At 73.1% G+C, this 56,921-nt stretch carries 54 protein-coding genes and 1 riboswitch (2 of these 55 running past the window's edge); of the genes, 35 read left to right on the forward strand and 19 right to left on the reverse strand.

Annotation, left to right across the window (positions count from 1 at the left end):
• Window positions 1–551, forward strand: partial view of a DUF2804 domain-containing protein gene (locus LBW97_RS19355; protein ID WP_224501003.1) — the 3' portion only. The gene continues 436 nt to the left of window position 1, outside the view; the window shows 551 of its 987 coding nt (coding positions 437–987); its start codon lies off the left edge, out of view; it ends in the stop codon at window positions 549–551.
• 42 nt (window positions 552–593) lie between these two features.
• Entirely contained in the window at window positions 594–1,013 is a 420-nt protein-coding gene (locus LBW97_RS19360; protein WP_224501004.1) for a hypothetical protein, read from the forward strand.
• Between the two features lie 60 nt (window positions 1,014–1,073).
• Here the strand turns inward: LBW97_RS19360 and LBW97_RS19365 are convergent, their stop codons facing one another.
• Window positions 1,074–2,279: an acyl-CoA desaturase gene (locus tag LBW97_RS19365; RefSeq protein ID WP_224501005.1), complete on the reverse strand. Its 1,206-nt coding sequence runs from the start codon at window positions 2,277–2,279 to the stop codon at window positions 1,074–1,076.
• A gap of 25 nt (window positions 2,280–2,304) precedes the next feature.
• Window positions 2,305–3,417: a ferredoxin reductase gene (locus LBW97_RS19370; RefSeq protein ID WP_224501006.1), complete on the reverse strand. Its 1,113-nt coding sequence runs from the start codon at window positions 3,415–3,417 to the stop codon at window positions 2,305–2,307.
• A 95-nt stretch (window positions 3,418–3,512) separates the two neighbouring features.
• Here LBW97_RS19370 and LBW97_RS19375 point away from each other — a divergent pair, with 95 nt between their 5' ends.
• Window positions 3,513–4,718, forward strand: a complete 1,206-nt coding sequence (locus LBW97_RS19375) for a CdaR family transcriptional regulator (protein WP_224501007.1) — start codon at window positions 3,513–3,515, stop codon at window positions 4,716–4,718.
• Window positions 4,719–4,749: 31 nt separating this feature from the next.
• On the forward strand, window positions 4,750–5,637 hold the full coding sequence (locus LBW97_RS19380; protein ID WP_224501008.1) for a hypothetical protein: 888 nt from the start codon (window positions 4,750–4,752) through the stop codon (window positions 5,635–5,637).
• 4 nt (window positions 5,638–5,641) lie between these two features.
• Here the strand turns inward: LBW97_RS19380 and LBW97_RS19385 are convergent, their stop codons facing one another.
• From LBW97_RS19385 to thiM, 7 genes are all read right to left on the reverse strand, one after another.
• Entirely contained in the window at window positions 5,642–6,247 is a 606-nt protein-coding gene (locus LBW97_RS19385; protein ID WP_224501009.1) for a bifunctional 2-polyprenyl-6-hydroxyphenol methylase/3-demethylubiquinol 3-O-methyltransferase UbiG, read from the reverse strand.
• Window positions 6,244–7,821, reverse strand: a complete 1,578-nt coding sequence (locus tag LBW97_RS19390; protein WP_224501010.1) for an FAD-binding oxidoreductase — start codon at window positions 7,819–7,821, stop codon at window positions 6,244–6,246. The genes LBW97_RS19385 and LBW97_RS19390 overlap by 4 nt, the downstream gene beginning before the upstream one ends.
• Window positions 7,818–9,170: a DNA polymerase IV gene (locus LBW97_RS19395; protein ID WP_224501011.1), complete on the reverse strand. Its 1,353-nt coding sequence runs from the start codon at window positions 9,168–9,170 to the stop codon at window positions 7,818–7,820. Before LBW97_RS19395 ends, LBW97_RS19390 begins: the two co-directional genes overlap by 4 nt.
• Window positions 9,167–9,886 carry a TenA family protein gene (locus tag LBW97_RS19400; protein WP_224501012.1) on the reverse strand — a complete coding sequence of 240 codons (720 nt, stop codon included), beginning with the start codon at window positions 9,884–9,886 and terminating at the stop codon, window positions 9,167–9,169. Before LBW97_RS19400 ends, LBW97_RS19395 begins: the two co-directional genes overlap by 4 nt.
• Entirely contained in the window at window positions 9,883–10,695 is an 813-nt protein-coding gene (gene thiD, locus LBW97_RS19405; protein WP_224501013.1) for a bifunctional hydroxymethylpyrimidine kinase/phosphomethylpyrimidine kinase, read from the reverse strand. Before thiD ends, LBW97_RS19400 begins: the two co-directional genes overlap by 4 nt.
• Entirely contained in the window at window positions 10,692–11,363 is a 672-nt protein-coding gene (thiE, locus tag LBW97_RS19410; RefSeq protein ID WP_224501014.1) for a thiamine phosphate synthase, read from the reverse strand. The genes thiD and thiE overlap by 4 nt, the downstream gene beginning before the upstream one ends.
• Entirely contained in the window at window positions 11,360–12,157 is a 798-nt protein-coding gene (gene thiM, locus LBW97_RS19415; protein ID WP_224501015.1) for a hydroxyethylthiazole kinase, read from the reverse strand. The genes thiE and thiM overlap by 4 nt, the downstream gene beginning before the upstream one ends.
• Window positions 12,150–12,245, reverse strand: a riboswitch (TPP riboswitch). It overlaps the preceding gene by 8 nt.
• Before the next feature lie 66 nt (window positions 12,246–12,311).
• On the opposite strand from thiM, the gene LBW97_RS19420 reads away from it, so the two are divergent.
• The 4 genes from LBW97_RS19420 to LBW97_RS19435 all read left to right on the forward strand — a co-directional run bounded on the left by LBW97_RS19420 (window position 12,312) and on the right by LBW97_RS19435 (window position 15,756).
• Window positions 12,312–12,803, forward strand: coding sequence for a hypothetical protein (locus tag LBW97_RS19420; protein WP_224501016.1), 492 nt, complete (start codon window positions 12,312–12,314; stop codon window positions 12,801–12,803).
• A 229-nt stretch (window positions 12,804–13,032) separates the two neighbouring features.
• Window positions 13,033–13,569, forward strand: coding sequence for a DinB family protein (locus tag LBW97_RS19425; RefSeq protein WP_224501017.1), 537 nt, complete (start codon window positions 13,033–13,035; stop codon window positions 13,567–13,569).
• A 94-nt stretch (window positions 13,570–13,663) separates the two neighbouring features.
• Window positions 13,664–14,218, forward strand: a complete 555-nt coding sequence (locus tag LBW97_RS19430) for a hypothetical protein (RefSeq protein WP_224501018.1) — start codon at window positions 13,664–13,666, stop codon at window positions 14,216–14,218.
• A complete protein-coding gene (locus LBW97_RS19435) occupies window positions 14,215–15,756 on the forward strand; it encodes a flotillin family protein (protein WP_224501019.1) in 1,542 nt (513 codons plus the stop codon). Before LBW97_RS19430 ends, LBW97_RS19435 begins: the two co-directional genes overlap by 4 nt.
• 25 nt (window positions 15,757–15,781) lie before the next feature.
• On the opposite strand, the gene glpK is transcribed toward LBW97_RS19435, so the two are convergent.
• A complete protein-coding gene (gene glpK / locus LBW97_RS19440) occupies window positions 15,782–17,302 on the reverse strand; it encodes a glycerol kinase GlpK (protein WP_224501020.1) in 1,521 nt (506 codons plus the stop codon).
• A 38-nt stretch (window positions 17,303–17,340) separates the two neighbouring features.
• Window positions 17,341–18,081, reverse strand: a complete 741-nt coding sequence (locus LBW97_RS19445; protein WP_224501021.1) for an MIP/aquaporin family protein — start codon at window positions 18,079–18,081, stop codon at window positions 17,341–17,343.
• A gap of 205 nt (window positions 18,082–18,286) precedes the next feature.
• Between LBW97_RS19445 and LBW97_RS19450 the strand changes: the two genes are divergently transcribed.
• The gene (locus LBW97_RS19450; RefSeq protein WP_224501022.1) at window positions 18,287–20,017 is read left to right on the forward strand and encodes a glycerol-3-phosphate dehydrogenase/oxidase; all 1,731 of its coding nucleotides are present in this window, start codon (window positions 18,287–18,289) and stop codon (window positions 20,015–20,017) included.
• A 30-nt stretch (window positions 20,018–20,047) separates the two neighbouring features.
• Here LBW97_RS19450 and LBW97_RS19455 read toward each other — a convergent pair whose 3' ends face one another.
• Entirely contained in the window at window positions 20,048–21,631 is a 1,584-nt protein-coding gene (locus LBW97_RS19455) for a helicase (RefSeq protein WP_224501023.1), read from the reverse strand.
• A 25-nt stretch (window positions 21,632–21,656) separates the two neighbouring features.
• On the opposite strand from LBW97_RS19455, the gene LBW97_RS20545 reads away from it, so the two are divergent.
• Genes LBW97_RS20545 through LBW97_RS19470 form a run of 3 tightly spaced genes read left to right on the forward strand, consistent with a single transcriptional unit; the run spans window position 21,657 to window position 23,075 of the window.
• Window positions 21,657–21,854, forward strand: a complete 198-nt coding sequence (locus tag LBW97_RS20545; protein ID WP_224501024.1) for a hypothetical protein — start codon at window positions 21,657–21,659, stop codon at window positions 21,852–21,854.
• 37 nt (window positions 21,855–21,891) lie between these two features.
• Window positions 21,892–22,743 (forward strand): alpha/beta fold hydrolase, encoded by an 852-nt coding sequence (locus LBW97_RS19465; protein WP_224501025.1) that lies wholly within the window; start codon window positions 21,892–21,894, stop codon window positions 22,741–22,743.
• The gene (locus LBW97_RS19470) at window positions 22,740–23,075 is read left to right on the forward strand and encodes a YnfA family protein (RefSeq protein WP_224501026.1); all 336 of its coding nucleotides are present in this window, start codon (window positions 22,740–22,742) and stop codon (window positions 23,073–23,075) included. Before LBW97_RS19465 ends, LBW97_RS19470 begins: the two co-directional genes overlap by 4 nt.
• 16 nt (window positions 23,076–23,091) lie before the next feature.
• On the opposite strand, the gene LBW97_RS19475 is transcribed toward LBW97_RS19470, so the two are convergent.
• Window positions 23,092–24,369 (reverse strand): HNH endonuclease signature motif containing protein, encoded by a 1,278-nt coding sequence (locus tag LBW97_RS19475; protein WP_224501027.1) that lies wholly within the window; start codon window positions 24,367–24,369, stop codon window positions 23,092–23,094.
• Window positions 24,370–24,483: 114 nt separating this feature from the next.
• On the opposite strand from LBW97_RS19475, the gene LBW97_RS19480 reads away from it, so the two are divergent.
• Both LBW97_RS19480 and LBW97_RS19485 read left to right on the forward strand, forming a co-directional pair.
• Window positions 24,484–25,335 (forward strand): helix-turn-helix domain-containing protein, encoded by an 852-nt coding sequence (locus LBW97_RS19480; protein WP_224501028.1) that lies wholly within the window; start codon window positions 24,484–24,486, stop codon window positions 25,333–25,335.
• Window positions 25,332–25,739, forward strand: a complete 408-nt coding sequence (locus tag LBW97_RS19485) for a VOC family protein (RefSeq protein WP_224501029.1) — start codon at window positions 25,332–25,334, stop codon at window positions 25,737–25,739. The genes LBW97_RS19480 and LBW97_RS19485 overlap by 4 nt, the downstream gene beginning before the upstream one ends.
• A gap of 6 nt (window positions 25,740–25,745) precedes the next feature.
• Here the strand turns inward: LBW97_RS19485 and LBW97_RS19490 are convergent, their stop codons facing one another.
• Complete coding sequence (locus LBW97_RS19490) at window positions 25,746–29,030, reverse strand: DEAD/DEAH box helicase (protein ID WP_224501030.1); 3,285 nt, start codon at window positions 29,028–29,030, stop codon at window positions 25,746–25,748.
• A gap of 107 nt (window positions 29,031–29,137) precedes the next feature.
• On the opposite strand from LBW97_RS19490, the gene pgm reads away from it, so the two are divergent.
• Window positions 29,138–30,772: a phosphoglucomutase (alpha-D-glucose-1,6-bisphosphate-dependent) gene (gene pgm / locus LBW97_RS19495; protein ID WP_224501031.1), complete on the forward strand. Its 1,635-nt coding sequence runs from the start codon at window positions 29,138–29,140 to the stop codon at window positions 30,770–30,772.
• Window positions 30,773–30,841: 69 nt separating this feature from the next.
• The gene (locus tag LBW97_RS19500) at window positions 30,842–31,513 is read left to right on the forward strand and encodes a hypothetical protein (RefSeq protein WP_224501032.1); all 672 of its coding nucleotides are present in this window, start codon (window positions 30,842–30,844) and stop codon (window positions 31,511–31,513) included.
• 10 nt (window positions 31,514–31,523) lie between these two features.
• Here the strand turns inward: LBW97_RS19500 and LBW97_RS19505 are convergent, their stop codons facing one another.
• On the reverse strand, window positions 31,524–32,426 hold the full coding sequence (locus LBW97_RS19505; RefSeq protein ID WP_224501033.1) for a sensor domain-containing diguanylate cyclase: 903 nt from the start codon (window positions 32,424–32,426) through the stop codon (window positions 31,524–31,526).
• Between the two features lie 149 nt (window positions 32,427–32,575).
• On the opposite strand from LBW97_RS19505, the gene LBW97_RS19510 reads away from it, so the two are divergent.
• The 3 genes from LBW97_RS19510 (at window position 32,576) to LBW97_RS19520 (ending at window position 34,848) form a co-directional block, all read left to right on the forward strand.
• Window positions 32,576–33,514, forward strand: coding sequence for a hydroxymethylglutaryl-CoA lyase (locus LBW97_RS19510; protein ID WP_224501034.1), 939 nt, complete (start codon window positions 32,576–32,578; stop codon window positions 33,512–33,514).
• Window positions 33,511–34,017 (forward strand): flavin reductase family protein, encoded by a 507-nt coding sequence (locus tag LBW97_RS19515; RefSeq protein WP_224501035.1) that lies wholly within the window; start codon window positions 33,511–33,513, stop codon window positions 34,015–34,017. The genes LBW97_RS19510 and LBW97_RS19515 overlap by 4 nt, the downstream gene beginning before the upstream one ends.
• A gap of 81 nt (window positions 34,018–34,098) precedes the next feature.
• Window positions 34,099–34,848, forward strand: a complete 750-nt coding sequence (locus tag LBW97_RS19520; RefSeq protein ID WP_224501062.1) for a hypothetical protein — start codon at window positions 34,099–34,101, stop codon at window positions 34,846–34,848.
• Window positions 34,849–34,861: 13 nt separating this feature from the next.
• Here LBW97_RS19520 and LBW97_RS19525 read toward each other — a convergent pair whose 3' ends face one another.
• Genes LBW97_RS19525 through LBW97_RS19535 form a run of 3 tightly spaced genes read right to left on the reverse strand, consistent with a single transcriptional unit; the run spans window position 34,862 to window position 36,696 of the window.
• Entirely contained in the window at window positions 34,862–35,302 is a 441-nt protein-coding gene (locus tag LBW97_RS19525; RefSeq protein WP_224501036.1) for a hypothetical protein, read from the reverse strand.
• Window positions 35,295–35,660, reverse strand: a complete 366-nt coding sequence (locus LBW97_RS19530; RefSeq protein ID WP_224501037.1) for a hypothetical protein — start codon at window positions 35,658–35,660, stop codon at window positions 35,295–35,297. The genes LBW97_RS19525 and LBW97_RS19530 overlap by 8 nt, the downstream gene beginning before the upstream one ends.
• Before the next feature lie 43 nt (window positions 35,661–35,703).
• On the reverse strand, window positions 35,704–36,696 hold the full coding sequence (locus LBW97_RS19535; RefSeq protein WP_224501038.1) for an aldo/keto reductase: 993 nt from the start codon (window positions 36,694–36,696) through the stop codon (window positions 35,704–35,706).
• A 134-nt stretch (window positions 36,697–36,830) separates the two neighbouring features.
• Between LBW97_RS19535 and LBW97_RS19540 the strand changes: the two genes are divergently transcribed.
• From LBW97_RS19540 to ngg, 7 genes are all read left to right on the forward strand, one after another.
• Complete coding sequence (locus LBW97_RS19540; RefSeq protein WP_224501039.1) at window positions 36,831–37,850, forward strand: siderophore ABC transporter substrate-binding protein; 1,020 nt, start codon at window positions 36,831–36,833, stop codon at window positions 37,848–37,850.
• 38 nt (window positions 37,851–37,888) lie between these two features.
• Window positions 37,889–38,911 (forward strand): ABC transporter permease, encoded by a 1,023-nt coding sequence (locus tag LBW97_RS19545; RefSeq protein ID WP_224501040.1) that lies wholly within the window; start codon window positions 37,889–37,891, stop codon window positions 38,909–38,911.
• Complete coding sequence (locus LBW97_RS19550; RefSeq protein ID WP_224501041.1) at window positions 38,901–39,923, forward strand: iron chelate uptake ABC transporter family permease subunit; 1,023 nt, start codon at window positions 38,901–38,903, stop codon at window positions 39,921–39,923. Before LBW97_RS19545 ends, LBW97_RS19550 begins: the two co-directional genes overlap by 11 nt.
• A complete protein-coding gene (locus LBW97_RS19555; RefSeq protein WP_224501042.1) occupies window positions 39,920–40,678 on the forward strand; it encodes an ABC transporter ATP-binding protein in 759 nt (252 codons plus the stop codon). Before LBW97_RS19550 ends, LBW97_RS19555 begins: the two co-directional genes overlap by 4 nt.
• Window positions 40,679–40,772: 94 nt before the next feature.
• Window positions 40,773–42,242, forward strand: a complete 1,470-nt coding sequence (locus tag LBW97_RS19560; RefSeq protein ID WP_224501043.1) for a S8 family serine peptidase — start codon at window positions 40,773–40,775, stop codon at window positions 42,240–42,242.
• An 89-nt stretch (window positions 42,243–42,331) separates the two neighbouring features.
• On the forward strand, window positions 42,332–44,116 hold the full coding sequence (locus LBW97_RS19565) for an N-acetylglutaminylglutamine amidotransferase (protein WP_224501044.1): 1,785 nt from the start codon (window positions 42,332–42,334) through the stop codon (window positions 44,114–44,116).
• Between the two features lie 10 nt (window positions 44,117–44,126).
• The gene (gene ngg, locus LBW97_RS19570) at window positions 44,127–45,884 is read left to right on the forward strand and encodes an N-acetylglutaminylglutamine synthetase (protein ID WP_224501045.1); all 1,758 of its coding nucleotides are present in this window, start codon (window positions 44,127–44,129) and stop codon (window positions 45,882–45,884) included.
• A gap of 301 nt (window positions 45,885–46,185) precedes the next feature.
• Here ngg and LBW97_RS19575 read toward each other — a convergent pair whose 3' ends face one another.
• Window positions 46,186–47,283: a CaiB/BaiF CoA-transferase family protein gene (locus LBW97_RS19575; RefSeq protein ID WP_224501046.1), complete on the reverse strand. Its 1,098-nt coding sequence runs from the start codon at window positions 47,281–47,283 to the stop codon at window positions 46,186–46,188.
• Window positions 47,284–47,370: 87 nt separating this feature from the next.
• Between LBW97_RS19575 and crcB the strand changes: the two genes are divergently transcribed.
• The 9 genes from crcB to LBW97_RS19620 all read left to right on the forward strand — a co-directional run.
• Window positions 47,371–47,748: a fluoride efflux transporter CrcB gene (crcB, locus tag LBW97_RS19580; protein ID WP_224501047.1), complete on the forward strand. Its 378-nt coding sequence runs from the start codon at window positions 47,371–47,373 to the stop codon at window positions 47,746–47,748.
• Window positions 47,745–48,101 (forward strand): CrcB family protein, encoded by a 357-nt coding sequence (locus tag LBW97_RS19585; protein ID WP_224501048.1) that lies wholly within the window; start codon window positions 47,745–47,747, stop codon window positions 48,099–48,101. The genes crcB and LBW97_RS19585 overlap by 4 nt, the downstream gene beginning before the upstream one ends.
• 109 nt (window positions 48,102–48,210) lie before the next feature.
• Window positions 48,211–48,609 (forward strand): MCP four helix bundle domain-containing protein, encoded by a 399-nt coding sequence (locus LBW97_RS19590; RefSeq protein WP_224501049.1) that lies wholly within the window; start codon window positions 48,211–48,213, stop codon window positions 48,607–48,609.
• Window positions 48,610–48,626: 17 nt separating this feature from the next.
• On the forward strand, window positions 48,627–49,808 hold the full coding sequence (locus LBW97_RS19595) for a methyl-accepting chemotaxis protein (RefSeq protein WP_224501050.1): 1,182 nt from the start codon (window positions 48,627–48,629) through the stop codon (window positions 49,806–49,808).
• Between the two features lie 105 nt (window positions 49,809–49,913).
• Complete coding sequence (locus LBW97_RS19600; protein ID WP_224501051.1) at window positions 49,914–51,329, forward strand: trehalose-6-phosphate synthase; 1,416 nt, start codon at window positions 49,914–49,916, stop codon at window positions 51,327–51,329.
• A complete protein-coding gene (gene otsB, locus LBW97_RS19605; protein WP_224501052.1) occupies window positions 51,326–52,081 on the forward strand; it encodes a trehalose-phosphatase in 756 nt (251 codons plus the stop codon). Before LBW97_RS19600 ends, otsB begins: the two co-directional genes overlap by 4 nt.
• Window positions 52,082–52,390: 309 nt before the next feature.
• Window positions 52,391–53,998, forward strand: a complete 1,608-nt coding sequence (locus LBW97_RS19610; protein ID WP_224501053.1) for a methyl-accepting chemotaxis protein — start codon at window positions 52,391–52,393, stop codon at window positions 53,996–53,998.
• Between the two features lie 225 nt (window positions 53,999–54,223).
• Window positions 54,224–55,831 carry a methyl-accepting chemotaxis protein gene (locus tag LBW97_RS19615; protein WP_224501054.1) on the forward strand — a complete coding sequence of 536 codons (1,608 nt, stop codon included), beginning with the start codon at window positions 54,224–54,226 and terminating at the stop codon, window positions 55,829–55,831.
• 197 nt (window positions 55,832–56,028) lie between these two features.
• Window positions 56,029–56,921, forward strand: the 5' portion of a protein-coding gene (locus LBW97_RS19620) for a methyl-accepting chemotaxis protein (RefSeq protein WP_308010515.1). Its footprint extends 847 nt past the window's final position; 893 of the gene's 1,740 nt are visible here — the first part of the coding sequence; it begins with the start codon at window positions 56,029–56,031; its stop codon lies beyond the right edge, outside the window.

Below are 56,921 nucleotides of genomic sequence, written 5' to 3' on the forward strand. Positions count from 1 at the left end.
GTCAGGAGTCCCTGGGCGTGGTCGTGCCGTGGAGCGATCGGCTCTTCCAGTACACCGTCAAGGACCTCGCCCGGCCGGTGGAGGGCGTGCTCGCCCTCGACGGCGACGAGGTGCGGCTGGAGCCGACGACGTCGTTCGCGGTCCTGGACCACGGCCGTGGCCGGTGGCCGTACTCGATGACCTGGAACTGGGCGGCCGGCAGCGGCGCGGGCGGCCGGGGCATCCAGCTGGGCGGGAAGTGGACCGAGGGCACCGGGATGACGGAGAACGCGGTGCTGGTCGACGGCCGCATGCACAAGATCGGCGAGGAGCTGCGCTGGGAGTACGACCGCGGCGACTGGCTGCGGCCCTGGCGGATCTCCGGTGCGACAGCTGAGGTGACCTTCGTGCCCTTCCACGAGCGGGTCGCCCGGACGAGCCTCGGCGTCGTCGCCTCGGAGACCCACCAGTGCTTCGGGGAGTTCAGCGGCTGGGCCACCACCGACGACGGCGATCGGGTGGACCTGGCCGGGCTGGTGGGCTGGGCGGAGGAGGCCCGCAACCGCTGGTGAGGGGCGGCCGGACTGTCGTACCCCGGTGCGACGGTTGCCGGCATGAAGCTGCTGACGGCGACGCAGGAACGACAGGGCGAGCAGGAGGGTGACTTCTGCTACGCCATCGAGGGAGAACTGGTCCTGCTGGGCTTCGTCTGCGCGACCGACGAGGACGATCCGGACGGCGGCTGCGGCTGCGGTCGGGCCTTCACCGGGATGAGCTCCATGCGGGCCACCACGACTGCCCTCGTCCGCGACCTGGACGTCTCCCTGGACGACGTGCGGTTGGCCGTCACGGACTACTACGTCTCGGCGGGCATGGGGCCCGACGTGATCGGCGGTGCGGAGTTCGAGGACGTGGTGTCGGCAACCCTGGAGGACCTGGCGCAGATCACCCACGTGCCGGTGGGCGCCGTCGTCGGCCGGCGGCTGGACAACCTGACCTGGCGGTCGGAACCCAGCGAGGTGGTCGAGCAGTGAACGCGAGAGGCCCAGAACCAGGACGGTTCTGGGCCTCTCGCGTTCAGCGGTCGCGGGGAATCAGGCGGCGGCGGCCGACTGTCGCATCAGCTGGCGACGGACCTGCTTGCCACCGAAGGTCATCTTGGCCAGCTTCACGAGCTGCGCCGGGGCGTTTTTCGGCGTCGTCTCGGCCAGCCAGCCGTTCGGCAGCGAGAGCCGGATGACCTTGTGCCACGCGCTCCCGACCTGCTTGTACAGCGGGGCGGAGTGGTAGGTCAGGTTGTAGCGGTCGAAGATGTCCTTCACCCGCGGGGCGATCTCGGCGTAGCGGTTGCTCGGCAGGTCGGGGAACAGGTGGTGCTCCACCTGGTGCGACAGGTTGCCGGTCATGATGTGCATGGCCTTGCTGCCGGAGATGTTGGCCGAGCCGAGCATCTGGCGCACGTACCACTCGCCGCGGGTCTCGCCGTCGATCGAGGTCTTCTCGAAGGTCTCGACGCCCTCGGGGAAGTGCCCGCACATGATCACCGAGTGCGACCACAGGTTACGCACCACGTTGGCGGTGAAGTTGGCGACCAGCGTCGGCACGAACGAGGGGCCCGACAGCACCGGGTGGGCGATGTAGTCCTTGGCCGCCTGGTTGCGGATCTTCTTCAGCACGTTCTTGGCATCGGCCCGGAACTTCGGGTTGCTGCGGCGCTTCTTGGTGGCCAGGTTCTTGCCCAGCTCCAGGTCGTAGGCGGCGATGCCGTACTCGAAGAAGCAGGCGTTGATGAAGTTCCAGAGCGGCTGCGCGAGGTACATCGGCATCCACTTCTGGTCCTCGTCGACGCGCATGATGCCGTAGCCGAGGTCGTTGTCCTTGCCGATCACGTTCGTGTACGTGTGGTGCAGCTCGTTGTGCGAGTGCTTCCACTGCTCGGACGGGCTGGCCATGTCCCACTCCCACGTCGTGGAGTGGATCTTCGGGTCGCGCATCCAGTCCCACTGGCCGTGCAGGATGTTGTGCCCGATCTCCATGTTCTCGAGGATCTTGGCGACCGAGAGACCCACGGTGCCAACGACGAAGGCCGGCGGGAAGATCGAGCCCAGCAGGACGGCGCGGCTGCCCAGCTCGAGCTTGCGCTGCACGTCGATGACCTTGCGGATGTACTTCGCGTCGTCCTCGCCGAGGCTGTCGCGGATCTCCTGGCGGATGGTGTCGAGCTCCTTGCCGATGAGCTCGATGTCCTCGGCGGAGAGGTGGGCGATCGGGTTCTCGGGCTTCTTCTGGATGACGGTCACGGTGCGACTCCTCGGGCTCGGACGGTCAGTGGTCGATGGAGCAGGCGCCGGCGGGCGCGCTGATGCAGGTCTGGACGAGGACGCCGTCGCCGACGTCGTCCGCGGAGGTGATCTCGCCGTTGCGGAGGTCGCGCACGGCGCCCTCGCGCAGGGGCAGGACGCAGCCGTAGCAGATGCCCATGCGGCAACCGCTCGGCATGAGGACGCCCGCCTCTTCCGCGGCGTCGAGGATCGGGGTGGTGCCCTCGACCTCGACGGTCGTGCCGTTCTTCTCGAATGTCACGGTCCCGCCCTCACCGGCACCGGCGAGGACGCGGGGACGGAAGCGCTCGGTGTAGAGCCGGTCGGCGACGCCGGCGGACTCCCAGTGCTCCTCGAGCGCCTCGAGCATGCCGATCGGGCCGCAGGCCCAGGTGGCGCGCTCGTGGAAGTCGGGGACCAGCTCGGCGATCGAGCGGGCGTCGAGCATCCCGGCGGTGTCGGTGTGCTGCTCGATCAGGTGGATGCCGCCCTCGGCGGCCATCTGCCGCAGCTCCTCACCGAAGACGACGTCGTCGGCGGTCGGCGCGGAGTGCACGAGCACGGTGTCTGTGAGCTGGTGCGCGTGGTTGCGCAGGATGCCCATGACGGGGGTAATACCCGAACCCGCGGTCACGAACAGCGACTTGGCGGGTGCCTCCTCGGGGAGCGTGAACTCCCCGGTGGCCTGGTCCAGCTGGATGATCGTGCCGGGCTGCACCCGGTGCACCAGGTGGTTGCTGACCTTGCCGTCGGGGATCGCCTTCACGGTGATGGTGAAGCAGCCGTCGGCGCGGTCGAGCACCGAGGTGATCGAGTAGGCGCGCCACTGGCGGACGCCGTCGATGTCGATGCCGATGCGGACGTACTGGCCGGGACGGTGCGGCAGCCAGTCGCGGCCGGGCCGGATCATGATCGAGGCGGCGTCCCGGGTCTCCTTCTGCACTGCCTCGATCCGGCCGCGCAGGGCGGCTCCGGAACGGAGCGGGTCGAACAGGTCGAGGTAGTCGACCGGCAGCAGGGGGGTGGTGACCAGCTCGGCGAGCTTCAGCACGCGGTCGCGCAGCGCGGTCCGCGCCGGTGTGCGTGCCGCACCTGGGCGCGGAGTCGTCGCTGTCATGCATATAGCTTTCCCAGTCTCGCGACCAAATACCTGTGCCCTTGACGTGAATCGAGGGGTAGGTTCTGTTCTCTGCGAACAAAAGGCGGACAGCGATGCGGGCACACGAGTTTCCCGAGGCGGTGGCCGAGGCCATGCGCGGAGAGCTGCCGGGCGTCGCCGAGCGGGCCGTCGACGCGATCATCGTCGCGGTCCCCGGCTACGCCGACGCGTTCCAGGGGCCGATGGGTCGCAAGATCTCCAACGCCGTCGAGCTGACGCTGCGCGGTTTCCTGCAGCTCGCCGCCGCCGGAGGGACCGCCGACGCCGGCACCCCGGGCGGCCCGGTCGTCGAGGCGGCGTACGCCCTGGGCCGTGGGGAGGCGCGCAGCGGGCGCTCGATGGACGCGCTGCTGGCCGCCTACCGGGTGGGTGCCCGCGTCGCCTGGCGCGACATGAGCGCCACCGCCGTCGCGGCGGGGCTCGGCCCGGAGTCCACGGCCCGGTTCGCCGAGCTGGTCTTCGCCTACATCGACCGGCTCTCCGCGGCGAGCGTGGCCGGGCATGCCGACGAGCTGGCCTCCAGCGGCCGGGCGCGGGAACGGATGCTCGAGCGGCTGGCGCACGGGCTCCTGGTGGGCAGCCCGCAGACCGAGCTCGTCGAGGCCGCCCAGCGCGCCGAGTGGACGCCGCCGCGCACGCTCACCGTCGTCGTCCTCCCCGCGGCCCGGACGCAGGGCGCGCTGGTCTCGCTGGACCCGCGCACGCTGCGGTCCACCGAGGAGCTGTCCGACGTCGAGGGCGCCGACGAGCTGACCGTCCTGCTGGTGCCCGACGCCGACGGCCCCGCCCGGCCGGCGCTGCTGCGCTCCCTGGAGGGACGGGAGGCCGCGGTGGGTCCGGCCCGGCCCTGGTCGGAGGTGCACACCTCCTACGCGCGGGTGCTGCGGGCGCTGCGGCTGGGGATGACGCCCGGGGAGCGGGCGCCGCTGGACACCGACTGCTGCCTGGCCGAGCTGGTGGTGCGGGCCGACGCCGACGCGCTGGCCGACCTGCGCGCCCGTGTGCTGGCGCCGCTGGGCGAGCTGGCCGACACCGCGCGGGAGAAGCTCACCGAGACGCTGCGGTCGTGGTTGCTGCACCACGGCCGGCGCGACCAGGTCGCCGCCGACCTCTTCGTCCACCCGCAGACGGTGCGGTACCGCATGACCCAGCTGCGGGAGCTGTACGGGGAGCGGCTGGAGGATCCGGCCGCCGTCCTGGAGCTGACCATCGCGCTGGGAGTGCCCGACCGGACGCCGGCGGCACCGGAGGGGGAGTGACCGGACCAGCCGGCTGCGTCAGGGTGGCGGCATGACCGTCGATCTCGCTGCCGCCGTCGACTTCTTGGCCGGCTCCGCGCGCGTGCTGGACCGCCGTCGCGCCGACCTGCTCTTCGGCACGGGAGGGACGGCGCCGGTGCTGGCGGCGCTCGACGGCTACCGGAACCCCGACGGCGGCTACGGCTGGGGGCTGGAGCCCGATCTGCGCTCGGTCACCAGCCAGCCCGCGGGCGCGCTGCACGCGCTCGAGACGCTCGTCGACACCGGCGCGGACGGGGCGGAGCGGGCGCTGGAGATCTGCGACTGGCTGACGACGGCGACGCTGCCCGACGGCGGCCTGCCGTTCGCGCTCCCGGTGCCCGATCCCGCTGCCTGCGCGCCGTTCTGGGCGTCGGCGGACCCCTCGCGGTCGTCCCTGCAGATCACCGCGGTGGTGGCGGCGACGGCGTACCGGGTGGCCGCCTCCGTGCCCGCCGTCGCCGGCCATCCGTGGCTGGCCACCGCGACCGGCTCCTGCCTGGCCGCGGTGGAGCGGATCCACGCGGGCACGCACGCGATGGAGCTGGCGTTCGCCGTGCAGTTCCTCGACGCGGCGGCGGCCGTGCGGCCGGAAGCGGCGACGGCGATGGACCGGCTGCGGGAGCTCGTTCCGGGCGACGGGCTGCTGCACGTGGCAGGCGGTGCGCCCGAGGAGTTCATGCGCCCGCTGGACTTCGCGCCGCACCCCGGCGGCCCGGCCCGGACGCTGTTCGCGCCGGCGGTCGTCGAGGCGGAGCTCGACCGGCTGGCCGCCGGGCAGCAGGACGACGGCGGCTGGACCGTCGATTTCGTCAGTTACTCGGCGGCGGCCACCCTGGAGTGGCGGGGGCGTCGCACCGTCGAGGCGCTTCTCCTGCTCCGCGCGAACGGCCGGCTCTGACGCCTCAGGCGGGCCGCAGGACCGCGACCAGGAACTCCGACTCCGGGGTGAACGGCCGCACGTCCCAGGCCGACAGCAGCAGCTCCTCGGCCCAGCCGGTCGCCTGGGCGTCGGCGAGGAACTCGTCGAACTCGTAGCCCCGCCCGGCACCGAAGCCGATGACCGCGCGCCCGTCGGCGACCAGGTGGACCCGCAGCCGGCTCAGCACCTCGCGGCGGGTCGAGGGCGCCAGGAACGTCATCACATTGCCAGCGCAGACCAGCGCCGCGAAGGGCTCCTCGACGCCCCGGGCGGGCAGGTCGAGCTCGGCGAGGTCGGAGACCAGGTACCGGGGCCCGGGGTTCTCCTCGTCGGCGGCGGCGATCAGCACCGGGTCGAGGTCCACCCCGACGACGTCGTGCCCCGCGCGGGCGAGATGGCCGGCGATGCGGCCCTGCCCGCAGCCCGCGTCGAGCACCCGCGTTCCCCGCGGCAGCATCGCGTCGAGCAGCCGCGCCTCGCCGACGAGGTCCATCCCCTGCGCCGCCAGGTCGTGCCAGCGCCGCACGTAGGCCGCGGAGTGGTCCGGGTTCTCCTCGGTGAGGCGCGCCCAGGCGCTCGACTCGGTCACGGCTCCACGATGGCACGGCCGGGGAACTCGTCCAGCAGCACGCCCGGATTGAGGATCCCGGCCGGGTCGAGGGCGGCCTTCGTGGCCTGCAGCGCCAGGGCGAACGGGTCCGGGCGCTGCCGGTCGTAGCCGGGCCGGTGATCGCGGCCGACGGCGTGGTGGTGGGTGATCGTGGCGCCGAGGCGGCCCAGCACCTCCGACGCCGCCGTCTTCACCTCGTCCCACATCGCCACCTCCGAGCCGGGACGGCCGGCGGCGATCACGGTGAAGTACGGCGCCGCGCCGTCGGGGTAGACGTGCGTGAACCGGCAGTTGACCAGTCCCTCGGCGCCGGTCACCTCGCGCACCGCGGCGCCGACCTCGGTCCGCACGGTGTCGTAGAGCTCCTCCACCCGGTCCCAGGTGCAGGCGGTCTCGAAGGTCTCCACGATCGCGCTCATCCGGGCCATGCCGTCCCGGACGTAGGGCATCCGCAGGAAGGTGTTCCGCCAGGCATCGGCCGCCGAGTCCCTGCCGCCCCCGCCGGCCACCGCGCCCCCGTGCGCGCGGGCCAGGTCGGTCAGTTCGGCCAGCCGGCCCTCGACCGGCACGGACGCCGACTCCGCGCCGAGCACCAGCACCGGCTCGCCGCCGGATGCGCCGGACAGGGCTGCCTCGCCCGGGTCCAGCAGCCGGCAGTTGGCCGGGTACAAGGAGGCCTGGGCGATCGTCCGCACCGCGGCCATGGCCGCCGTCATGTCCGGGAAGGTCACCGACGCCGAGGCCTTGAACCGCGGCCGGTCCTGCAGCCGCATCCAGGCCTCGGTGATCACGCCGAGCGTTCCCTCCGAGCCGAGGAAGAGCCGGTCCGGCGAGGGCCCAGCACCCGAGCCCGGCAGCCGCCACGACTCGCTCACGCCGACCGGGGTGACGACGCGCAACGACTCCACCAGGTCGTCGATGTGGGTGTGCAGCGTCGCGTAGTGGCCGCCCGCGCGGGTGGCCAACCAGCCGCCGAGGGTGGAGAACTCGAAGCTCTGCGGGAAGTGCCGCAGCGTCAGGCCGTGCGGGCGCAGCTGCTCCTCGAGCACCGGTCCCAGCGCGCCGCCCTGGATCCGGGCCGCCCGGCTGGTGCGGTCCACCTCCAGCACGCGGTCGAGCCCGGTCAGGTCCAGCGAGAGCCACGGCCGGTCCCCGCGGTACTCCACTCCGCCGACGACGGAACTGCCGCCACCGAAGGGCACGACGACGACGCCGGCGCCGCCCGCCCAGTCGAGCAGGTCGACGACGTCGTCCTCGCTGCGCGGGTGCGCGACGGCGTCCGGCGCGCCCCGGAGGTCGCCGTCGAGCGCGCGCACCACGTCCCGGTAGGCCTTGCCGAACGCGTGCTCGGCGCGGACCGCGGGCTCGGCGCTGACGGGCAGGGACGGCGGCAGGGGAAACCGGGACGGCGGCAGCGTCAGGTCGGCGACGTCGAGCACCGGGCGCGGCCGGTCCGGGAGCTCGGGGATCAGCCCGGCGAGGGCGACGCACTCGTCGTCGGGAAGGGCCCGGTCGGTCGTGCCCCAGCCCCACCAGGAGCGGATCGCGGTCATTCGGAGGTCCTCCACTCGGGCGGGTCCGCGGGCTGCAGCGCGGGGTCGTCGGCGGACAGTGTGCGCACCGGCCCCGGCGTCGTCCGCGGGCCCTCGAACCGGACCGTCACCCGCCCCAGGCCGCGGCCCCACACCCAACCGGATCCCAGCTCGTCGTGGCGCACGTCCTGCCCGGGCCACCAGCGCTTCTCCACCGGCAGCTCCGGCACCTCCGCCGGGACCTCGGGCTCGGTCTCCGCCGCCGCCTCCGCCTCTCCCCCGTCGTCGAGCAGGCCCTCGGCGAAGAGGTCGCCCTGGGCGTAGACCGACAGCCCGGAGACGCCGACGCCGAGCAGCCGCAGCCCGCCCGCGGTGCCGGCCTCGATGAGCAGCCGGCGCGCGGTGGTGGCGATGAGCCGGGCGTCGTCGGTCGGCTGGGGGAGCGTCTGCGAGCGGGTGAGGGTCGTGAAGTCGTAGCGGCGCACCTTGAGCGTCACCGTCCGGCCGGAGATCGCGCCCTTGCGCAGCCGCTCCCCCACCCGGGTGGCCATGGAGTCGATCTCCCGGCCCAGGACGGCGACGTCGGTCAGGTCCCGCTCGAAGGTCTCCTCGTGCGACACCGACTTCACGCCGCGGTCGGACACGACGGCGCGGTCGTCGTCGGCCCGGGCCAGCGCGTACAGCCCGGCGCCGTGCGCCTTGCCGACCAGCGCCACCAGGTCGGTCAGCGAGCGGACGGCCAGGTCCCCGACGGTCTTCACCCCCACCTGGTGCAGCCGCTCGGCGGTGGCCGGGCCGACGCCGCCGAGCCGGGTGACCGGGAGCGGATGCAGCACCTCCAGCTCTCGCCCGGGTGCGACGACGACCAGCCCGTCGGGCTTCTGCAGGTCGGAGCCGATCTTGGCCATGAGCTTGGAGGTGCCGATGCCGATGGAGCCGGTCACTCCCCCGGTGGCCGCGGCGATGCGGGCCTTGAGCTCGTTCCCCAGCGCGGTGACGCCGTCCACGGACAGGTCGAGGCCGTCCGCGGCGGCCAGGTCGACGTAGGCCTCGTCGATGGACACCGGCTCGACCAGCGGCGAGACCTCCCGCAGCAGGCTCATGACGACGTCGGAGGTGCGCCGGTAGGCGGCGAAGCGGCCGCCCAGGAACGCCGTCCCCGAGGGGCACCGCCGGCGGGCCTCCGCGGTCGACATGGCCGAGCGGGCGCCGTAGGCGCGCGCCTCGTAGGACGCGGTGGCGACGACGCCGCGCCCGCCGACCCCGCCGACGACGACCGGCCGCCCGCGCAGCGACGGCTTGTCCCGCTGCTCGACCGCGGCGAAGAAGGCGTCGAGGTCGAGGTGCATGATGCTCGCCTCTCGCCTCACGCCCCCATTGTCGACGGAGCGGCGGTCCGCGCGGTGAGGGGCGGCCAGTGCTCCCGGTTCCAGGCCGCCTGCCAGAACGCGTGTTCGTAGCGCACGGCGGTGGCGAACGCCGCCTGCATGGCCGGCTCGTCCTGCGGGGAGGCCGTCGCCGCGGCGTCGGTGAGGGCCCGGGCCTGCCGGGTCGCCTCCTGGAAACCGCCGTCGGCGTAGGCGTCCACCCAGCGGCGGTAGGGGTGTCCCGGGGCGGTGGCGGCCTGCCGGGCCAGCCGGCCGCCCACGTCGGCGTACACCCAGAAGCAGGGCAGCACCGCCGCTGCCCCGACCGCGTAGGGCGCGGTGGCCGCCGTCGCCACCAGGTAGGAGACGTAGCCCAGGCAGGTGGGCGACGGCGTCGTCGTGCCGAGCACCCCGGAGAGCGGCACCGCGCCGAGCAGCTCCTCGCCGAGCAGGTCGGCGTGCAACTGCGCCTCGACGACGCCGCAGCCGACTGCGGAGGTCGCCCAGAAGCTCGCGCTCGCGGTGTCCGGGGCGCGGGCGGCGAGCAGGGAGAGGGCCCGCGCGTAACCGGCCAGGTAGAGCGCGTCCTGCTCGAGGTAGTGCCGGAACATCGCCGGGTCCAGCGTGCCGGCCCCCAGGCCGGTGAGGAACGGCAGCTCGTCGATCGCAGCGCGGGCGTCCGCGGTCGCCGTCCAGGCGCGCTCGCCGAACGACGTCATGCCGGCCAGATCCCGGCGAAGTGGTGGACCGGGCCGTGCCCCGAGCCGACCGCGAGCCCCTCGCCGGCGACCAGGGCGTGCTGCAGGTAGTCACGTGCTCCGTCCACGAGGGGCAGCCAGTCGTCGGCTCCGTGGTGGGCGGCCAGCGCCGCGACGGCCGAGGACAGGGTGCAGCCGGTGCCGTGCGTGGCGCTGGTGCTCACCCGCGGCCGCCGGGTGGTGCGGACGCCGTGGCGGTCGGCGAGGACGTCGACGCTCTCCGCGCCGTCGAGGTGACCGCCCTTGAGCAGCACGGCGCCGCAGCCGAGCTCGAGCAGCGCCAGCGCGTGCTCGACCAGTCCGTCCTCGTCGGTGGCGGGCGCGCGGTCGAGCAGCGCGGCGGCCTCCGGGACGTTGGGGGTGATCAGGTCGGTCACCGGGGCGAGGACGCTGCGGACGGCGTCGACGGCGTCGGCGTCGATGAGCCGGTCGCCGCTGGTCGCCACCATCACGGGGTCGCAGACCACCGGGCCGGGGCGGCGCTCGACCAGCACCTCGGTCACCGCGTGCACCACCTCGGCGGAGCCGAGCATGCCCAGCTTCGTCGCGTGGACCTCCACGTCGTCGAGCAGGGTGCGCAGCTGGTGGGCCACGAACTCCGCGGGCACCGGGTGCACGCCGGTGACCCCGCGGGTGTTCTGGGCGGTGAGCGCGGTGAGCACCGCCGTGCCGTATGCGCCCAGTGCGCTGAAGGTCTTGAGATCGGCCTGGATCCCGGCGCCACCGCTCGGGTCGCTGCCGGCGACGGCGAGCGCGACCGCGGCGCTCACGAGCGCACCGCCGTCCGGCCACGGGCGATCTCCGCGCGCAGTTCCCGGGCTGCTGCCGCCGGGTCGGGCGCCGTGCACAGGGCCGAGACGACGCAGACGCCGTCGACGCCGGTGGCGGCCGCCGCCGCGGCGCGGTCCGGCCCGATCCCGCCGATCGCCACCGCGCGAAGTTCCGCGGCGCGCGCGGTCGTGGCGAGCTCCCGCACGCCGTCGAGCCCCAGCTCCGGGGCGGCATCGGGCTTGGTCGGGGTCCCCCACAGGGGACTGAGGCCCACCAGGTCGACGGTTCCGGCGGGCAGCGCGAGGACCGCTGCCAGGTCCGCCGCGGAGGAGACGCTGATCCCCAGGAGCCGGTCCGGCCCCAGCAGGGCGCGGGCGGCGGCAGCGGGCAGGTCGTCCTGGCCCACGTGCAGCCCGTCGGCGTCGGCCCGGAGCGCCACCTCGGCGTCGTCGTTCACGATCAGGCGGACGGAGTCGTGCCCGTCCAGCGCCGCCCGCACCGACCTGGTCAGCTCCAGCAGCTCGGCCGGCGAGGCCGTCTTGTCGCGCACCTGCACCGCGGTGACCCCACCGGCGACGGCTGCCCGCACGACGTCGGCCACGGGACGCGGCCGGCACAGGACGGTGTCGGTGACCAGGTACAGGGTGGGGTCGAGGGCCGGCCTCACGCCTGGGTCCGGAGGTCGGCGGCCGCCAGGGCGTCCCCGTCCACCGAGGCCAGCGCGTCGATCCAGTGGACGACGAAGGTCCCCGGGCCGGCGGCGGTGGCGGCGGCGCGCTCGGCGGCGACGGCGACGTGTGCGTGCGCCGCCACGGTTCCGAGCAGCGCGTCCTCCGTGGTCGCGACGTAGGCGGCGACCAGTGCGCCCAGAGCGCAGCCGGCGCCGGTGGTGCGGGTGAGGAGCTCGGAACCGCCGCCGACGCGCACGGTCCGCCTGCCGTCGGTGACCAGGTCGACCGGGCCGCTGACGGCCACCACGCCGCCGGTGCGGGCGGTGAGCGCGGCAGCCGCCTTTCCGGCGTCGTCCACCCCCGCGGTGCTGTCCACGCCGCGGCCACCCGCCCCCGCACCGGCCAGGGCCATGACCTCCGAGGCGTTGCCGCGGACGACGGTGGGGCGCAGGTCGGCGAGCTCGCCGGCCAGCTCTGTGCGGTAGGCCAGGCCGCCGACGGCGACCGGATCCAGCACCCACGGTGTGCCGGCGGCGCCGGCCGACCGGGCGGCCAGGAGCATCGCCTCCGCCGTCCGGGCGGAGACGGTGCCCACGTTGATCAGCACCGCCGAGGCGACGGCGGCGAAGTCGCCGGCCTCCTGCGGTGCGTCGACCATCGCGGGGGCCGCGCCGGCGGCCAGCAGCGTGTTCGCGGTGACCGTCTGGACGACGGTGTTGGTGAGGCAGTGCACCAGAGGTGCGGAGGCGCGCAGGCCCGACAGGGCGGCGCGCAGATCGTCGGCATCCACGCCGTGACATCCCTTCGCCAGTACGAACTGGAGCAGGTTCGACGGGTGTGTTCTCAGTCCCCGGGCGGGGACACCCCGTGCCACTTACGCCCGCGAACCTACCGGGGACGGGCGGGCTGTTCTACTCGTGGCTCCCGACCTCGGAGGAGGCCCAGTGCTGCGTCAGCGCCTGCCCGTTCGCATTCCGGTCCCCGGACGGGACGTGCCGGACGCCGCCGCCGAGCTGACCGCCGCGGTCGAGCGGATGCGCCGGCCCCGGCCCGTGCGGGGGGACCTGCGGGTGCGGGTCCGGCCCGGGGGCGAGGTGCGCGTGCGGCAGGTGTCCGGAGAGCACGTCTACCACCCGCACGTGGACGGTCGCCTGGAGCAGGAGGACGACGGTCAGGTGTGGCTGGTCGGCCGGGCGGTGGAGCACGCGGGAGAGGTGTTCGTGGTGGCCTTCTGGGGTTTCCTCGCGCTGTGCATGGCCCTGATGACGGCCGTGACGGTGGTGGACGGCGAAGCTCTGGGAGCGATCGTCTGCGCGGCGGGAGCGGTGGCCTTCGGCGTGCTGACGTGGCTCTTCCAGCGGGGCCGGCGCAGTTTTCCGGACGACGTCGAGGAGCTGATGCGGGTTCTGGCGGCCGCGTCGGCCGGATCCCGCTAGGTCTGGGAGAACGGCGCCGACGTCCTGCACGTCGCCGTCCAGGGCTTCGGTCTCCTGGTGACCCTGACGGTGTTCGGGATCGGGCTGGCCGAGGGAGTGGTCCGGCCGGCGCTCGGCTGCAGCTCGCCCGACGCGGCTTCCGCGCCGACGTCGACCAGCTGCTGGGGGCCCTCGACCGGGCGCTCGGACGACAGCCCTGAACGCCGGTCCGCCGCGCTAGGTTGCGGCGATGACCAGCACTGACGACCAGGGACGCGCCGAGCCGCCCGTGGCCGCGGGGGAGGTCGAGACGCTCCTGGGCTTCCTCGACTACCAGCGGGCCACGCTCGAGTGGAAGACGCGTGGCCTGGACGCCGACGGCTTCCGCGCCACCGTCGGCGCGTCGACCATGACCCTGGGCGGCCTGCTCAAGCATCTGGCGCTGGTGGAGGAGTCCTGGTTCTCCCGGCGGCTGCACGGCCACGCCTTCCACCCGCGGTGGGACGTCGACTGGGACGCCGACCCCGACTGGGAGTGGAACTCCGCGACGGCGGACTCCCCGGAGCAGCTACGGGCGCTCTGGGAGGAGGCCGTCGCCTGCTCGCGCGAACTGGTCGCCGAGGCGCTGGCCGACGGCGGCCTGGACCGCCTGGCCGCCGTCGGGTGGCCCGACGGCACGACGATGAGCCTGCGCTGGATCGTCGTCCATCTGATCGAGGAGTACGCCCGGCACAACGGCCACGCCGACCTGATCCGCGAGGTGGTCGACGGCGAGGTCGGCGAGTAGCTCGGCCGGCGTTCACCCGACTGTGGATTTCCTTGCCGCCGTCGTGCCGGAACTGTGAAGCTGCAGGTCGACCGCCGACGGGAGGACGCACGGAGTGGCAACGGTCTTCCTCGTCATCGGGGCCCTCGGCCTCGTCGTCCTCGTGCTCTCGCTGTTCGTCGGCGAGTTCGACCTCGGCCTCGGTGAGGCCGACGGGCCGTTCTCGGTTCCCGCAATCGCTGCGCTGCTCGGCGGTGTCGGTTTCGGTGGTGCGGCGGCGCTGAGCGTCCTCCCCGACGGGCTGCCGGACGCCGGAGCCGCAGTGCTGGCGGTCGTGGCGGGCCTGGTCGTCGCGATCCCCCTGGCGTGGGGTGCCGTCCGGCTCTCGCGCGCGCTCGAGGACATGCCGACCCAGGAGACGCTGACCCGGGCGCACCTGGTCGGGGCCCTGGGCGTCGTCGTCTCCGCCGTCCCGGCCGACGGGTACGGCGAGGTACGGCTGTCCATCGGCGGCCAGCCGCTCAAGTTCGCCGCCCGCAGCGACCTGTCCCTGCCGGCCGGTACGCCGGTGTACGTCGTCGAGGCCCTCAGCGACACCGCGGTCGAGGTCGTCTCGACCGCCGAGAACCCGCCCCATCCCCTGCCCGAGCCCGGAGGCACACCGTCATGACGTTGCTCTACGCCATCGGCGGCATCGCCGCGGTCGTCGTCCTGCTGATCCTGTTGCTCCTGTCCCGGATCAAGGTCGCCGGGCCCAACGAGGCGTTCATCGTGACCGGCCGCCAGGGCCGCCAGGTGACCGACTCGACCGGCGTGGTGTCGCGGGACAGCTCCGGCCAGAAGGTGGTCACCGGCGCCAGCGTCTTCGTGCTGCCCGTCGTCCAGAGGCTGCACACGGTGGACCTGTCCAGCCGGCGCATCCCGGTGGCCATCCGTGGCGCGGTCTCCAAGCAGGGCGTGAAGTGCGACCTCGAGGGCGTGGCGATCGTCAAGGTCGGCGGCAGCGAGGGCGCCATCCGTGCCGCCGCGCAGCGCTTCCTCAACCAGCAGCAGGGCATCGACACCTTCACCTCGGAGGTGCTCGCCGGTGCGTTGCGCTCGATCGTCGGGCGGCTGACGATCGAGGAGATCATCCGCGACCGCGCCGCGTTCGCCTCCGCCGTCGCCGAGGAGGCCGAGTCCTCGCTCACCGGGCAGGGGCTGGTGCTGGACACGTTCCAGCTGCAGGACATCCAGGCGGAGGGCACCTACCTGGCCGACCTGGGACGTCCCGAGGCGGCGCGGGTGCTCAAGGAGGCCAGCATCGCCGAGGCCCGTGCCCGGCAGGCCTCCCAGCAGGAGCAGCTGCTGGCCGACGAGGCGATCGCGATCGCCCAGCGGCAGCTGGCCCTCAAGCAGGCAGAGATCACCGCCGAGACCGACGCCGCCACGGCGCGCGCTGCCGCAGCCGGTCCGCTTGCCCAGGCCGCACAGGACCAGGCCATCCTCGCCGAGCAGGAGAAGGTCGCCGTCCGGACGGCGTCGCTGACCGAGCGGCAGCTGGACACCAAGGTGCGCCGCCCCGCCGACGCCGAGCGGTACCGGGTGGAGCAGGAGGCCGAGGGCCGGAAGAACTCGGCCATCCTGACCGCCGAGGCGCAGCGCCAGGCGACGATCGCCGCCGCTCAGGCGGCCGCGGAGCAGGCCAAGCTCTCCGGTGAGGGCGAGCGGGCCCGCCGCTCCGCGTTGGCGGAGGCCGAGGCGATCGAGGGCGCCAAGCGCGGTGAGGCCGAGAAGCTGCGCCGCCAGGCGATCGCCGACGCCGTGGAGCGGGAGGGTGCCGCCGAGGCGGCCGCCATCCTCGCCCGCGGTCAGGCCGAGGCCGAGGCGCTGGACGCCCGCTCGGATGCCTTCGCCAAGTACGGCGAGGCGGCGATCCTGGAGATGCTGGTCAAGGTGCTGCCGGAGGTCGTGGGTGCCGCAGCTGCCCCGCTCTCGGCGGTGGACAAGATGACCGTGATCTCCTCCGACGGCGCCGGTGCGATCGGCAGGTCGGTGGCGGCCAACGTCGCACAGGGTCTACAGCTCTCCGGGGACCTGACCGGCATCGACGTCGCCGCGCTGCTCCGCCGGCTCAGCGGGAGCGCGGCGGGTACGGCAGGCGGCGTCACGCGAGTGCCCGTCACGTCGGACGGCGACGGCGCGGCGCGCGACGGCGCGCCCGCCTGACCGACCGCGCGATGGGCGACACCGCTCAGCTGACGTCGTCGTCCACCCAGTCCAGGCTCTTGGTGACCGCCTTCTGCCAGTTGCGGTAGATCCGGTCGCGCTCCTCGGAGTCCATCGCGGGCTCCCAGCGCTTGTCCTCGGCCCACTTGGCGGTCAGCTCGTCCAGGTCGCTCCAGAAGCCGACCGCGAGGCCTGCGGCGTAGGCCGCGCCGAGCGCCGTCGTCTCGGCGATCTTCGGCCGGATGACCGGGACGTCGAGCAGGTCGGCCTGGAACTGCATGAGCAGCTCGTTGCCGACCATGCCGCCGTCGACCCGGAGCTCGGTGAGGTCGACGCCGGAGTCGGCGTTCATCGCGTCGAGCACCTCGCGGGTCTGGAAGGCGGTGGCCTCCAGCACCGCGCGGGCCAGGTGGCCGCGGTTGACGAACCGGGTGAGCCCGACGACGGCGCCGCGGGCGTCGGAGCGCCAGTGCGGGGCGAACAGCCCGGAGAAGGCCGGCACGAAGTAGGCGCCGCCGTTGTCGTCGACCTCGCGGGCGAGCTCCTCGATCTCGGGGGCGCTGGAGATCATCTTGAGGTTGTCCCGCACCCACTGGACCAGCGAGCCGGTGACGGCGATCGAGCCCTCCAGCGCGTAGACCGGCTTCGCGTCGCCCAGCTGGTAGCAGAGGGTGGTGAGCAGGCCGTTCTGCGAGGGCACGGCCTCCTCGCCGGTGTTGAGCAGCATGAAGTTGCCGGTGCCGTAGGTGTTCTTGGCCATCCCACGCTCGAAGCAGACCTGGCCGAAGGTGGCCGCCTGCTGGTCGCCGAGCGACCCGGAGATCGGGACGCCGGCGAGGAAGCCGGACGTGCGGCCCTGCCCGTACTCCTCGGAGTTCGACCGGATCTCCGGCAGCATCGCCACCGGGATGCCCATCTCCTCGGCGATGGCCTCGTCCCAGGCCAGCGTCCGGTAGTCCATGAGCATCGTGCGGGAGGCGTTGGAGACGTCGGTGAGGTGCTGGCCGCCGTCGGGACCGCCGGTCATGTTCCACATGAGCCAGGAGTCGATGGTCCCCATGAGCAGCTCGCCGTTCTCGGCGCGCTTCCGGGCGCCGTCGACGTTGTCGAGGATCCAGCGGACCTTGGGGCCGGCGAAGTAGGTGGCCAGGGGCAGGCCGACCTTGTCCTTGTAGCGGTCCGCGCCGCCGCCGAGGACGCCGAGCTCCTCGATGATCTTCCCGGTGCGGGTGTCCTGCCAGACGATCGCGTTGTAGACCGGTTCCCCTGTCTTCCGGTCCCACACCACGGTGGTCTCGCGCTGGTTGGTGATGCCGATGGCGACGATGTCCTTCGCGCCGGCGTCGCTGCGGGCGATGGCCTGACCGACCACCTCGCGGGTGTTGCGCCAGATCTCCATGGCGTCGTGCTCGACCCAGCCCGCCCGCGGGAAGATCTGCTCGTGCTCCTTCTGGCCGACGGAGACGACGTTGCCGTCGTGGTCGAAGAGCATGCAGCGGGTGCTGGTGGTGCCCTGGTCGATCGCGGCGACGTACTGGTCAGCCATGGGGTCCTCTTCTCGGGAGCGGAGCGGGGCGGACGGCGTCAGATGGAGACGTGGGAGAACAGGCCGGCCAGGACGGCACCGACGAGCGGACCCACGATGGGCACCCAGGAGTAGCCCCAGTTGCTGCTGCCCTTGCCCCGGATGGGTAGCACGGCATGCGCGATGCGCGGACCCAGGTCGCGCGCGGGGTTGATGGCGTAGCCCGTCGGGCCACCGAGCGAGACGCCGATGCCGACGACCAGCAGCGCGACCGCCAGCGGGCCCACCTCGGTGGGCGTGTCCCCGAACCGCAGCACGATGTAGACCAGCACGAAGGTGCCCAGGATCTCGGTGACCAGGTTGTCGGGGATGCTGCGGATCGCGGCGTTGGTGGAGAACGTGCCCAGGGCGGCGCCGGTCTCGTTCTCGGCGTCGTCGTAGTGCCGGCGGTACGCGGCCCACGCCCCGACGGCGCCGAGGAAGGCGCCCAGCAGCTGCGCGACCACGTAGACGGCGGTCGAGCCCCACGTGACGGGGACGCCCGGGGCGTACTCGTCGGCGCCGCTGGCCCACAGGCCCGCGGTGATGGCGGGGTTGATGTGCGCCCCGGAGCTGGCCGCCGCGTACACCGCCGCGAAGACGGCCAGACCCCAGCCGAAGGCGATCGTGATGATGCCGCCGCCGTTGCCGTACGTCTTGGCCAGCGTCACGTTGGCGACCACGCCGACGCCGAGCAGGATCAGGAAGAACGTGCCGACGACCTCGCTGCCGAAGACTGTCCACAGGCCGACGGACTCCACGCCGGTCCTCCTCCTCGTCGGTGGTGCTGCGGTTTCCCGGAGGGTCCGTGGGCGGATATCCGGATCGGCCTGGTCCTGTGACCGTAGTCACAGCCGGTGAGGCGCGGCAATGGGATCGGCCGTGGACGCCGGTCGGCGTCGATGGGCTCTCGCCGGACCGGTGCCGTCCGGCCTACCGTGGGCAGCGACCCCCCGGAGGTGTCGCATGACCGCAGTTCCCGTGCTGGGCCCGGAGCAGCGCGCCCAGGCGTGGGCGGAGCTCGCCGAAGGCCGTTTCGAGGTGCTCGTCGTCGGCGGCGGGGTGACCGGGGCCGGCGTGGCGCTGGACGCCGCGACCCGCGGCCTGCGCACGGCGCTCGTCGAGGCCCGCGACTTCGCCAGCGGGACATCCTCCCGATCGTCCAAGCTGTTCCACGGCGGGCTGCGCTACCTCGAGCAGTTCGACTTCGGTCTGGTGCGCGAGGCCCTGCACGAGCGGGACCTCAACGTCACCCGCCTGGCGCCGCACCTGGTCAAGCCGGTGCCCTTCCTCTATCCGCTGACCCACCGCATGTGGGAGCGGCCCTACGTCACCGCCGGGCTCGCGCTCTACGACGGGCTGGCCCGGATGGGCGCGCTGTCGACGCCCATGCCGCCGCAGCGGCACCTGACCCGCACCGGGGCGCGCAAGCTGTTCCCGGCGCTCCGGCCGGAGGCGCTGGTCGGGGCGGTGCGGTACTACGACGCGCAGGCCGACGACGCCCGGCACACGCTCGGCGTCGTCCTCACCGCGGCCCGCTACGGCGCGACGGTGCTGAACTCCGCCGAGGTCGTCTCGTTCCTGCACGCCGGCGGCCGGGTCGTGGGCGCCCGCGTGCGCGACGTGGAGACCGGCCAGGAGGTGGAGGTCCGCAGCGAGGTGGTCGTCAACGCCACCGGGGTGTGGACCGACGACCTCCAGACGCTGGTCGGTGGCCGGGGCCGGTTCCACGTGCGCGCCAGCAAGGGGGTGCACATCGTCGTCCCGCGGGACCGGATCAACGGCGAGGCCGGGCTGATCCTGCGCACCGAGACCTCGGTGCTGTTCGTGATCCCGTGGGGGAGCCACTGGATCGTCGGGACGACGGACACCGAGTGGAACCTGGACAAGGCCCACCCCGCGGCCAGCCGGGCCGACATCGACTACATCCTCGCCCGGGTCAACGAGGTGCTCACCGTGCCGCTGTCCCACGACGACATCACCGGCGTCTACGCAGGGCTGCGGCCGCTGCTCTCCGGGGAGAGCGAGTCGACCAGCCAGCTCTCCCGCGAGCACGCGGTCGCGCGCCCCATGCCGGGCGTCATCGCGGTGGCGGGCGGCAAGTACACGACCTACCGGCCGATGGCCGCTGACGCCGTGGACGCCGTCGCGCAGGACGTGACCCGGCGGGTGCCGCCGAGCGTCACCGAGCACGTGCCGCTGGTCGGGGCGGAGGGCTACGCCGCGATGGTGAACCGGCTCGACGTGCTGGCCGAGCGGTGGGGGATCGCCCGGTTCCGCGCCGAGCACCTGCTCAACCGGTACGGGTCGCTGGCGCCGGAGGTGCTGGCGCTGGCCGACGACGACCGGGCCCTGCTGGAGCCGGTGCCCGGCGCCGAGGAGTACCTGATGGTCGAGATGGTGTGGGGTGCCGGCCACGAGGGCGCGCTGCACCTGGACGACCTGCTGGCCCGGCGCACCCGCATCTCCATCGAGACCTCGCACCGCGGTGTCGACTCGGCCGAGGCGGTCGCGAAGGCGGTGGCCGGGGTCCTGGGCTGGGACGGCGAACGGGTCGCCAACGAGGTGGCCAGCTACCGCGCCCGCGTGGAGGCGGAGCGGGCCTCGCAGGCAGCCCCGGACGACCAGGCGGCCGACGCGGCGCGGGTGGCCGCGCCGGACACCCGCGCCGTCGCCGTGGGGCGCGCGCTGCGCTGAGCCCGCTGAACCCCCTTGACCGCTGGGGCCTCAGCCCTCCGTGAGCGCCGCCGCCGGCAGCCAGTCGGCGTCGAGGAGCTCGGCGATCTCCTGCAGCGAGGCGGTGTCGGCGCCCGCGGTGGAGCCGCTGACGGCCAGCCGCTCGACCATCACCTTCGCCACCTGCTCCTCCACGGTGTCGGCGGCGAACGCGATCCGCCACGGGGAGGTCTTCCCGTCGCGGTGCGTGCGGCCGGTGACCTGCCGGGCCTGGATGCCGGAGAACCGCGGCTGGTGGAACAGGCCCACCCGCGGGGTCTCCGACGCGTTCGACCCGTCGGGGAGCAGCTCGCCGGCGTGCAGGCTGATCGAGGCGGTCACGGTGAAGACGCAGACCATCGCGTCGCCCCGCTGGAAGCGCAGCCGCTCGGCCTCGACGTCGAAGCGGTCCCGGCCGTAGATGCCGGCGACCGGGATGCCGGCGTCGAGCAGTGCCTCCCGGATCGGGTCGGCCGCCGTCTCCACGAACTCGACCGAGACGGCGACCTGCCGCTCCGCCTCCACCTGCGCCTTCACCCAGTCGACGGTGGCCTGGACCCGGATCAGCCCGGCCTTCTGCCGGAAGCGCAGCAGCGCCGCCCGGCCCTTCGCGCTCTGCCGGGCCCGCCGTGCCAGCTGCATCTCCGCGCGGAACTCCGACCACTCCGCCTCGTAGGCGGCGCGCTCGGCGGGCGTGAGCAGGACCGGCGTCCCGGTCACCGACACCGGGCCCCAGGGCGCGGGGCGGTGCAGGGTCGCCGGGGGATCGGCGTCGGCCAGCCAGCCCTGCAGGCGGCCGAGGTCGGCGCGGCGGGCGTCGGGGTCCTCGGTCCACTGCCAGCCGTAGCGACCACGTTCCACGTGGAACCGATGCCGCTCCAGCGCCTTGGGCAGGTCGGCCCACTCCTTGATCGACTCCGCGTGCCGGGCGGCGAACTCCGGCGCCAGGTAGGGGAGCTCCAGCGGGGTGTGCGCGGGAGTCGCGGTTGCCGCGAGCACGTACGGGGTGTCCTTGACCCGCGCGGCGCCGGAGACGGCCTTCCAGTGCTTCCACCGCTGGGTGGTGGTGTGCCGGACCATGTGCGCCTCGTCGGCGACGACGACGTCGAACGTCAGCTTCGCCACCTTGCCCAGCCGGTCCCAGGTGGTCACGCACCAGCGCAGGCCGCCGTCGCCGAAGCCGGCGATCGAACGGGACCAGTGCGGAATGGTGATCGCGGCGGGCCGGTCGGCGATGACCAGCACGGTCCGGACCGGTCGCTGGGCGGCGATCTCGTGGACGGCCAGGATCGCGGTGCCCGTCTTGCCGACGCCGGGGTCGTCGCCGAGCAGGAAGACCCGGCCACCGGCGGCTGCATGCGCGGCCACCACCGCGGCGCCGGTCTCCTGCGGTTCCCGCGGCACCAGGGCAGGCGTGACCGGCAGGGGCCGGGGCGTCTCGTTGAGCTCGTCCTCGAGGAAGCGCTCCAGGCTGTAGGGCGGCGGGTCGTACGGGGCGAGCTCCGGCGGCAGCGAGCGGCCCACCCAGACGGTCGCCTGCAGGCCGGGGTGCCAGGTCGCGCCGGGCGCCGGGGCGCGGAAGGGCACGGCGAGCACCCAGACGCGCTCCCCCGGGCCGGCGGTGGGCAGCTCGGACGCGGCCTTCTTCGCCGTGCTCTTCCTCGGTGCCGCTTTCCGGGCGCGGGTCGTGCTGCTCTTGGCGGTCGTGCTCTTGGCTGTGGTGCTCCTGGCGGTGGTGCTCGTGCTGCGGCTGGTCGTGCTCGTGCGGCGCCGTCGTCCTGGCATGCGTCGGTACTCCCCCTCGTCCCCGGCACGGTAAGCCGCGGTACGGACAGGTCGTCTGGTGGAATCGCCGGGTGACCGAGGAGATGAGCGCCGACGAGCGCCTGGCCGCGCGCACCCTCGGGGAGGCAGGCCCCCGCGTCGTCTTCGTGCACGGGCTGTTCGGCCAGGGCAAGAACTGGACGACGATCGCCAAGGGCCTGGCGGAGAACCACCGAGTGACGCTGCTCGACCTGCCCAACCACGGCCACTCCCCCTGGACCGAGCGCGTCGACTACCTGGACATGGCCGAGCTGGTCGCCGAGGAGCTCGAGTCGTTCGGCGAGCCGGCCACGCTGGTCGGGCACTCAATGGGCGGCAAGGTCGCGATGCAGCTGGCGCTGCGCCGGCCGGAGCTGCTGCGGGCGCTGGTCGTCGTCGACATCGCGCCGGTCGAGTACCCGCTCCAGGGCGGGCGGACCGACGACGCCGACGAGGAGGCCTCCCCCTTCGAGGAGTTCATCGCCGCGATGCGGGCGGTGGACCTGGAGTCGCTGGAGAGCCGGGCCGACGCCGACGCGGCGCTGAAGGCCGCCGTGCCGAGCCGGATGGTGCGCAGCTTCCTGCTGCAGAGCCTGGTCCGCGACGGGGTGGGCGCCGACGGCGGATGGCGCTGGCGGCTGAACCTCGACCTGCTGGCCCGCGACCTCGGCGAGCTGCGCCGCTTCCCCGACCCGCCGCCCGGGGCCACCTACGACGGTCCGGTGCTCTGGATCGCGGGTGCGAACAGCCACTACGTGCTGGACGGCGACCGACCGCGGATGGACGAGCTGTTCCCGCTGACCCGCCTGGTGCGGGTCAAGAACGCCGGGCACTGGGTGCACTCGGAGCAGCCCGAGATCTTCCTGGAGACCGTGCGTCGGTTCCTGGCCCAGGTCGAGTCGTGACGGTCGCGCGGTCGCTGGCGCTGTTCGCGCTCGCGGCGCTGGCCGAGATCGGCGGCGCCTGGCTGGTGTGGCAGGGCGTGCGCGAGCACCGCGGCTGGGCCTGGATCGGTGCCGGCGTGATCGCGCTGGGGCTCTACGGGTTCGTGGCCACGCTGCAGCCCGACGCGAACTTCGGCCGGATCCTCGCCGCCTACGGCGGTGTCTTCGTCGCGGGTTCGCTGGCCTGGGGCATGGTCGTCGACGGGTTCCGGCCCGACCGGTACGACGTCGTGGGCGCGCTGATCTGCCTCGTCGGCGTCGCGGTGATCATGTACGCCCCGCGAGGCGCGTGAACTCGTTGGCAACCGATCAGGGGCCGGCGCGACTGAGGACTTCGGTTCCGTCCGGCCGGTAGGTGTGCCAGATGCCGGTGCCGGGGTCCCGGCGGATGGTGAAGCCGCCTTCGTGACAGCAGGTGTGGTGCCGCTCGCAGAGGAGAGCGCCGTTGTCGCAGCTCGTGGGTCCTCCGTGCGCCCAGTGCACGACATGGTGGAAGTCGCACCACTCGGGCGGGGCGTCACAGCCGGAAAAGACGCAGTGCTCGTCGCGGATCTCGACGGCCCGCCGGATCCCCGTGGAGGGTGCGCGCTGCTCACGGCCGACATCGAGCGGAAGTCCGTTCGGGCCCGTGATGACGCGGGCGACGCCGGCGTCGCAGGCCAGCCGTCGCGCCGTCTCCGGGTTGATCGGACCGGCCCAACCCAGGGAACCGCCCGAGAAGCCAGCGGCGCCTCGCTCGGCGCACAGCGCCATCAAGTCGATGGTGACCCGGACGTGCGGCCGCTCGCCGCGGACGGTCGGCAGCCCGCCGCCGTCGAGGGCCGCACGGGCCAGCGCGACCAGCGCATCTGCCTGTCGTTCCGCATGGGATCGGGTGTCGCCGGCCGGCCGGTCACCGTTCATCGCTGCAGCGAGGGCCGTGTGCACGTACTCGCCGCCGACGGGGTCGAGCTCGCCGCGCACATATACGCGCCCGTCCAGGCCGGAGGCCATGGTGAACCGTCGGCGGACGTCGGCGGCATCGTCCAGCGTGCCGTCGGGATCAACGCCGGCGACCCACGCCTGCACGCCGCGGGCGGTCTCTTTCGGAGCCGTCGCGCGGGCCAGGGCAGCAAGGATGCCGTCGGTCGTATTCAGATCGATACCCGCTTCTGCCGCCTTGGCCAGCCGCTTCGGCGTCATCGCCTTGGTGATGATCCGAGCGTGCGCGGCACTGATCGCCCCGTCAGCGAAGGCGGCCGCGGTCTGCGGGAGCTGTTCGAGTCGACGTCCGGTGGACACCGTGGCGGTCGCCTCCTCCGGAGCCATCCGGCAACTGCCGCGCAGCCAGGCCATCATCGAGACGGCGCCGTCACGCGTGTAGGCCTCCCGCCGGTCGGCCGCCCGGACAGCGGAGGTCAGCGCCGCGGCCACCCGGTTCGCCGTGACCGTCAGCTCGCCGACCAGATCGAGCACGGCATCGCTGGACAGCTCGTCGAGGTCGATCACCGCCAGGTCATCGAGGGCGGAGCGCAGCTCGGACATGGCCCACGCCCCTTCCGGAAAGATCTCCATCGACAACCCGAGCGTAAAGCGGGGGTACGACAAAACCGCAGGTCAGACCGGGTTCAGTGGCCAAAGCGCAGGCCGCGGACCCGGAGAGTGGTGCGGCGCGCACCGCAGCCTCTGGAGGTCGGAGCCGCCCGCTGCCATCCTGCGGGCATGCGGCAGGAGTCGGTGGTGCACCGCCCGCACCCGGCGCTGCGGCCGTACGTCGCCGCCGCGGTCGGGTACGCGCACGAGGGCTTCCCGCCGGGAGAGCACCTGGGCCTGCCCTCCCCCTGGCTGACGCTGGTACTGACCCTCGACGAGCCGCTCGTGATGGCCGCGCACCCCGACCCCGCGCAGGCGCCGGGCAGCTTCGACGCCCTGGTGGGCGGCCTGCACACGCGGCCGGCGCGGATCGTCCACCCCGGTCGACAGGCCGGCATCCAGCTCTCGCTCACCCCGGCCGGCGCGCGGGCGCTGCTCGGGGTGCCCGCCGGTGCGCTCGCCTCGACCGACGTCCACCTGGCCGACCTCCTCGGCCGGGGTGCCGCGGAGCTGGTCGACCGGGTCCGCGCGGCACCGGGGTGGACCGGGCGGTTCGCGGTCCTGGAGGCCGGGCTGCTGCGCCGGCTGGGCGATGACGCGCTCCCCGCCGGGGTCGCCGAGGCCTGGCGGCTGACGACGGCGTCGGCCGGCCGGCTCCGGGTGGACGACGTCGCCGCCCGCATCGGCTGGTCCCCCCGCCACCTCCAGCAGCGGTTCCGCGCCGAGACCGGGCTGGGACCCAAGGAGGCCGCCCGCGTGGTGCGCTTCGACCACGCACGCCGCGCGCTGGCGGGCCGGATCAGCGCCGGCCGCCCCGCCGACCTGGCCGGGCTCGCGGCGGCGGGGGGCTTCGCCGACCAGGCGCACCTGACCCGCGAGTGGCGCGCGTTCTCCGGTCTCTCCCCCACCCGGTGGCTGGCCGCGGAGTTCGGATACGTCCAAGACACCGCCGCCCTCGACGCGGCACTCTCCCCGGCATGACGACTCCCCCGCCCACTGTCTGGCCCGCCTTCCGAGTCCGCGACGCCCGCGCCCTGATCCGCTTCCTCGTCGACGCCTTCGGCTTCGAGGAGACCGCCGTCTACGGCGAGGGCGACCGGGTCGACCACGCCCAGCTCAGCTGGCCCGAGGGCGGCGGGGTGATGTTCGGCTCGGTGAAGGACGACCCCGACGACCCATGGCCTGCCGTGGCCGGCGCCGCCGCCTGTTACGTCGTCACGGCCGACCCCGACGCGGTGCACGCCCGCGCGGTGACCGCCGGAGCGCAGATCCTGCGGCCCCCCTACGAGACCGACCACGGCTCGCGGGACTTCGCCGCCCGTGACCCGGAGGGGAACCTCTGGCAGTTCGGCACCTACCGCGGCGAGCCGCGGCGGGCCGGCTGAAGCGGGCTACCCGAACAGGCCGCGGACGTCGTCGGCGGTGAGTGCACCGGAGGCCAGCGCGCCGTCGTCGACGACCCGGGAGAACAGCGCCTGCTTGCGCGCCTTGAGCTCCATCACCTTCTCCTCGATGGTGCCGACCGCGACCAGCCGGTAGACGATCACCGTCTTGTCCTGACCGATCCGGTGCGCCCGGTCGACGGCCTGCGCCTCGCTCGCCGGGTTCCACCACGGATCCAGCACGAACACGTAGTCGGCCTCGGTGAGCGTCAGCCCGAACCCCCCGGCCTTGAGGCTGATCAGGAACACCGGGGCGCTCCCGGTGCGGAACTCCTGCACCCGGGCGTCCCGGTCGCGGGTGCGGCCGTCCAGGTACACCCAGTCGATGCCCTCGGCGGTCAGCCGGTCCCGGATGCTGCCCAGGTAGCGGGTGAACTGGCTGAACACCAGCACCCGGTGGCCCTCGGCGACCACCTCGCGCAGGTGCTCCAGGAAGGCGTCGGTCTTGCTGGCGCGCACGTCGCCGTACGCCGGGTCGACCAGCACGGGATCGAGGCTCAGCTGCCGCAGCAGGGTCAGCGACCGGAAGATCGTCATCCGGTTCTTCGACATGTCCTCGACCAGGCCGAGCACCTTGCTGCGCTCCCGCTGCAGGTGGGTCTGGTACAGCTTCTCGTGCCTCGGGTTGAGCACCACCTCGAGCACCTGCTCCTGCTTGGGCGGCAGCTCCGCGGCGACCATCTCCTTGGTCCGCCGGCGCACCAGCGGGCGGATCCGCCGGCGCAGCGTCGCGAGCTTCTCCGCGTCGCCGTCCCGCTCGATCGGGATGCGGTAGTGCTCGGTGAACCGCCCCGGGTCGGGGAAGAGCCCGGGCGCCACGATCGACATCAGCGCCCAGAGGTCCATCACGCTGTTCTCCAGCGGCGTTCCGGTCAGCGCCAGCTTCACCGGCGCCGGCAGCCGGCGCGCGCACGCGTAGGTGCGGGCCTGGTGGTTCTTCACGAACTGCGCCTCGTCGAGCACCAGCGCCCGCCACGGCTGCGACGTCCAGGCGTCCTCGTCGATGCGGAACAGCGCATAGGAGGTGACGACGACGTGCGCGCCGGCGATCCGGCGGTGCAACGCGGTGCCCGCCTTCCGCTCGGTCTCGTCGACGACAGCCACCTGCAGCCCCGGGGCGAACCGGGCGGCCTCCCGGGCCCACGTGGAGACGACGCTGGTCGGCGCCACCACCAGCACCGGCGCCTCGTCGAGGTCGCCGGCCTCGTGCGCCCGCGCCAGCAGGGCGAGGGTCTGCAGGGTCTTGCCCAGCCCCATGTCGTCGGCGAGCACCCCGCCCAGCCGGTGGTCCCAGAGGAAGGCCAGCCAGCCGTACCCCTCGTGCTGGTACGGGCGCAGCTCGGCGGCGAGCCCGGCCGGCACCGGCGGCGGTTCGGCGTGCTCGGCGTCGATCAGCCCCCGCACCTCGCGGGTCCAGCGCTCGCTCTGCTCCTCCACCACGCCCAGCCCGAGCAGCTGCTCCCACAGCCCGGCGGAGAAGCGGCTGACCTGCACCCCGTCGCCGGGCACGTCGCGCAGGTCCCGGGCTTCTTCGATCAGCAGGCGCAGCTGCTCGAACTCCGGCCGCTGCAGGGAGAACCAGGTGCCGCTGATCAGCGCCAGCCGGGTGCGCCCGGCCGCGAGCGCCTTGTACAGCGTCTCGAACGGCACGGTCTGGCCGTCGATGCTCACGGAGACGCCCAGGTCGAACCAGTCGGACTCGCCGGTGTCGCGGGCGGCGAAGCTGATCCGCGGCGCGGACGTGCTCTGCCGGTAGTCCGTGGGCGTGCCCACCACGGTGACGTCGACGGCGGGATCGCCGCGCAGGGCGGGGAGGACCTCGGTCGTGAACTCCAACGCCTCCAGGCCGCTCAGCTCGACGCTCCCGGCCAGCCGGCCCTCCGGCGTCCACAGCTCCGGCAGCCCGCCCACCGACCTGGGCAGCGCCTCCACCAGCTGCTGCTCGGCGACCGGATCGCGGCCGTCCCCCGCGCCGCCCGGTGCGTGCAGGGCGAACTCCCGGTCGGGGCCGTACCGCACCGACCACACCACGCAGACTGTGGCGTCGCCGGGATATCGCACCTCGGTGGCCAGCGCCGGCGGGAGGACCTCGGGCAGCTCGACCGAACCGTCGGCGGAGATGACCGGGACCGCCTGCCGCAGCCCCGGGTACCAGTCCCGCAGGAAGCGGTCGACGTCGTCGGCCGGGATCGTGATCCCCCCGCCCCGGGCCACCAGACCGGCCAGCGGGGGCGGCACGGGGGAGCCGAGGCGCGCCAGCACCAGCCCGGGGGCGCTCTCGGGCCCCTGGTCGCGGGGCGGCCCGTCCACCGTCACCCCGTGCGGTGGCATGCCGAGGAAGGAGAGCGCTCCCGGATCGACCGCGCGGCCGTCGATCCGCAGGACTGCGGACAGCTCCGTGCTCCCGCCGTCGGCGCGCAGGTCGACGGCGACGTCGGCGCCGTCCGGGGCGAGCACCACCGGGCGGGGCGTCCGGTCGGCGGTGACCAGGGGGACGCCGTCGGCCACCGCCTCGGCGAGCAGTCGCCACAGACCGGGGCCGAACTCGTGCAGGTACACGTCGACCGGGGCGTACGAGTAGAACTGGTTGCGCGCCGCCTGGTGGGTGGCGTGCAGCGCGCGCATCGCCGCCACGTGCGCCGGATCCCAGCCGGCCCGGCTGTTGTCGTACTGCAGCTGCCGCCACGAGATCCCGGAGCGCACCCACTGCCCGCGCTTGCCCGGCACCACCGGGCGCAGCCGGACCAGCCGCTGCCGGCTGCCCGGCGCGGCGATCGATGGGCGGCTCCGCCCGGGTTCGGGCTCGACCAGCTCGAACTGCAGTGCGACCGGCACGGTCGCGGGCGCCGACCGGTCGGCGGCGGAGACCAGTTCGGCGAGCTCCTGCTCCCAGGTGCGGGTGGCCGCGCGCTGGAGCCGGGACCCCCCCGCCGCGCGCTGGATGTCCGACTGCAGGTGCAGCAGCACGGCCACGGCGTGCTTGCAGTCGTCGCCCACCGGGCACGTGCACGCCGCGGCCCAGCCGACCCGGCCGCCGTCGGTGCGCACGACGGTGGTCCGGTACGGCGTCGGCGCGCCGCCCTGGACGAACCCCGTCAGCCGCCGGCCGTCCTCGGTCAGCCGCACGTCCAGCACGCTGCGGGCCGCGTACGGCCGGGCCCGGTCGAGCACGTCGGCGCCGACGGCGTCGGCCAACGCCGCGTCGGTGACCATCTCCCGCCAGTCGCCGAGCACGCGTCCAGGCTACGGGCGGGGACCGACGATCCGGCCCGACCGCCGGAGTCGGCCCATCGGGTGAGGCCGGGTCGCGGAGCGGGGCCCGGCGGCACGAAGATCGACGCATGAGCGACGCCCGCGCCGGACAGCCCGCCCAGCCCAGCGACCTGATCGACGTCGCCTCGCTGGTCACGGCCTACTACACGCGGGAGCCCGACCCGGCCGACCCGGCGCAGCAGGTCGCGTTCGGCACCAGCGGGCACCGCGGATCGGCGTTCGACGCCGCCTTCAACGAGGCGCACATCCTGGCCACCACCCAGGCGATCTGCGAGTACCGGGCGGCCCAGGGCTACGACGGCCCGCTCTTCCTCGGCCGCGATACCCACGCCCTCTCCGAGCCGGCCTGGGCGAGCGCGCTGGAGGTGCTCGCCGCGAACGACGTGACGGTCCTGGTCGACGCCGCCGACCGGTACACGCCGACCCCGGCGATCAGCCACGCGATCCTGCGGGCGAACGGCGGCAAGCGCACGGGCCTCGCCGACGGCATCGTCGTCACCCCGTCGCACAATCCGCCCCGCGACGGCGGCTTCAAGTACAACCCGCCGTCGGGCGGCCCCGCTGACACCGACGCCACGAAGGTCATCGCCGACCGCGCGAACGAGCTGCTCCGCGCCGGCCTCGACGGCGTCCGCCGCATCCCCTTTCCGCGGGCCAGGGCCCAGGCGAACCAGCACGACTTCCTCGGCGACTACGTCGACGACCTGCCGAACGTGCTGGACCTGGATGCCGTGCGCGAGGCGGGGATCCGCATCGGCGCCGACCCGCTCGGCGGCGCCAGCGTGGACTACTGGGGCGCCATCGCCGAGCGGCACCGCCTCGACCTCACCGTCGTGAACCCGCTGGTCGACCCCACGTGGCGGTTCATGACGCTGGACTGGGACGGCAAGATCCGGATGGACTGCTCGTCGCCGTCGGCCATGGCCTCGCTGATCGGCAAGCGCGCCGACTACGCGATCGCCACCGGCAACGACGCCGACTCCGACCGGCACGGCATCGTCACCCCCGACGGCGGGCTGATGAACCCGAACCACTTCCTCGCCGTCGCGATCGACTACCTGTTCAGCCACCGCCCGGAGTGGGGCGCCGACGTCGCCGTCGGCAAGACGCTGGTCTCCTCGTCGCTGATTGACCGCGTGGTCGCGGGCCTGGGCCGCACGTTGGTGGAGGTGCCGGTCGGCTTCAAGTGGTTCGTCCCGGGCCTGCTCGACGGCTCGGTCGGCTTCGGCGGCGAGGAGTCCGCCGGGGCGTCGTTCCTGCGCCGCGACGGCAGCGTGTGGACGACGGACAAGGACGGCATCCTGCTGGCGCTGCTGGCCAGCGAGATCCAGGCCGTGACGGGCCGGTCCCCCTCGCAGCTGCACGCGGAGCTGACCGAGCGCCACGGCGAGTCCACCTACGCCCGCATCGACGCCCCGGCCACCCGCGAGCAGAAGGCGGCGCTGGGCAAGCTCTCCCCCGAGGCCGTCACCGCCACCGAGCTGGCCGGCGAGCCGATCGTCGCCAAGCTGACCCGCGCGCCCGGGAACGACGCCGCGCTCGGCGGGCTCAAGGTGGTCACGGAGAACGCCTGGTTCGCCGCGCGGCCGTCGGGCACCGAGGACGTCTACAAGGTCTACGCCGAGTCCTTCTCCGGCCCCGAGCACCTGGCCCGGGTCCAGGAGGAGGCGCGCGCGGTGGTGACGGCGGCCCTCGGCGGATGAGCCGCCCGCACGGGTGAGAACGGCCGTGTCGTCCTCGGGTGACACGCCGTTCCCGGGCAGACTGGCGGCATGACGGACGGTCAGCAGTGGGGTCCACCGCCGGCGGACGGCGGCGGTCAGCCTGCCCACGGCCAGCCCCAGTACGGCCAGCCCCAGTACGGCCAGCCCCAGCAACCGCAGCCGGGTTACGGACAGCCCTACTACGGCCAGCCCTCGTACGGCCAGCCCTCGTACGGGCAGCCCCCGTACGGCCAGCCCCAGTACGGCCAGCCGTACCCCCAGCCCTACGGCCAGCCCGGCTGGGCGGCGCCCGGCTGGGCGCAGGCCACGTGGCCGCACGGGCCGGGGCGCCCCGGATCCGCCACCGCCGCCGCGGTGCTCGGCTTCGTCACCGGTGGGTTCGCCGCGCTGGGCGGCCTGGTCATGCTCCTGGCCTCGTTCAGCGCCGACGGCGACCCGGCCATGCGGATGCTCGGGCTGGGCCTGCCGTGCGCGGCGGGGCTCATCGCCGGCGGGGTCCAGCTGCTGCAGCGCCGGTCGGCCTCCGTGCTCTTCTGGTCGGCCGTGGCCGCGGTGGTCGTCCTCGTCCTGACCTTCCTCGTGGCCCTGATCGCCCTGGACCGCGACGACCAGCTCGGCGCCGGCATCTTCGTGCTCATCGCCTGCCCGCTGCCCATCGTCACGGCGGTGCTGGCCCGCCTCAGGGCGGTCACCGGATGGGTCGACGCCGCGCCGTTCTGAGCGCGCTGCCTCAGCGGCGGGCGGTGGGGCGCCGGCGGGACTTGTCGGCGTACATGTCGTCGTCGGCGGCCCGGACCACGCGCTCGTAGACCTCGTCGGGGGCCTCGCCGCCGCGGGCGAAGCCGATCCCGATGCTGATGCCCACCGGAACCCGGGCGTCCTCGAGCTCGAGCGGCTCGGTCACCGTGGTCCGAAGCCGTTCGGCGAGCGCCTGGGCGTCGGCCTTCTGGGTGTTCTCGCAGACGATGCTGAACTCGTCGCCGCCCAGCCGGGCAGCCGTGTCGCTGGCCCGCAGCACCGAGCGCAGCCGGTCGGCGAAGGAGACGAGCACCCGGTCGCCCATGGGGTGACCCAGCTCGTCGTTGATCGCCTTGAACCCGTCCAGGTCGATCACCAGCACGCTGGTGGGGGTGTTCTCCCGGTGCCCCCGGTCGAGGGCGTGCCGCAGCCGGTCGTGGAACAGCAGCCGGTTGGGCAGGCCCGTCAGGGGGTCGTGCAGCGAGCGGTGGACCAGCTGCGCCTCCAGCGCCTTGCGCTCGGTGATGTCCTCGACGATCAGCACCAGGTGCGCCGCCTGGCCGTCGGCCGTCTCCGGGACCCAGGACGCGGTGATCTGCACCGGCACGTCCGCGCCGTCCGCCCGGATGAGGCGGGTCTCGTGCCGCATGGGCTGGTCGGGCTCGGCGGTGAGCGTCAGGTGTGCCTCACGGGCCGCACCGGCCGCGTCCGGGTGCACCAGCGCCATGACCGACGTGCCGTGCAGCTCCTCGCCGGAGTGGCCCACCATGGCGCACAGCGCCGGGTTGACGTCGACGAGCACGCCCTCGGGCGTCGTCAGCGCGATGCCCATCGGCGCGTTGGCGAAAGCGCTCCGCCGGTCCGCCGGGGGCAGCGCGTCCACCACCTCGGTCACTGCCCACCTCCCATGCTGCAACCATCTTGCGGGACACCTCTGACGATCTGCTCCCCGGACCGGTTCCGCCCGTTCCGAGACGCCTGATCGGGCGAACGAACGACCGAGGTGCAGGATGCGGGTACCCGCGACGGATCGAGGAGACGCAGATGTTCGAGTTCGACCTGGTGCTGCCCGCCACGGTCGACGTCCGCGAGGTCGGCATGCGCGACGGGCTGCAGCTGGAGGCCCCGGTCCCGCTGGCCGGGAAGCTGGCGATGCTCGAGGCGCTCGTCGCCACCGGCGTCCGCCGCATCGAGGCGACGTCGTTCGTCTCGCCGAAGGCCGTTCCCGCGCTCGCCGACGCCGACCAGGTGGCCGCCGAGCTCGCCCGCTGGCCGGAGGTGCACTGGTCGGCCCTCGTGGCCAACGCCCGGGGCGCCGTCCGCGCCGTGGACGCCGGGGTCGCCGACCTGGAGTACGTCGTCTCCGCCTCCGACAGCCACAGCCGGGCCAACGCCGGGCGGGGCACCGCGGAGGCGGTCGCCGCCGTCTCCGAGGTGGCCGCCCTCGCGCACGGCGCCGGCGGCTCGCTCGAGGTCATCATCGCCACCGCCTGGGACTGCCCCTTCGACGGCCGCACGGCGGTGGCCCGCACCGTCGACGTCGCCCGCGCCGCGGTCACCGCCGGAGCCGACCAGCTCTGCCTCGGCGACACGATCGGGACGACGACGCCGCTGCGGGTGGTCACCCTGCTCGGCGCCGTCCGCCGCGCCTGCCCGGGCGTGCCGGTGGGCGTGCACTTCCACGACACCCGCGGCACCGGCCAGGCCAACGCGCTCGCCGCCGTCCAGGCGGGGGTCACCCAGCTCGACGCCTCCGTCGGTGGCCTCGGCGGCTGCCCCTTCGCGCCCGGCGCGAGCGGCAACATCGCCACCGAGGAGCTGGTCTACCTGCTCGAGGAGTCCGGCGTCCGCACCGGCATCGACCTGGACGCCGTGCTCGCCGCGGCCCGGGTGACCGAGCAGCAGGTGGGCCGCGAGCTGCCCAGCTCGCTGTACCGCGCCGGAGGCCGCTCGGTCCCGCGCGGCGCCGAGGCGCAGGCGTGACCGCCGAGGAGACGCCGCGGATCGTGGACCCGCGGCTCATGCGGGACGTGCTCGGTCACTTCGCCTCCGGCGTCACCGTCCTGACCGCCCAGACCCCCGACGGGCCGATCGGCTTCACCTGCCAGTCGTTCAGCTCCCTCTCGCTGGACCCGCCGCTGGTCGCGTTCGCCCCGTCGCGCACGTCCCGGACCTGGCCGCGGCTGCGCGAGATCGGCCGGTTCTGCGTCAACGTCCTCGCCGAGGGCCAGGACGACGTCTCGCAGAACTTCGCCCGCTCCGGCGTGGACAAGTTCGCCGGGGTGCCGTGGACGCCCAGCCCGCACGGCTCCCCCGTGCTCGACGGCGTCATCGCCTGGATCGACGGCGAGCTGTACGCCGAGCACGACGGCGGTGACCACACGATCGTCGTCGCCCGGGTCCTCGACCTCGGCGCCTCCGCCGAGCGGCGTCCGCTGCTCTTCCACCGCGGCGCGTACGGGCTGCTGCACACCCGCGAGGGCTGAGGACGCACGATTCCGCGCCCGCCTTCCGGGGCACCGGGGGTGCGGGCGCGTCCGTCGCGCCCGCATGCGAGGAGGTGCGCGATGGGACTGCTCGACCTGATCTTCGGCCGCCGGCGGCGCAAGGACCGCTACGCGGACCCGGGCTACGACGACGGCTACGCCCCGGCCTACGGCCAGGGGTACGGCTCCTCCGCGCCCCGGCAGCCGCGCTCCGCCGACGAGCAGGCGCTCGAGCGCTACCGCTACCTGCTGCGGACGGCGCCGCCGGACCAGATCGAGGAGGCGCACGCCGAGGCCTTCGCCCAGCTCACCTCCGAGCAGCGGCGGCAGGTGCTGTCCCAGCTGGGGGAGGCAGGCGAGCACGCGCAGGGCGACGACCCCCGCTCGCTGGCCCGGGCGGCGACCCGGGCGGAGATGCGCCGCCCCGGGTTCATGGAGCAGGCCTTCGGGCCGGGCCCCGGCCGCTACGGCCCCGGCTACGGCGGCGGCTACGGCCCGAACTACGGATCCGGCTACGGCCCCGGGTACGGCGGCGGCTTCGGCGGCGGCATGGGCATGGGCGGGATGATCGGCGGCAGCATGCTCGGCACGATCGGCGGCCTGGTGGTGGGCACCGCGGTCGCCGATGCGCTCTTCGACACCGGCCTGGGCGACGGCGGCCTGTTCGGCGGCGGCGACGAGGAGGCGTACGCGGCCGGCTACGAGGACGGCGCCGGGGCCGACGGGGACTACGGCGGCGATCCCGGTGGCGACTTCGCGGGCGGCGCCGACGGCGGCTGGGACGGCGGTGGCGACTTCGGGGGTGGCGACTTCGGGGGTGGCGACTTCTGACCCGGCGGGCCGGTCACCCCTCCCGGTCGCCGGCCCGCCGGCGCAGCAGCACCAGGAGCCCGAGCACCGGCAGCACCAGCGGCACGTACACGTAGCCCCGCCCGTAGCCCGACCACACGGTCTCGTCCGGGAAGGCGGCCGGATCGACGAGCGACAGCGTGCCCACCACCAGGACGCCGACCAACTCCACGGTGATGGCGACCAGCGCCGTGCGCCGTCCGGCGCGGCCACCCCGGACCAGCCCGATCGTCGCGACCAGGTACACGACCGCGGCCAGCGCCGAGAGCAGGTACGCCACGGGCGCGTCGGCGAACCGGGTGCTCAGCTGCACCGTCGCCCGGGCGCCGGCGGCCAGCGTGAAGATCGCGTAGAGCACGACCAGCACGCGGGCCGGGCCGCCCGAGGCGCCGTCCGAGCTCTCCGCGGCCGGGCCCAGGGCCGAGCGGTCACGCACCGGTGGCCTCCCAAAGCTGCAGCAGCCGCCAGACCATGACCCCGACCGCCGCGGCCGCGACGGCCAGCACGGTCCCCGCCCAGCGGGTGGGCTCGGTCCGGGACCAGAGCACCCCCGCCACGGGGATCAGCAGCGCGCCGACCAGGTAGCCGAGGAACGTCGGGGTGTCCGCGGGGGTGTCCCCGCCGGCCATCGCCACCGCGGCGACGACGGCCTGCACCACGAGCAGCGCCTCGAGCACTCCGGCACCGGCCAGGTGCGCCAGACCGATCTGCCGGCGGGCGAGCGTCGAGGCGATCCCCAGCAGGGTGACCACCCCGGCGACGACCGTCAGGGCGACGACGAGCGAGGTCTGCACCCGCCCATCTTCTCCCGCCGCCGCAGCGGCCCCGTCCGGAGGCTCAGCGGTGGACGCTGGACATGTCCGCGTACCGGTCGCCCACGGCCGCTCCGGCGGGCGCCGCCTCGTCCATGCGGCGCAGGTCGTCGTCGGTCAGCGCCAGGTCCGCGGCCGCGGCGTTCTCCTCCAGGTAGCTCACCCGCTTCGTGCCCGGGATCGGCACGAGCTCGGGGTTCCCGTCCCGCCCGCTCTGCGCCATCACCCAGGCCAGCGCCAGCTGCCCCGCGGTCGCGCCCTTCTCCTCGGCGATCTCCCGCACCCGCTCGACGAGCCCCAGGTTGCGCTCGAACGCCTCCCCCTGGAACCGGGGGTCGGAGCGGCGGTAGTCGCCGACCGGGATGTCCTCGGGGGTCCGGATCTGCCCGGACAGGAACCCGCGCCCCAGGGGCGAGTAGGCGACGAAGCCGATGCCGAGCTCGGCGCAGGTGGCGAGCACGCCGTCGTCCTCCGGGTCGCGGGCCCACAGCGAGTACTCGGTCTGCACGGCGGAGAGCGGAGTGACCGCGTGCGCGCGGCGGATCGTCTCCGGGGCGGCCTCGGAGATGCCGGTGTGCCGGACCTTGCCCGCCTGCACCAGCTCCGCCATGGCTCCCCAGGTGTCCTCGATCGGGACCGTGGTGTCCACGCGGTGCTGGTAGTAGAGGTCGATGACGTCGACGCCGAGGCGCTGGAGCGAGGCGTCGCACGCGCTGTGCACGTACTCGGGGCGGCCGTTGATGCCGACGAAGGAGCCGTCCTCGCGCCGCTCGTTGCCGAACTTCGTCGCGACGACGACGTCGTCGCGACGGCCCGCGATCGCCCGGCCCACCAGCCGCCCGAAGGTGTTCGGGCCGTACATGTCCGCGGTGTCCAGGAAGGTGACCCCGAGCTCGAGGGCCCGGTGGATCGTGCGGAGGGCCTCGTCCTCGTCGCGGGAGCCGTAGAAGTCGCTCATCCCCATGCAGCCCAGGCCCTGGGCGGAGACGGTCAGGTCGCGGAGCGTGCGGGTGCGCATGGACCGTCCCTGCCCCGGGCGGGATCGTTCCACGCGCTGGGACGGCCGAGACCCGGTGTTCCCCTTCCGCGGGCGGTGTGGCACCTTAGGCAGGCCTTACTAAGGGCTGCCTACCTTCACTCCCCAGGAGCACCATGCGCACCGCGTCCCGGCCGATGGCCGCCTTCTCCCTCACCGTGGCCGCCGCCCTGGCGCTCTCCGCCTGCGGCGGTGACGCCGACGCCGACGCCGAGGGCGGGGACGCCGCGGCCGAGACCGTCAGCTTCAGCTGGGACCGGAACCTCAACGCCGGCGACCAGGAGGCCGAGCCCGAGCTCGAGGAGACCTCGGTCGACGTCCCGAAGAACCCCGAGAACATCGTCGTCTTCGACATGGCCAGCCTCGACACGATCGGTGCGCTGGGTGGCGAGGTGTCCGGTGCTCCGCTGGAGTCCGTGCCGGACTACCTGGAGAAGTACCTGGCCGACGACGCCTACAACGTGGGCACGCTCTTCGAGGCCGACCTCATCGAGGTCGAGTCCCAGCAGCCCGACCTGATCATCATCGGTGGCCGCTCCGCCGCGCTGTACGAGGACCTCAGCGAGATCGCGCCGACCGTCGACCTCGGCCTGCGCGGCACCTACACCGAGACCCTCGAGCGGAACGCCACCTTCCTGGGCGAGGTCCTGGGGGCCGAGGACGAGGCCGCCGCCGCGATCGCCGAGGTCGGAAAGGGCATCGAGGAGGCGAAGGCCGCCACGGCCGACGCCGGCACCGGCCTGGGTCTGATGGTCGCCGGCGGCGAGCTCAGCGCGATGGCGCCGGCCGGCAAGGGCTCCGACGCCCGCGCCGCCCGCGGTGGCCTCATCTACGACGCGTTCGGCGTCGAGCCCGCCGTCGAGGACATCAAGGCCGCCACGCACGGCGAGCCGGTCTCCTTCGAGTTCCTGCTCGAGACCAACCCCGACTACCTCTGGGTCGTCGACCGCGACGCCGCGACCGGCGAGGGCACCCAGTCGGCCGAGGCCGTGCTGGACAACGAGATCGTCAAGAAGACGAAGGCCGCCCAGGAGGACCAGATCGTCTACCTCGACCCGGTCGCCTGGTACGTGGTCTTCGGTGGCATCGACACCACCAAGATCATGATCGACGACGTCAAGCAGATCGCCGGCTGACCATGGCACCTCTCGCCGAGCGCACCGCCTGACACCTGGTGACAGCGCTCGACCGACCCCTGACGAGCACCCCCTCCCTCGCGCGGCCTTCCCGCCGCACCTGGGTGGGGGTGCTCGTCGGCGTGCTGCTGGCGGTCCTGGGCCTCACGAGCCTGTTCGTCGGCGTCTCCGACGTCTCCCCCGTGTCGGTCCTGACCGGCGGGGCGGACAGCGACGCCGCGTTCCTGCTCGTGACCAGCCGGATCCCGCGGACGGTCGCGATCGTCCTGGTCGGCGCCTCGCTCGGCATCGCCGGGCTGATCATGCAGATGCTGGTCCGCAACAAGTTCGTGGAGCCGGGAACCACCGGCGTCAGCGAGTTCGCGACGCTCGGCATGCTCGTCACGATGGTCTTCCTGCCCGGGCTGGCCGTCGTCGGCAAGATGGGTGTCGCCGCGGCCTTCGGGCTGTTCGGCACCTGGGTGTTCCTGCGGGTGGTGCGCGTCGTCCCGGTCCGCCAGCTGGTGCTGGTCCCGCTGGTCGGCATCATGCTCGGCGGCGTCGTCGGCGCGGTCACGACGTTCTTCGCCTACCGCCTGGACCTCCTGCAGTCCCTCGGGCAGTGGTCCCAGGGCAGCTTCGCCACGATCATGGCGGGCCGGTACGAGTTCCTCTGGATCGCCGGGCTCATGGTCGTCGTCGCGTGGATCGCCGCCGACCGGTTCAGCGTGATCGGCCTCGGCGAGGAGTTCGCCACCAACCTGGGCCTGAACTACCAGCGGGTGGTCGCCGTCGGCATGGTGATCATCGCGGTGATCACCGCCGCCGTCCTCGTCACCGCCGGCATGATCCCGTTCCTCGGGCTGGTCGTCCCCAACGTCGTCAGCCTGATCATCGGGGACAACGTGCGCCGCGCGATCCCCTGGGTCGCCGGCATCGGCGCCGTCTTCGTGCTCGCCTGCGACCTGCTCGCCCGCACCGTGCGCATGCCCTACGAGATCCCGCTGTCGGTCATCGTGGGCGTCGTCGGCGCCGCGCTGTTCCTCTGGCTGCTGCTCCGGGGGAGGAGCCGTGCTCACTGACATCCCTCCGACGACGACGCCGTCCGCGCCCGCTGCGGCCCGTTCCCGGCTCGTCGCCGCCTGGGCGCGCCCCGGGTTCCGGATCGGCCTGCTCGGCGCCGTCGTCCTCGGCCTGGTCGTCGTCTACCTGTTCTCCGACGTCCCCGGCTCGCTGGCCTTCGCGCTGGAGAAGCGCAGCCTCACGGTCGCCGCGATGCTCGTCGTCTCGACGGCGGTCGGCGTCTCCACGGTCGTCTTCCACACCATCACGCAGAACCGGATCCTGACACCGGCGATCATGGGGTTCGACGCCTTCTACGTGCTGATCTCCACGGTCATCGTGTTCGTGTCGGGGTCCGCGGCGTTCCTGGCGGTCGACGAGGTCACGCTGTGGCTGGTCCAGGTCGTGGTGATGGTCGCCTTCAGCGTCCTGCTCTTCACCTGGCTGTTCGGCGGCAAGCGCCGTTCGATCCACCTGATGCTGCTGGTCGGCATCGTGCTCGGCACGTTCTTCCGCAGCTTCACCGAGTGGATGCAGCGGATGCTCGACCCGCTGGACTTCCAGGTGCTCTCCGACGCGATGTTCGCCTCGCTGACCCGGCCGGACGAGCTGCTGCTGGGCCTCAGCGCCGTCCTCGTCGCCCTCGGCTGCGCCGTGATCGTGCCGCTGCGGCGGACCCTCGACGTGCTCACCCTCGGCGAGCCGACCGCCGTCGGCCTGGGGATCGACCACCGCCGCGTCGTGATGGTGCTGTTCCTCGGCGTCTCGGTCATGATCGCCGCCTCGACGGCGCTGGTCGGGCCGATCCTGTTCTTCGGCCTCATCGTCGCCAACCTCGCCTACTCCTACGCCGGCTCCTTCCGCCACGTGTGGACGCTGCCCACCGCCGTCCTGCTCGGAATGGTCTGCCTGCTCGGCGGCCAGTTGATCCTCGAGCGGATCTTCGGCCTCGGCGGCACGCTGTCGACGGTCATCGACTTCGCCGGCGGGCTCTTCTTCCTGTACCTCGTGCTCCGGAGGGGGGCGCGATGATCGCGCTCGAGAACGTCACCAAGCGCTACGACGGCGTGACGGTGGTCGACAACGTCTCGCTCACGTTGGGCGGTGAGGGCGTGACGGCGCTCATCGGCCCCAACGGCGCCGGGAAGTCCACGCTGTTCGGCCTCGTCGGCCGCCTCCTCAAGCCCGACGCGGGCCGCGTCACCGTCGGCGGTCTGGACATCTCGACGACGCCGTCGGCCGACCTGGCCAAGACCCTCGCGGTGCTCCGCCAGGACAACCACCTCACCGCACGCCTGACCGTGCACGACCTCGTCGAGTTCGGCCGCTTCCCGCACTCCCGGGGCCGCCTGACCATGGAGGACCGCGAGCACATCGAACGCGCCATCGACTACCTCGAGCTCGACGCCTACCGGAACCGGTTCCTCGACGAGCTCTCCGGCGGGCAGCGCCAGCGGGCGTTCATCGCGATGGTGCTGGCGCAGGACACCAAGTACGTGCTGCTCGACGAGCCGCTGAACAACCTCGACCTGCGGCACATGACCGAGATCATGCGGCTGGTCCGCCGGATGGCCGACGAGCTCGGCAAGCGGGTGGTCACCGTCCTGCACGACATCAACTTCGCGGCGACCTGGTCGGACCGGATCGTCGCCATGCGGGACGGCGCCGTCGTGGCGGACGCCTCCTCGCGGGAGATCATGCGGCCCGAGGTGCTGAAGGCCGTCTACGACACCACCGTCGACGTCCGGGAGATCGACGGGAAGCCGATCGCGCTCTACTACGGCTGAGTCGGCCGGCCCGCTGATTCGTACCCGCGGGTAACCCGGCGGGAAGTCGCTCGTTGAGACACGGCACACATCGTCGTGCCCTTCGAGGAGAGCCATGACCCGCGCGTCCCGTCGTCTGCTGGGGGTGGTGTCGGGCGCGGTGGTCGCCGGCGCCCTCCTCGCCGCCCCCGCTCAGGCCGCTCCCGGCGGCTCGCTCGCTCCCGTCCAAGACTTCCTGGCCGGTCAGCTCGAGACGCTCAGCGGCCGCACCACGGTGATGGTGCACGGCACCGACATCGCCGCCGCCCGCGCCGCCGTCGCCGGGACGGGCATGCGCCCGGTCACCGAGTACGAGCGGATCGGCGTCGCGGTCGCCTCGGGCACCGCCGCGCAGATCGAGGCGGCCCGCGCGCGCCCCGGCGTGACCTACCTCGAGGGCAACACCCCCATTGAGTTCACCCAGGAGACCTCGAACCAGGCCACCCGCGGCGCCGAGGCGGCGGCCACCCTCACCGGCGCCAACGGGCAGCCGCTCGACGGCAGCGGCGTCTCGGTCGCGGTCATCGACTCCGGGATCGACCCGAAACACCCCTACTTCCGCAACGCCGACGGCAGCAGTGCCGTGGTCGCCAACCTGAAGAGCCTCTGCCTGCTGGAGACCAGCACCACCCCCGACTGCGTCGTCCCGGTGCCGGGGTTCGTCGACACCGACACCCTCGCCGTCGGCGGCCACGGCACGCACGTGAGCGGCATCGTGGGTGGGCGGCCGACGACGCTGACCGACGGCGGCGCCTTCCAGGGCGCGGCGCCCGGCGCGAGCCTCGTGTCGATCTCCACCGGGGCGGTGCTGCTGATCGTGGGCGCGGACTCGGCGCTGAACTGGGTGCTGGAGAACCACGAGGCCCCCTGCGGCGCCGGCGTCCCTGCCGACGTCTGCCCGCCGATCAAGGTGACCAACAACAGCTACGGCCCGAGCGGCGGCGGTGAGTTCGACCCGAACTCGGCGACGGTGAAGCTGCAGCGGGCGCTCGCCGCCGAGGGCGTCGTCACCGTCTGGGCGGCCGGCAACGACGGCGGCGACGGCTCGGCCTCGCTCACCAACCCGCCCGGCCAGGACCCGACCGGCGGCATCCTGTCGGTCGCCTCGTCGTTCGACCAGGACACCGGCACCCGGGACGGCGTCGTCAGCGAGTACTCCTCGCGTGGCGCGGCGGCCGACCCCTCCACCTGGCCGGACCTCTCCGCTCCCGGCGAGAACATCACCTCGGCCTGCCGCCCGTACCTGCCGATCTGCGCGACCGGCCTGGACTTCCGCAACGGCCCGGGACCGCTGGACCTCGGCACCTTCAACACGATCAGCGGGACGTCGATGGCCGCGCCGCACATCGCCGGCATCGTCGCCCAGCTGTTCCAGGCCGACCCGACCGCCAGCCCGGCCGAGATCGAGGCGGCGCTCACCGGCACCGCGTACCGCTACGCCGACGGCGCGCCCTACGCGACCGTGGGCAGCCGGGTGACGTCCTTCGACAAGGGTGCGGGCCTGGTGGACGTCGTGGCGGCGGTCGGGAGGGTCACCGCCGACTGAGCGGCGTTCCACGTGGAACACGTGTTAACACCGTGTGATCTTGCCCCTGGGCGGGTGTGAACACCGCCGAGAGGGTTAGATCGTTCTGTATGTGCGGCCTCTGCGGCGAGATCACGTTCGACGGGACCATGGCGGACACGGCTGCGGTCGACCGGATGGTGCAGGCCCTGGTGCCGCGCGGTCCGGACGGTCAGGGCTCCTGGAGCAACGGGCGGATCGCCTTCGGGCACCGCCGGCTCTCGGTCATCGACCTCTCCACCTGCGGCTCGCAGCCGATGGTGGACAACGACCTGGGCCTGACCGCGGTCTTCAACGGCTGCATCTACGACTACCAGGAGCTGCGCGCCGAGCTCGAGGGCCACGGCTACCGGTTCTTCTCGCACAGCGACACCGAGGTGATCCTCAAGGGCTATCACCACTGGGGCGTCGACGTGGTGAAGCACCTGCACGGGATGTTCGTCTTCGTCATCACCGAGCGGGACACCGGTCGCGTGGTCATGGCCCGCGACCGGCTGGGCATCAAGCCGCTCTACCTCGCCGAGACCCCGGGCAAGAAGCTCCGGTTCGCCTCGACCCTGCCCGCGCTGCTCAAGGCCGGCGGCGTCGACACCTCCGTCGACCCGGTAGCCCTGCACCACTACCTGAGCTGGCACGCCGTGGTGCCGGCGCCGCGCACGATCCTCAACGGCGTCCGGAAGCTCCCGCCGGCCACGGTGCGCGTGATCGAGGCCGACGGCACCGCCCGCGAGCACCGCTACTGGAACGCCACCTACGAGCGCCGCGCCGAGCACGCGAACTGGTCCGCCCGCGACTGGGAGGACGCGATCGAGGAGGCGCTGCGGGTCGCCGTCCGCCGCCGCCTGGTCTCCGACATCCCGGTGGGCGTGCTGCTCTCCGGCGGGCTGGACTCCAGCCTCATCGTCGGCCTGCTCGCGCAGGAGGGGCAGAAGAACCTGGCGACCTACTCCATCGGCTTCGAGTCCGTCGGCGGGCGCGAGGGCGACGAGTTCGCCTACTCCGACGTCATCGCCGAGCGGTTCGGCACCGACCACCACCGCATCCGGGTCAGCTCCGACGAGCTGGTCGGCGCGCTCGGGCACGCGGTCGGCGCCATGGCCGAGCCGATGGTCAGCCACGACGCCGTCGCCTTCGACCTGCTCAGCGAGCGGGTCAGCGAGACGATCAAGGTGGTGCAGTCCGGGCAGGGCGCCGACGAGGTCTTCGCCGGCTACCACTGGTACCCGCCGCTGGCCGGCGTCGGCCGCGAGGAGGCGGTGCAGACCTACGCCAAGGCCTTCTTCGACCGCGACCACGCGCAGATGGCGAAGGTGGTCTCCGACCGCTACGCGCTGGCCGAGGACCCGAGCCTGGCCTTCGTCCGGGCGCACATGGAGGCGAGCGGCGCGGAGACCGCCGTGGACGCCGCCCTGCGTCTCGACAGCGAGATCATGCTCGTCGACGACCCGGTCAAGCGCGTGGACAACATGTCCATGGCGTGGGGCCTGGAGGCCCGGGTCCCGTTCCTCGACCACGACCTCGTGGAGCTCGCCGCGCTGTGCCCGCCGGAGCTCAAGCTGGCCGACGGCGGCAAGGGCGTGCTCAAGGCGATCGGACGCCGGATGATCCCGCCGGAGGTCATCGACCGGCCGAAGGGCTACTTCCCGGTGCCGGCGATCACCCACCTCGAGGGCAAGGTCCTGGGGCTGGTGAAGGACGCGCTGTCCAGCGACGCCGCCCGCGACCGGGGGATGTTCCGTCCGGAGTACGTGCGGGAACTGCTGGACGACCCCAACGGTGAGCTCACGCCGTTGCGGGGGAACAAGCTCTGGCAGCTCGGGCTCCTCGAGCTCTGGCTCCAGACGCACGCGGTCTGAGGAGATGTCCATGGCAGCCCGGCTCGCGGGCCACCGGCGCCGCATGCCGGTGGCCAACACCCCGGCCCTGACCGACCGCTCGTGGCGGGAGCCGTCCGAGCACCAGCTCCAGGGCATGCAGCACGACGTCGTCATGGACATGGGCTGGGGCCGGCTGGTCTTCGGTCAGACCTTCGCCGACCTGCGCGGGATCGTCGACGCGCTGCGGGCGGAGGAGAGCGGCGAGCGGGACATCTGCATCTACCCGCGGGACCCGCACGTTCTCGTGGGCCTGGCTCCCGACGAGCTCTTCATCGACCCGAGCTACACCTACCGCCTCGACCTGCACCGCTACCGGGCCCGCCACGAGCTCATCCGGGGCGTCTTCGTGCGCACCGCCACCTCGCGCGCGGAGATGGAGGCGATCAACGAGATCTACGCGCTCAACGGCATGGTCGTGGGCGACGCCGACGTGATGTGGCGCAACCACCGCACCCGGTGCTTCACCTACCTCGTGGCCGAGGACAACCGCACCGGCCGGATCGTCGGCACCGTCACCGGTGTCGACCACACGCTCGCCTTCGAGGACCCGGAGGGCGGCACCAGCCTGTGGTGCCTCGCGGTGCACAACCAGGACGCCCCGCCCGGAACCGGCGAGGCGCTTGTCCGGGTGCTCGCCGAGCGCTACGTCGGCCGCGGCCGCTCCTACCTCGACCTCTCGGTCATGCACGACAACGCCGGCGCGATCACGCTCTACCGCAAGCTCGGCTTCGCCCGGGTCTCCGCGGTCTGCGTCAAGCGCAAGAACCCGATCAACTCAGCCCTGTTCGCCGCGCGGCCGCCCGGGCTCCAGGACCTCAACCCCTACGCGCTGATCATCGCGGAGGAGGCGCTGCGTCGCGGCATCCGGGTCGAGGTCACCGATGCCGAGTGGGGCGAGATGCGGCTGTCCGTCGGCGGTCGCACCGTGGTCACCCGCGAGTCGCTCTCGGAGTTCACCACCGCGGTCGCGATGAGCCGCTGCGACGACAAGCGGGTGACCCGCCGGATCATGGAGCGGGCCGGAGTCCGCGTGGCCCGCGGCGCCCGCGCGAGCGAGGGCGACCTGACCGCGGCGTCGGCCCTGCTGCGCGAGCTCGACGCGGTCGTCGTCAAGCCCGCCCGGGGCGAGCAGGGCAAGGGCATCACCGTCGGCGTCCGGGACGAGGCCGGCCTGGAGCGCGCGGTGCAGTACGCCGCGCAGTTCTGCCCCGACGTCCTGGTCGAGGAGATGGTCCCCGGAGACGACCTGCGGGTGGTCGTGATCGACCGGGCGGTCGTCGCCGCGGCGGTCCGGCGTCCGGCGGAGGTCGTGGGCGACGGCCGCAGCACGGTCACCGAGCTGATCCGATCGACGAGCCGGCGGCGCGAGCGGGCCACCGGCGGCGAGTCCCGCATCCCCCTGGACGACAACACGATCGAGGTCGTCGCCGACGCCGGGTTCGCGATGGACGACGTCCCCCGCAACGGCGAGCGCATCCAGGTCCGGCGGACGGCGAACCTGCACACCGGCGGCACCATCGAGGACGTCACCGCGCAGCTGCACCCGGAGGTCGCTGCCGCCGCGGTGCGGGCCGCGCAGGCGCTCGACATCCCGGTGACGGGGATCGACTTCCTGGTGCCCGACGTCGCCGGCCCCGACTACGTCTTCATCGAGGCCAACGAGCGCCCGGGCCTGGCCAACCACGAGCCGCAGCCCACGGTCGCACGCTTCGTCGACCTGCTCTTCCCGGAGACGCGCAAGCGCTGACGCGGGGTGGAAGCGCCCGGATGCGCACGGACGCGGTCATCCGGCTCGCACAACCGCGTTCATGCGCACGAGCGCGTCACAGGCCGGGATCGGGCGGCTACGACACGGTCGCCCGGAATCCTCGGAGGATGCGAGAGTGCGCGGCGCTCGGAACGATTCCTCCCCGAGGCGTCTCAGGACGTGCGGCGTCACCTGGGCATCGGAGTGCTGGCCGGGCTGGTGGACCCGGGGGCCTCCATGGGCGACATCGGGTGGCTCCACCGCCCGTGACGGCGTCAGCGCCTCTCGGACGTGCGTCCCCTCAGAGGCCCAGTTCGGCGCGGATCTCCTCGGTGTGCTGGCCGGCCTTCGGGACCGAGCCGACCCGGCCGGGGGTCGCGGAGAACCGCGGCGCGACGTCGGGCTGCAGGACGCCGTCGACCTCGACGAAGACCCCGCGCTCGGTGTTGTGCGGGTCCGTCGTCGCCTCGAGCAGCGACCACACCGGCGCGACGCAGGCGTCGGTGCCCTCGAACACCTGCCACCACTGCGCGCGGGTGCGCGACGCGAACAGCTCGGTGAAGCGCTCCCGCAACGCCGGCCACTGCCGCGGGTCGTTCCGGTCGGGCAGCGACTCGTCGCCGGCGACGCCCAGGCCCTCCAGGAGTGCGGCGTAGAACTGCTCCTCCAGCGCTCCGACGGCGAGGAACTGCCCGTCGGCGCAGCGGTAGACGTCGTAGAACGGCGCCCCGGTGTCGAGCAGGTTGCGGCCGCGCCGGTCGGTCCAGACGCCGGCGTCGAGCATCCCGTGGATCATCGTGGTGAGGACGGCGGTCCCGTCGACGATCGCGGCGTCGACCACCTGCCCCTCCCCCGTCGTCCGTGCGCGGATCAGCGCCGCCAGCGCTCCCAGCGCCAGGAACACTCCCCCGCCGCCGAAGTCGCCCAGCAGGTTCAGCGCCGGCGCCGGGCGCTCGTCGGGCCGGCCGGACGCCCCCAGGGCTCCGGTGAGCGCGATGTAGCCGATGTCGTGGCCGGCGGAGTGCGCCAGCGGCCCCGTCTGCCCCCAGCCGGTCATCCGCCCATAGACCAGCGCGGGGTTCTCCCCCCTCAGCTCGTCGGGCCCCAGGCCCAGGCGCTCCATGACGCCGGGCCGGAACCCCTCCAGGAGGACGTCGGAGCGCCGCACCAGCGCCCGCACCACCTCGACGTCGGCCGGGTCCTTGAGGTCGAGCGCGATGGAGCGCTTCCCGCGGTCCAGGAGGGACGTCGCACCGAGCGAGCCGAGCAGTCCCCCGCGAGCGCCCTTGCGGTCGATCCGCACGACGTCGGCGCCCAGGTCGGCCAGCAGCATGCCGCAGAACGGGCCGGGGCCCAGTCCGGCGAACTCGACGACCCGGACACCCTCGAGTGGACCCACGTGCGCTCCTCAGCCCCGGACCGCTCACGTGCGACCCTCCCGGAGGCACTCTGCCGCACGTCCGGACCGAGAGGAGAACCAGGTCACATGCCCTATCTCCTCGCGGCACTCGGTGGTGCGATCGGAGCGCTGGCGCGCTGGGGGCTGACCGAGGCGCTCTCCTCCCCCGCTCCCGGGTGGCCGTGGGCGACGCTGCTGGTGAACCTCACCGGCTGCCTGCTGATGGGCGCGCTGCTGGCGCACCTGTCGCTGCGCTCCCCGGAGCCGGCGTGGGTGCGGCCGTTGCTCGGGGTCGGTCTGCTCGGCGGCTGGACGACGTACTCGGCGTTCGCCGTCGAGGTGGTCGGGCTGGTCGAGGCCGGATCCACGGTGACGGCCGTGGCCTACGTGCTCGGCTCCCTCGTGGGCGGGGTGGCCGGCGTGGCGCTCGGTGCTGCGATCGTCGGGCGGACGGCGGCGCCATGACCCCGCTCCTGGTCGCCCTCGGGGCCGCGGTCGGTGCTCCGTTGCGCCTGCTGATCACGCGGGCGGTCGTGCGCGCCGGCGGCGACCCCTCGTGGGGGACGCTGGCGGTCAACGTCGTCGGCAGCGCCCTGCTGGGCGGCCTCCTCGGCCTCGCGGATGTGTCGGCTGCGGCCGTGGCCCTGATCGGCACGGGCTTCTGCGGGACCCTGACGACGTTCGCCACCCTCGGCGCGGACCTCGCCCGGGCGGTGGAGGAGCGCGCGCTGCGACGGGCACTGATCTCACTCGGGGGCCATCTGGTGCTGGGTCTCGGTGCCGCGGCGGTCGTCTATCTCGCAGTGAACGCAAGCTGATGGTGCGCAATTAGCTGTCGAGCTGCCGAACTCGTCGGTGGCCGCCGATGAAGAGGTCGGACCCCTGCCACGAGGCAGGAGCCACCTCTCGTCAAGGAGCCCCCCTCTCGTGAGACTGCAGCGTCTCAACGTCGGCCAGCGACTCGTGGCCGGCTTCCTCGTGGTCGTGCTCTGCATGGTCGCGCTCACTGCCCTCGGTGTGATCCGTGTCGGGCAGGTCAGCGACCGCCTGACCGTGATCAACGAGCTCAACAGCGTGAAGCAGCGGTACGCCATCAACTTCCGGGGCAGCGTGCACGACCGGGCCATCGCGGTCCGGGACGTCGTGCTGGCAGGCTCGGCCCAGGACGTGCAGGCGGAGCTCGTCGAGATCGACCGCCTGGCGGAGTTCTACGCCGACTCCGCGGAGGAGCTGACGGCTTCTTCGCCGACGACAGCAAGGTCGGGAAGGCGGAGCGGGACGCCTACGCGGAGATCCAGCGCATCGAGCAGGCCACGCTGCCGCTGATCGAGCAGGTGGTCAGCTTGCGCGCGGCGGGCGACGTCGCCGGGGCCGGAGCCGTGCTCTGGACCCAGGCCGCGCCGCTGTTCACCGAGTGGCTGGCCGCGATCAACGTGCTCATCGACCTCGAGGAGGCCTCCAACCAGGCCGACGGCGCACTGGCCCGTGAGATCGCCGATGGGTTCCTCTTCGTCATGCTCCTGCTGTGCGGTCTGGCCGCGGCGCTGGCCATCACCGTTGCCTGGCGCATCGCCCGCAGCATCACCCGGCCAATGGCCGACGCGGTGCAGGTGTTCGCCGCCGTGGCGAACGGGGATCTCACGCAGCGCCTCGACGTCGCGTCCAAGGACGGCCTGGGGGAGCTCGGCCACTTCGCCAACCTGGCCCTCGGGCGCCTGGGTGAGGCGATGGGGTCGGTCTCGCACAGCGCCGCGGAGCTGGCAGCCGCATCCGAGCGGGTCGGCCGGGCGTCCAGGCGGATCGCCGGCGACGCCCAGGAGTCCTCGGCGCAGGCGAACGTCGTGGCGGGAGCGGCCGAAGAGGTCTCGCGCAGCGTCCAGACGGTGGCCACCGGCTCGGAGGAAATGGGGGCTTCCATCCGCGAGATCGCCCACAATGCCAGCGAGGCGGCACAGGTGGCCGGCCGTGCCGTCCAGGCCGCCCAGACCACGAACGTGACCGTCAGCCGGCTCGGCGCCTCCTCCCGGGAGATCGGGGACGTCGTCAAGGTCATCTCCAGCATCGCGGAACAGACCAATCTGCTCGCGCTCAACGCGACGATCGAGGCCGCGCGCGCCGGCGAGGTCGGCAAGGGGTTCGCCGTCGTGGCCAACGAGGTCAAGGAGCTGGCGCAGGAGACGGCGCGGGCCACCGAGGACATCGCCCGGCGGGTGGAGGCGATCCAGACCGACACCGCCAGTGCCATCGGCGCCATCGAGGAGGTGTCGGCGGTCATCGGCCAGATCAACGATTTCCAGTTGACGATCGCCTCGGCGGTGGAGGAGCAGACGGCGACCACGGCGGAGATGGACCGGAACGTCACCGAGGCGGCCGGAGGCTCGGGCAACATCGCACTCACGATCGCCGGTGTGGCCGCAGCCGCCCGTTCGACCTCGGAGTCCGTGGCGGACTCGCAGAGCGCCGCTGACGAGCTGGCCGACGTGTCGAACCGGCTGCAGACGCTGACCGCCCAGTTCCGGGTATGAGCGGCGGCCCCCGAGTCGCGTCCGGACGCGACCCGGGGGCCGTCGGCCGGCCCGGAGAGGACCGTGGAGCGGAAGTCGTCGCGCCTGGCTAGGGTCAGGGGCGGTATGGCCGAGAACACGGAGCAAGAGGTCAAGGCGGACAGCCCCGTCGTCGTGGTCGCCAACCGGCTTCCCGTCGACCAGGTGACCGACCCCGACGGTTCGACGCGCTGGCAGCGCAGCCCCGGGGGGCTGGTGACCGCGCTGGAGCCCTTCGTGGCGGGACGAGGTGGCGCCTGGGTCGGCTGGTCGGGGTCGGCCGGCGAGGCGCCCGAGCCCTTCGAGTCCGGTGGGATGCAGCTGATCCCGGTGCCGCTCTCGGAGGAGGAGGTCGACAGCTACTACGAGGGCATGTCCAACGCCTCGCTGTGGCCGCTGTACCACGACGTCGTCGAGAAGCCGGAGTACCACCGCACCTGGTGGGACACCTACGTCCAGGTCAACAAGCGGTTCGCCGACCGGGCCGCCGCCGTGGCGGCGGAGAACGCGATCGTCTGGGTGCACGACTACCAGCTGCAGCTGGTCCCGGCGATGCTCCGCCAGCGCCGGCCCGACCTCACCATCGGCTTCTTCCTGCACATCCCCTTCCCGCCCTACGAGCTGTTCACCCAGCTGCCGTGGCGCTCGGCGATCGTCGAGGGGCTGCTCGGCGCCGACCTCGTGGGGTTCCAGCTGCCCTCGGCCGCGACGAACTTCGTCCAGCTCGCCCGGCGGCTGCACGACCTGACCTGCCGGCGCGACCAGATCGAGTACGACGGCCGCACCGTCACCGCGAAGGCCTTCCCGATCTCGATCGACGTCGCGGCCTTCGACGAGCTCGCCCGCTCGCCCGAGGTGCTGGCCCGGGCCAAGGAGATCCGCGAGGAGCTCGGCAACCCGGGCAAGATCATCCTGGGCGTCGACCGGCTCGACTACACCAAGGGCATCAGCGTCCGCCTCAACGCCTTCGAGGAGCTGCTGGAGGACGGCTCCCTCGAGGCGCCCGACACCGTGATGGTGCAGGTCGCCACGCCCAGCCGTGAGCGGGTCGAGCACTACGTGCACATGCGCGAGACCATCGAGCAGCAGGTCGGGCATATCAACGGGGTGTACGGCTCGATCGCCGGTTCCGCCGTGCACTACTTCAACCAGTCGATGCCGCGCGAGGAGCTCGCCGCGCTCTACCGCGCCGCCGACGTCATGCTGGTGACCCCCTACCGCGACGGCATGAACCTCGTCGCCAAGGAGTACGTCGCCGCCCGTGGGGACGGCGGCGGGGCTCTGGTGCTCTCGGAGTTCGCCGGCGCGGCCGCCCAGCTGAAACAGGCGTTCCTGGTGAACCCGCACGACATCTCCGGCGTCAAGAACCAGCTGCTGCGTGCCCTGCGCAGCGAACCGGCCGAGCTGGCGAAGCGGATGCGGGCGATGCGCCGGCACCTGGCCAAGAACGATCTGGAGCACTGGGCCAGCTCGTTCTTCGAAGCGCTGAAGAGGCAGGCGTGAGCTCCTCCCCCGCTGCCCTGGATCCGGCCCTCGACGCAGCCCTCGCCGCCGTGGCGGGCCGACGTCCGCTGCTGGTGGCCAGCGACTACGACGGCGTCCTCGCCCGCCTGCGGGGCGACCCGTCGGCGGCCGTTCCCGAGGTCGGGGTCGCCGAGGCGCTGGGCAGGATCGCAGCCGTGGACGGCGTCACCGTCGCCCTGGTGAGCGGGCGCGGCGTCGAAGACCTGCAGCGGACGAGCGGCCTGTCCGGGCCGTTCCGCTGGGTCGGCAGCCACGGCGCCGAGTACGACGGTCCGCTGGCCGGTGATCTGGCCGGCCGCCGAGACGCACTGGCGCGGGTGCTCGAGCCGGAGGTCGCCGCCACGGCCGGCGCGCGGCTGGAGGTCAAGCCGGCGAGCGTCGCCGTCCACGTCCGACAGGTCCCCGATCGCGAGGCGGCCGCGGCACTGCTGGCTCGCGCCGGGGCGCTGGCCGATTCGTCACTGACGATGAAGCCCGGCAAGGAGGTGCTCGAGATCGCGGTGACCGACGCCGACAAGGGCTCGGCTCTCCGCCGACTGATCGACGAGCTCGGCGCCACCGCGGCGGTCTACCTCGGGGACGACGTCACCGACGAGGACGGTTTCCGGGCGCTGGGTCCGGACGACGTTCCGATCAAGGTGGGCGACGGCGATACCGACGCCCGCTTCCGCGTCCCGGACACCGGCGGCGCCCTCGCCGCGCTCGACCGGCTCGGCGCCCTGCTCGCCTGATCACGGCGTGTCGGCCGCGGCGCCGGCATGAGCAATGGGCTCGGCGTGGTGCAGCAATCGAGCGACGGAGCCACTCGGGCCCCTCCCCCGCGCCCGACCTGCGGCTTCCTGCCGCAGGTACCTCGGCGCGCGATCCGGTGACGGTCCGAGAATGTCGACAAATGGTCGCGTGGAATGAACTCACCCGGTCCGCGCATCACAATTGTCGTGCGACGTTTGAATTGCCTTTCTCTGTGTTGCTGTAGTCGCCACACTCAGCGCTGTCACCGATCGCGGTGGTGCAGGCAATTCCACGTCAGGACGGTTCCCGTGAACACCCGTAACTCCTCCTCCGTCGCCCCGCGGCGTGCGGGCTGGTTCGCCGACCGCCCCCTGGCTGTGAAGTTCGGCATCCTCGTCGGCGTCGTCGTGCTCGCCTTCGCCGGCCTCGTGGCCGCCGTCCTTGCCGGCACGTCCTCGGTGCGCGAGGCGAACACCCAGCTGTCCGAGCTCAACGAGGCCGAGGAGCTGGTGCTCCAGCTCGACACCCGGGCCAGCGAGCTCAAGGTCGACGGCTTCAAGGCCATCAGCCGCCCGGACCCCGCCGAGCAGCTCACCGAGCTCGCCGACGACATCGCGACCCCGCAGGCGATGCTCGAGGAGCTGGCCACCATCGAGCTGGAGGGTCAGTCGGCCGAGACAGTCGCTGCCCTGGAGGCCAGCTACGGCGACTACACCGACGCGATCACCGTCTTCGTGAACGCCGCGGTCACCAACCAGAACGCTGCCCGCGTCCGGTGGGAGGAGATCCAGGTCGCCAACGACCTGACCGACGGTGCGGTCGGCGCGGCCAAGGATGCCCTCGCCGCCGACAGCGCCGCGGCGCAGCAGAAGCTGGACGACGCCATCAGCAACGCCGAGACGCGGAGCATGATCGTCGCCGTCGTCGCCGTCGTCTTCCTCATCGGCCTCTCCGTGCTGACCATGCGCTCCATCACCCGCCCGGTCCAGCGGGTCAAGGCGTCCCTCGACGCCCTGGCCAAGGGCGACCTCACCGTCGCCACCGGGGTCACCTCGCGCGACGAGGTCGGCCAGATGGCCGCCTCCCTCGACCAGGCCCAGGCCAGCCTGCGCTCCGTGATGTCCACCGTGGTCGCCTCCGCCGACGCGGTCGCCGCCTCCTCCGAGGAGCTCTCCGCGTCGTCCGCGCAGATCTCGGCCTCGGCGCAGGAGACCTCCGCGCAGTCCGGCGTCGTCGCCGGTGCGGCGGACGAGGTCTCGCGCAGCGTGCAGACCGTCGCCGCGGGTGCGGAGGAGATGGGTGCCTCGATCCGGGAGATCGCCACCAACGCCGCCGAGGCCAGCCAGGTCGCCGCCCGTGCCGTGGACGCCGCGGCCACCACGACCGCCACCGTCGCCAAGCTCGGTGACTCCTCCGCGGAGATCGGCAACGTCGTCAAGGTCATCACCTCGATCGCGGAGCAGACCAACCTGCTGGCCCTGAACGCCACCATCGAGGCCGCGCGGGCCGGCGAGGCCGGCAAGGGCTTCGCGGTGGTCGCGAACGAGGTCAAGGAGCTCGCGCAGGAGACCGCGAAGGCCACCGAGGACATCGCCAAGCGGGTCCTGGCCATCCAGGGCGACACGACGGCCGCGGTCGCCGCCATCGAGGAGATCTCGAGCATCGTCGCCCAGATCTCCGACCGGCAGACCACCATCGCCTCCGCCGTGGAGGAGCAGACCGCCACCACCAGCGAGATGTCGCGCTCGGTCCAGGAGGCCGCCGGCGGCACCACCCAGATCGCCGACAACATCTCCGGCGTCTCCGGCGCCGCAGAGGCCACCACGCAGGCGCTGGGCCAGACGCGCCTGGCCGTGGACGAGCTGTCTCGCATGGCCGCCGACCTGCGCACCACCGTCGGGCAGTTCACCTACTAGAAAGCCCCGCCTGTCCCAGGCGCAACAGAATGGTGTTCGCGCATCGTGTCGACACGGGCGGAACAGCTGTCCAACCATTCTGTGGCACACAATTCGACACGTAGAGGAATCGGGTTGCGCACTGCCCCGGCCGTCTACCGTTCTGTCCGCACCAAGAGTTCCACGACGACGCCGTCGGGATGGACTCCGCCCTTCCCGCCAAGCCCACATCATCAGGAGTCCGTCATGACCGTTCCCCCTGCGCCCGCCCGGCGCGGACAGTGGTTCACCGACCGCCCCATCGGCGTCAAGCTGGGGACGGCGCTGGTGCTGCTCGGCGGCGTCGGCCTCGCCTCCGGTGGGGTCGCCGTCGACCGCATCAGCGCGCTCGCCGACGCCCAGCAGGAGCTCTACACCGAGAACGTCGCGCCCATGGTGCAGTTGAACGAGGCGCAGCGGCACTTCCAGGGCGTCCGGGCCCGCGTGCTGCAGTATCCGGTCGCCGACCTCGCCACCCGCGCCGAGCTGCGCACCGAGATCGACGAGCGGTTCGCCAAGCTCCAGGGCGTCCTCGAGGACTACGCGCCGCATGCCACGGACGCGTCGGCGGTCGCCGGTCTCGAGCAGGGCACCGCGGCGTTCGTCGACGCCTCGACCACCACCCTCTTCCCGTTGGCGGACGCCGGCGACGCGGCCGGCTTCGGCGCGCTGTACCAGGCCCAGGTCCGCGGCATCGGTGACGACGCCCTCGACGTCCTCGTCGCCGAGGGCGAGGCGCAGGCGACAGCCGCGACCGGACACGTCGTCGCCGACGCCGAGGCCGCGGACGCCGCGATCTGGTTCGTGCTCGTCCTGCTCGGGGTGGGCATCGTCGTCTCCGGGGGGGTCGCGGTGCTGGTCGTCCGCCGCCTGGTGCGCACGGTCCGCTCCGTCCAGGCGTCGGTGGACGCCCTGGCGGCGGGGAACCTCACCGTTGCTCCGCTGGTGAAGGACCAGGACGAGCTGGGCCGCATGGCCGCCTCCCTCGCCACGGCCCAGTCGACCCTGCGCGGGGTCATGGCCGACGTCTCCGCCTCCGCCTCCGCCGTCGCCGCCTCGTCCGAGGAGCTGTCGGCGTCCTCGGCGCAGATCGCCGCCTCTGCCGAGGAGACCTCGGCGCAGTCCGGCATCGTCTCGTCGGCGGCCGAGGAGGTCTCGCGCAGCGTGCAGACCGTCGCCGCCGGTGCGGAGGAGATGGGGCTGTCGATCCGGGAGATCTCCCAGAACGCCGCGGAGGCCAGCGAGGTCGCGCATCGCGCCGTGCAGGCGGCGGAGACGACCACCGCCACGGTGGCGAAGCTGGGGGAGTCCTCGGCGGAGATCGGCAACGTCGTCAAGGTGATCACGAGCATCGCCGAGCAGACGAACCTGCTGGCCTTGAACGCCACCATCGAGGCCGCCCGGGCAGGCGAGGCCGGCAAGGGCTTCGCGGTCGTGGCCAACGAGGTGAAGGAGCTGGCGCAGGAGACGGCGAAGGCCACCGAGGACATCGCCAAGCGGGTGCTCGCGATCCAGGGCGACACCACGGCGGCCGTCACGGCGATCGAGGAGATCTCGAGCATCGTCGGCCAGATCGCCGACCGCCAGACCACCATCGCCAGCGCGGTGGAGGAGCAGACCGCGACCACCAGCGAGATGTCGCGCTCGGTGCAGGAGGCCGCCGGCGGCTCCACGCAGATCGCGGACAACATCACCAGCGTCTCGACGGCGGCGGAGTCCACCACCCAGGCGCTGGGTCAGACCCGGGTCGCCGTCGACGAGCTCTCCCGGATGGCGTCCGACCTGCGCACCACGGTCGGGAAGTTCACCTACTGAGCAGTCCGTAGGACTCGGAAGGGCGCACGGCGATCACGCCGTGCGCCCTTTCGCGTGTGTCGCATGGTGCAGCTGTGCCGAATAACCATTCTGGCGCCAAGTCGACAGGGCCGGAGCGGTGGCCGGGCATTCTGAGAAATCGACGGAAACACGTTCCGATATGACCGAATCCGTTCCGCTATTCGGTCATCCTTTCCGTGTTCACCAGCAGGACCCCGCGGCGCCAGGGCATCCCCGAGCCGCACGCCTCCCCCGCCGGCTCTGCCGCCGCCCTTCCCCTGCCGCACTGGAGCTTCCTCATGACCGCAACAGCCCGGTCCTCGACCGTCACCGCCGACCGCTCCGCGTTCTCCTGGTTCGCCGACCGATCCGTGAAGATCAAGGTGCTGAGCGCCGTCGGCGTCACGGCCGGCGTCGCAGCGGGCATCGGCGTCCTCGGGGTGACGGGGCTCAGCGCCGCGGCCGACCGGACCGAGGAGCTCTACGCCAGCAACTTGCTGGGCACCGTCGAGGTGGCCGACATGGACGCGATCCTGGGGGACATCCGCGTCACGACACGCGACGCCCTGCTGACCGAGACGCCCGAGCAGACGCGGGAGACGTTCACGGCGGTCGAGGCGCACCGAGCGAAGTTCCGGGAGCACGTCGAGGCCTACATCGCCACCGGCATGAGCCCGGACCGGCAGGTGCTGCTCGACGACATCACGGCTGGCATGGACGAGTACAGCGCCCTGCAGGACGGCGTGCTGGCGCCGCTCGCCTTCGCCAACGACGTCCGGGGATGGGTGACCGCCAACCAGACCCAGGTCGGTCCCGTCATCACGAAGCTCGCCACGGACCTCGAGGAGCTGCGCGGCCTCGAGGGGCAGTACGCCTCGGACGCCGCCGTCGCCGCTCGGGAGAGCTACGAGTCGCAGCGGACCATCACGATCATGACGATCGTCGCCGGCATCGGGGTTGCGCTCGGGCTCGGACTCGCCGTCGCGAGCGGTATCGCGCGTGCGGCCCGCCGCGTGCAGGGCGTGACCGAGGCGCTCGCCAAGGGAGACCTGACGCAGGTGGCAGGCCTGACCAGCCGCGACGAGATGGG

This window comes from Blastococcus sp. LR1 (assembly GCF_020166105.1).
Classification (GTDB): domain Bacteria; phylum Actinomycetota; class Actinomycetes; order Mycobacteriales; family Geodermatophilaceae; genus Blastococcus.

Bases quoted from the DNA above. Each gene is read 5' to 3' on its own strand.
- LBW97_RS19535 (WP_224501038.1), bottom strand. From the start codon at position 36,696: ATGCGCACCCGCACGCTCCGCGACCTGACCGTCTCCGCCCAGGGCCTG.
- LBW97_RS19600 (WP_224501051.1), top strand. From the start codon at position 49,914: ATGGCCGAGAACACGGAGCAAGAGGTCAAGGCGGACAGCCCCGTCGTC.
- LBW97_RS19500 (WP_224501032.1), top strand. From the start codon at position 30,842: ATGACGGACGGTCAGCAGTGGGGTCCACCGCCGGCGGACGGCGGCGGT.
- LBW97_RS19425 (WP_224501017.1), top strand. From the start codon at position 13,033: ATGACCAGCACTGACGACCAGGGACGCGCCGAGCCGCCCGTGGCCGCG.
- LBW97_RS19555 (WP_224501042.1), top strand. From the start codon at position 39,920: ATGATCGCGCTCGAGAACGTCACCAAGCGCTACGACGGCGTGACGGTG.
- LBW97_RS19390 (WP_224501010.1), bottom strand. From the start codon at position 7,821: ATGACCGCGATCCGCTCCTGGTGGGGCTGGGGCACGACCGACCGGGCC.
- LBW97_RS19380 (WP_224501008.1), top strand. From the start codon at position 4,750: ATGACCGTCGATCTCGCTGCCGCCGTCGACTTCTTGGCCGGCTCCGCG.
- LBW97_RS19615 (WP_224501054.1), top strand. From the start codon at position 54,224: ATGACCGTTCCCCCTGCGCCCGCCCGGCGCGGACAGTGGTTCACCGAC.
- LBW97_RS19435 (WP_224501019.1), top strand. From the start codon at position 14,215: ATGACGTTGCTCTACGCCATCGGCGGCATCGCCGCGGTCGTCGTCCTG.
- LBW97_RS19480 (WP_224501028.1), top strand. From the start codon at position 24,484: ATGCGGCAGGAGTCGGTGGTGCACCGCCCGCACCCGGCGCTGCGGCCG.
- crcB (WP_224501047.1), top strand. From the start codon at position 47,371: ATGCCCTATCTCCTCGCGGCACTCGGTGGTGCGATCGGAGCGCTGGCG.
- LBW97_RS19585 (WP_224501048.1), top strand. From the start codon at position 47,745: ATGACCCCGCTCCTGGTCGCCCTCGGGGCCGCGGTCGGTGCTCCGTTG.
- glpK (WP_224501020.1), bottom strand. From the start codon at position 17,302: ATGGCTGACCAGTACGTCGCCGCGATCGACCAGGGCACCACCAGCACC.
- LBW97_RS19485 (WP_224501029.1), top strand. From the start codon at position 25,332: ATGACGACTCCCCCGCCCACTGTCTGGCCCGCCTTCCGAGTCCGCGAC.
- LBW97_RS19520 (WP_224501062.1), top strand. From the start codon at position 34,099: ATGGGACTGCTCGACCTGATCTTCGGCCGCCGGCGGCGCAAGGACCGC.
- LBW97_RS19360 (WP_224501004.1), top strand. From the start codon at position 594: ATGAAGCTGCTGACGGCGACGCAGGAACGACAGGGCGAGCAGGAGGGT.
- LBW97_RS19375 (WP_224501007.1), top strand. From the start codon at position 3,513: ATGCGGGCACACGAGTTTCCCGAGGCGGTGGCCGAGGCCATGCGCGGA.
- LBW97_RS19450 (WP_224501022.1), top strand. From the start codon at position 18,287: ATGACCGCAGTTCCCGTGCTGGGCCCGGAGCAGCGCGCCCAGGCGTGG.
- LBW97_RS19560 (WP_224501043.1), top strand. From the start codon at position 40,773: ATGACCCGCGCGTCCCGTCGTCTGCTGGGGGTGGTGTCGGGCGCGGTG.
- ngg (WP_224501045.1), top strand. From the start codon at position 44,127: ATGGCAGCCCGGCTCGCGGGCCACCGGCGCCGCATGCCGGTGGCCAAC.
- LBW97_RS19370 (WP_224501006.1), bottom strand. From the start codon at position 3,417: ATGACAGCGACGACTCCGCGCCCAGGTGCGGCACGCACACCGGCGCGG.
- pgm (WP_224501031.1), top strand. From the start codon at position 29,138: ATGAGCGACGCCCGCGCCGGACAGCCCGCCCAGCCCAGCGACCTGATC.
- LBW97_RS19400 (WP_224501012.1), bottom strand. From the start codon at position 9,886: ATGACGTCGTTCGGCGAGCGCGCCTGGACGGCGACCGCGGACGCCCGC.
- LBW97_RS19510 (WP_224501034.1), top strand. From the start codon at position 32,576: ATGTTCGAGTTCGACCTGGTGCTGCCCGCCACGGTCGACGTCCGCGAG.
- LBW97_RS19565 (WP_224501044.1), top strand. From the start codon at position 42,332: ATGTGCGGCCTCTGCGGCGAGATCACGTTCGACGGGACCATGGCGGAC.
- LBW97_RS19540 (WP_224501039.1), top strand. From the start codon at position 36,831: ATGCGCACCGCGTCCCGGCCGATGGCCGCCTTCTCCCTCACCGTGGCC.